Below are 44368 nucleotides of genomic sequence, written 5' to 3' on the forward strand. Positions count from 1 at the left end.
GGGAGGCATCACCGATCGTGATGGCGGCACCCACCGCGGCGGAGCGGACCTGGTCGCCGACGACATCGGAGGCGGCGAGAGCGTTCTTGATGACCTGGCCGCCCTGGGAGTACCCGGTCAGGACGAGCGTCGGGCGGCTGGGGCAGGACGCGTAGAACTGGATCTCGCGGACGAGTTCGTCGCGCCCTTTCCTCATGGAGGTCCAGTAGTCGTCGGGCCCCGGGTTATCACCCAGGAAGGGCGGCCAGGGAAGATTCCAGTCGATGGCCGAGGCGGGATAGGGGAGATTGCGGGCGGAGATGTCGCTCGCGGGCACACCCTGCGCCGTGAGTTCCTTCTTCACCGCCCTGACATAGGTGTCGTTGACGCCGACGGAGCCGTAGGGAGTGGTGACCCCCTCTTTCACATATTCCGCCGTGCCATAGGCGTTGATGATGACCCAGGGCTTGTCGCAGTTCATCGCCGGCTGCGGCGGCGGTGGCAGGGCGGCTGCTGCGGAGGCGGCGGCGAGTTGCGTCGCCGTCAGCAGTCCCGCCAGCAGACCGAGGACCGCCATGAAGAGCGCCCAGCGCGGCCCTGGATTTCTTGTCTCACTCAGATCAATCGGATTCCGCAGATTTCTCAGTGTTCTCATGTGTCGTTCCCCCTAGTTGGGCCCCACCGGTTTCAGAGGGCCTCGCCAGCAGCGAACGGCACGAGCTGACACCCACCAAGGGACAGCCCGTACGGTAGGCGGGTCCGCGGCGCGCACGGACCCCGACACATGTCAGGTCCGTTCGGGCGGGGCCGGGTCAGCATGTGCAGTCCCGCTGCTTTCGCGTCGAGCAGACTGCCCGAGACGCGGGGGCCGCACCATCATTTCCATGTGGATCAAAATGACCACCAACCGGGCTGTCCCTCGCGAGGCTCTCGGAGGCGTACACACGGCCGCTCTCGTGCCGGCAGGAAGACCGGACTCACCTGCGAGCGGTGGCCTACCGGATGCCCGGCTCGCTCAGCGAGGCCGATGACGCCGTCCAGGAAGCCTGGCTGCGCATCAGTCGCGCCGGCACCAGCAGCGTCGAGAACCTCACCGGGTACGTACTGCCAACGAATCCCTGACGCAGGTCACTAGCCCGTTCGCCGTCCTTCTCGTGTTTCCTCCGGCGTGACGGTCTCTGCTCCGGTGACCTGCGTAAACGATCAAGCGAGAGCGGTCACTACGCCTGCCTGGGTGACGCGTATGGCGATGCGTCATGTTGCGGAGCTGACGGACTGTCGGTTGCCTCGGGAGCGGAGCACAGCAGAGGCGCCGCGCAGACAGGCCGGACACTGCTCCGTTGGAGGATCCTCGTGCGTAACACACATGTTGGTGTAGGTATCGGCCTGGTTCTCGGTGCCCTTTGCCTGTCGGTCCCGGCCGCTTTCGCCGCCGGTGACTCAGGCCTTGACATCGGCCCGGGGAGCGCTTCCCCGGGCTCCACGGTCACCGTCAGCACCACGGCCTGCGGCCCGGACGTGACCTATGGCAAGGGCGAGTCGGAGGCCGGAGGGGCGTTCCACCTCTTCGAAGGTGACGGTGAGGGTGTGCTCACCGGCGAGTTTCAGGTCCCGGAAGGGACTGAGCCCGGCAGCGACACAGTCACCGTGAAGTGCCCGCCGCGGACCAAGGTCACGGATACGTACCAGGTCACGGGCCGCCAGCCGAGCGGCTCGGTCGACGCCGGCTTCGAGCCGGCCAAAGACAGAAGTACGCAGTACGCCCTGGGCGGTGTGCTGCTCGCCGGAGCCGCCACCGCGGGTGTGGTCAGGAGACGCCGACGCCTGAGCGGCATCCGAACCTGACTGCCCAACTCCCACCGTATCGGCCCGGACCCGTATCGGCCCGGACCCGTATCGGCCCGGACCCGTATCGGCCCGGGGCCGCCAGGACCCCACGCCACCCCGCCGCGAAGCAGAGGCTCAATCGCGATGGAAACAGGGCACAAGACCAGCGCTTGCCCACACTCGTCCACCCCTTCAGTCAGGTTCCTGGCCTGCGCGCTGATGGCCGGAATCGTGCTGGTGATCAGCGGGGCACGCGACGAGCAGCCACCGCAGCCGTCGGCTGCCCAGGCCTTCTCCACCTCTGTACGCCCAGCCCGCAGCAGCACCGCCTCAGCCGCGGGACGCGCCGTCCAGCCGCTTCCTCCGTCGAATCCGGTCCGGCTTCGGGTCCCCGCCATCGGCGTGGACGCCCCCATGACAAGACTGGCTCTCGACGCGGCAGGGAGGCTGCGGCCGCCGCCGGCCGACCACCCCAGCCGCGCGGGCTGGTACGGCGACGGCACTGCTCCCGGCTCGGTAGGAACAGCCGTCACCGCCGGGCACGTGGACACGCCCACCGGCCCCGGCGTCTTCCACGGCCTCGGCGCCCTGTCCAAGGGCGACACGATCGAGATCAGCCGGGCGGACAGGCGCGTGGCCGTGTTCGCCGTCGACGCCGTGGAGGTCTACGACAAGAAGAAGTTTCCGAACGAGAAGGTCTATGGCGGCTCCGACGTGCCTGAACTGCGGATGATCACCTGCGGCGGCAGTTACACCAAGCGCACCGGCTACCGGGGCAACGTCGTGGTCTACGCGACGCTGACGGCGGTGAAACAGCCCGCCCGACCGTCAGGGTCCTCCGCGCTGAGGTGAGCGGCGGGTGATCGGGTTGGATTCGACGGCTCCGGCCCGATGATTCTGCGCCGCGGCGAGAGTCCTGTCTCCGACCGCACAGTTGAGAGGGTGGACCCATGACCGATCTGCGCGACACGCTGGAGACGCACGTCAGCAAGGGCTCGGTGCCGGGAGTGGTGGGCCTGCTGGCCCGCGGTGACCGGGTCGAGGTGCAGGCGGTGGGATCCGTCGACGTCGAGGGCACCGCCCCGATGGCCAGGGACTCGATCTTCCGCATCGCATCGATCACCAAGCCCATCGTTGCCGCGGCCGTCATGATGCTGGTCGAGGACGGTCGGATCGCGCTGGACGACCCGGTCGGGCAGTGGCTGCCGGAGCTGGCGTCACCGAGCGTCGTCCGTACGCCGGCCGGGCCGGTGGACGACGTGGTCCCGGCGGTCCGGCCGATCACCGTGTTCCACTTGCTCAGCTCCCGTGCCGGGTACGGCTTCCCGTCCGACTTCTCGCTGCCCGCGGTTGCGCCGCTGTTCAGCGAGCTGAAGCAGGGACCTCCGCAGCCGCAGACCGTCCCCGCGCCGGACGAGTGGATGGCGGCGCTGTCCCGTATTCCGCTGCTGCACCAGCCGGGCGACGGTTGGCTGTACAACATCAGCTCCGACCTTCAGGGCGTGCTGATCGCCAGGGTCACGGGACGACCGCTGCCCGAGTTCCTGGCCGAGCGGCTGTTCGAGCCGCTCGGGATGGCCGACACGGCATTCGCGGTACCGGCCGCAAAACTCGACCGGTTCACCGGCTACTACCGGACCGATCCCGAGGGCGGTTTCGAGCTGGTGGACGCCGCCGACGGGCAGTGGAGCAGCCCGCCGGCGTTCCCGAGCGGCGCCGGCGGTCTGGTTTCGACCGTCGATGACTGGCTCGCCTTCGGCCGGATGCTGCTCGCCGAAGGGACGGCGGGCGGCCGCCGGCTGCTCACGCCCCAGTCGGTGCGGCAGATGACTGCCAATCACCTGACCCCGTCCGAGCGTGAGTCCGCCGGGTTGTTCCTCGAGGGCATGGGCTGGGGTTTCGGCGGCGCGGTCGATGTCGAGGCCGTCGAACCGTGGAGTGTGCCGGGACGCTACGGCTGGGTCGGCGGCACCGGAACAACAGCGCACATCACACCGTCCATCGGCGCGGTCACCGTCATGCTCAGCCAGCTGCAGATGGGCGGACCGAGCTTCCCCGCGCTGATGCGGGACTTTTGGCGGTACGCGGCCGGCGTCTGAGGTGGAGCATGGTGCCTGGCGGAATACGCGCCGATGATGGGCGCCCGTCACCCTGGCCTGTTTATCAAACGGGTCGACCCGTAATATAAATGCTCATGAGCTCTTCGCCCTCCAGGGGACGTCCCAGGGATCCCCGCTCGCACGAGGCAATCGTCAGCGCGACCGCAGAACTGGTGGCCGAGGTCGGCTACGGCGCGACATCGATCGGGGCCGTGGCCGCGCGGGCCGGTGTCGGCAAGGACACGATCTACCGACGGTGGGCGGGCAAGCCCGAGTTGGTCTTCGAGGCCGTGTTCACCACCACCGACCACGCTCCGAACCCGGACACCGGAACGCTGGCCGGGGACCTGACCGTACTGCTGCAGGGTCTGGTCGAGGAGTTCCACGCGCCTGCCGCCGCAGCGGCACTCCCGGGGCTGCTCGCCGACTTCGCCGCCGACCCGGCTCTGAAGGCGCGCATCCGCAGCGACTTCCTGGCCCCATCGAAGGAACGGCTGCTGATCGTCTTCGAACGCGCCGTGCTCCGCGGAGAGATCGCGGCCGACACACCGGTGGACCTGGTCCTGGACACGATGGCGGGAGCCGTGTTCTTCCACGTCGGACTGGTGGGCGAACCCCCCACCCCGCAGTTGGCCGGCCGGCTGGCTGCTGTCGTAGCCAAAGGAATCGAGGCCCGATGAACGGCTGGCTCCTCGCAGCGGGCGTCACCGCGTTCGGCGTGGCCGCGGCGCACATCGTCGGCGGGCATCGGGATGTGGTGCGCCCGCTGCTGTCCTGTGGACTGGCAGACGAGCCCAAGGGTGTCCTGCGTGCCGTGTGGCACATGGTGAGTGTCGACCTGGTGCTTTCCGCAGTCGCTCTGGTCCATCTCTCACTGACGGACGGTACGTCAGGGTCCGGCCTGGTGGCATGGTTCGTGGCCGCGCACTTCATCGCCTACGCGGCAGCTTTCCTGGTCATCACACTGTCGGTCGGCTGGTCGAAGCCACTGTTCCGGCTGCCGCAGTGGATCCTGCTCCTGCCAGTCGCGGTACTGACAGTGGCGGGAGCCAGGTAACAACACCACAGGACTGAGCTGAAGCGCCGACCGCGTTGGAGCAAGGGGGATCACCCGAAGAGGCCACGCGGGGCAGGGCTGTTTCCTATGCTGCGGCAATGGACTGGACGGCTGTGGTCGCGGTGGCGTTGGGCGGGGCGATCGGCGTGGGCAGCACCCTGGCCACGGACCGGGTCCGCTGGCGCAGGGACAGCGTGACTCAAGACCGAGAATCGCTGCGGTCGGTGTACGTCCAGTACCTGGAGGCATTGGCTCAGGCGCGGGATGTCATATCCCATGCGAGCCGGGAGGTGCACCGGTCGGCGGAGGAGCGGGCGCAGATGGCGTGGACGGTCACTCGGGACCACGGGGTGTATGCAAGGCAGTACGCGCTTGAACTGATCGCGCCCGTCGAGGTCGTGGAGAGGACCAAGGGTGTCGCCGACAAGCTCGTGACCTACCGGGACGCGGTGGTGCAAGGCGAGACGTGGAGCGATGCCGGCTGCACCGAGGCGCGACGGGCACTGCGGGAAGCCCGGCACGCTTTGATGGACGCCATGCGCACCACCCTCGCCCGGCCGCAGTAGGCGCACTACAACGCGCCCCCCGTTACCGTGAACAAGCCAACACCCGCCAACTTGGACCGCGGTGCCGCCGCAACACGACGACTCGTGAACAGGGCCGGCGATGAGCGTGTGTTGGCGCTGAATCTCGTCTCACCTGGGCCGGGGTGAGCCTGGTCGATCGGTCGGTTTCTCCGTGCCGGACACCACGCTTCATGAAAGCGCGAGGCGAGCAATACCGGTTCTCGACCTGCCTGAGGCCACTGCTGAAACCGTCGGCGTAACTCCGTGCCCACTGCTTGTTCCGTGCGCTCTGACCGCGGAAATCGGAACTGCGGTCGCAGTGCTTCCCATCGCCGTATCCGTCCCATGCAGGAGAACGTACCCCGCTGTTTCTGTTACGGTCTTGTATCCCTTCTCGCGGAATTTCGCGATCTCTTGAGCCTCTTTCTCTGGACTGATGGGCCAGCCTTGGGATGTGGCAGTGTCAGCGACGACCCATTCAGGGTTTCCGTGGTCACTGGGTAATCCGAAGACCGTGACGTTGCAGCGATTGGTGAGTTGGGGCACGAGTCGGTTGGAAGCCGCGACGGTCGATCCATCGGGGATCATATTGAGAATATGACGCGCGGCTGCCATGCGGGGACTGGGTTGCCAGGTGGCGCTTTCTGTGAGCCGCGCGAATGGGAAGAGCGGCAATGTGATGATGGTGAAGGTCGCGCTGACGACAAGAGACCAGTGCAGGTTCCTTGCACTGTCTCTTGCTGGGTTTTGCTGGCGCATCAGAGTGAGAGCGTGGATGAAAGCGCCGAACACGATGGGCATCAGCACGGCGCTGTAATGGAAGCGAGTTCCCCAGTAGTCTTCATTGCCGGAGGTGAACCTCCATGCAAGCGTGGGCACGGCAAGCAGCATGAAAGGTGACCGCAGGGCGATAAACGCTGTGGGTGCCAGCAGCATCAGGAGAGTGATCAGCTTCGTTTCCGGGGTGACCAGGCGGAAGGTGTAGCGCAGGAGAAGGCCGAGCGGGTCGTCGTCAGCGCCGTCCGGCACTTTGTCCCAGTAGGTGAATACGCCGTCGGGGTTGAAGGCCGGAATGACCACCAGCATCTCTATGAGCGTTCCCGCAAGGCCGGCGGCTACTGCGAGGAAGCCGAGTCTGCGTTGGCCGCGGTAGGCGGCGTAGCCACCGATGACCGCGATGGTCAGGCCCAGGTCTTCCTTGACCAGCAGCAGGGGAAGGGACCATGCGACTGCTGCGCGCCAGCGCTCGTTGCCGAGAGCTTCGAGGGAGAAGGCCAGCAGCGGTACGGCGAAGCACACCTCGTGGAAGTCGAAGCCGACCGTCTGGGCGATGCCCCAGGAGACGCCGTAGCCGAGCCCGATCACCAGCGCGGCTGCCGTCCCCAGCGCGCGGTGTGCCCAGCGGGACAGCGGGACGACGGCCACCGCGAGCAGGACTGCCTGCGCCAGGAGCAGAGTGATCGGTGACGGCCATATTCTGTAAAAGGGCGCGATGATGGCAGTAATGGGAGAAAAGTGATCGCCCAGCAAGGGGTAATTGTGGCCCTTAAGGTCTGCTGTCGGGAGATGACCATGTGCGTAGGAGCGTACGGCCTGCTCGAATATACCAAGGTCGTATCCCGTGGTCAGCATGAGCTGATGCCGGCGCAGTGACAGCGTTGTGTATACGATGAAGCACAGTGACGCCATTCCCCAAGCCAAGAGAGTGCTACGGGATACAGACACCCTCCCCCCTCTCCGCCCTGGAGCGACAGACCTCGCCGCTGCCAATCTCTTGACAGTCGACAAGGCGGGGGGAAAGATTTGCATCAAGCTGCCTTCCGATGAATCGGCGTCAAGTGCGCATGCCAATCCCTTCAGTGATGCGAAAAGCGGGTCCCATCAATGAAGCCTGCCGGCAAGAGGTCGCAATTCTGGCGACCAGTCAAGGGATTGCCCAGCAGGTTTCTCAGGAAACAGCTCGATGCGGCAACCGCGCACCACGTATTACGGTAACCCCGACGCCGTCGCTTCGCGATACGCGCCAGGACCGGCGCAAAACAGGCGAGAGTTGGCGGCCACACGCGATGTCGCCTGTGGGTACCGCGGATTCTGAAGGCCGCAACAGGGCCGGGCCCTTCCGAACCGCCCTTGTCAGGGACGCGCGTCACGAGGGCCCGGGGATGACCAACGCATCGGCTCTCGACCCTGCCGTCGAAGCGACACTCCAGCCCCTTACCAGTACGGCCAGAAGCCACCCGAAAGTAGTGGCCCCCGTTCTCGCCGCTGATCATGGACTTGTGGCGCTGCCCATCCTCATCACGGACGGACCAACCTGGCCTCCGCTCTTGCTGCCCCGCTGGCTCTCATTCACTGGTTCTGACTCAACTCCTGTGGAGCGGCGCATAGCTGTTGCCTCACGCGGCGTGTGGCGCGGCGCCGGTGTCGGCGTGTGTGAGACTGCGCAGTGGCGCTCAATCCTGCTCGGAGGGCTTCATGTCGAAACCACTCGTCGTGGTAACCGGGGCGAGCCACGGCAGGCGCGCGGCCGGCACGCGGATCACGACGCGCGCCAGCCGCTCCAGCGCAGGACCGAGACTTCGACCACCGGTCCGTCGGGTGGCCGGACGGCGTATTGCTGGTATTTCGCCGTGAGCAGGCCGATGCAGCGGGCGGCCTCGGGGGACCGGTCCGGTGCCGGGAGCACCCGGGCTTCGCCATCGGCCCGGGCCCACCACAAGCGGTCCCAGTCCTCCTCGTAGTGGTCGGTGAGCAGGCAGACCGACGGGTTGGCGGCGATGTTGGCCAGGCGTTTCAGTCGCGTCGTCCGCTTCGGTTTGTGGTCCACGGCCAGCATCACCGTGTCGCCGTCCAGGGCGAACACCACCGGCACGAGGTGCGGGTGGGCCGCCGTGTCGGCCGTCGCGAGGTGGGCGACGCGCGCCGCGGCGAACCGCTCCCGTGCCTCAGCGCTCGTCAGAGCGGGCATCGCGCCCCCTTCCGGAAGTCATGGCATTCACGGCGCCTATGGCGGTCATGGCGGTTGCGGATTTTCGGATCAGTCCCGCATTCTCGAGGCGCAGCGGTTTCCGGCTTCTCAGCGGTACCGGGCAGCGACTTCGGCCAGCCGGTCCAGGAACTCCAGCGTCTCCCGTTCGGGCATCGTCGGCACGTAGAACAGCAGCCGCTCGACCCCCAGACGGCTGTAGCCCTCGATCTGCTCGGGATCGTCGGGAGCCGCGTACACCGTTACCGGCACCTCTCGGTCGGCAAGGGCGCGCAGCCGTTCGATCTTCGGGCTGAGTTCCTGTGGCGGCAGGCTGTTGGCCAGCCACGCGTCTCCGAGCTGCGCCACCCGCCGGAACGCGCCCTCGCCGCCGCCGACGTAGATCGGCGGATGGGGGCGCTGCACGGGCTTGGGCCAAGCGAAGACCGGATCGAAGTCCACGAACTCACCGTGGAACTCGGCCTTCTCCTCGGTCCACAGGTCGCGCATGGCGCGTAGCCGCTCGTCGGCGAGCCGACCGCGGGTGGAGGGGTCGGTGCCGTGGTTCCTCATCTCTTCACGGTTCCAGCCGACACCGACGCCGAGGATCACGCGGCCGCCGGAGATCAGGTCGAGCGAGGCCACCTCCTTCGCCGTGATGATCGGGTCGCGCTGCGGGATCAACGCGATGCCGGTGGCCAGGAGCAGCCGTTCGGTCACGACACCGATCGCGGTCAGGGCGACGAAGGGGTCAAGGGTGCGGTAGTACATCTCCGGCAGCTCACCACCGCCCGGGTAGGGCGTCTGGCGGTCCGCCGGGATATGGGTGTGCTCAGCGATGAACAACGAGTCGAACGCGCGTTCCTCCAGTGCGGTTCCGAGCGCGGTCGGGCTGATGCCCTGGTCGGTGATGAAGGTCGAGACTCCGAATTTCACGACGGCTCCGTCGAGGGTCGAGTACGGGAAAGGACGGGTGGCACAGATCTGCTGACTACCCGCCCCGGGCGATCCCGCTCCCATGACCACCCGTGAGAACCATCGCGGAGCACGGTTTCCCGGACCCGCGGTCGCAAAAACGCGCTGGGGTGCCGGCGGACGCGGATGGGCGGTCCGCCGGCCCAGAACCCCGGCGTGGCGTCCAGCTCCGGCCGACAATCCCTGTGTGGCGTCCCCGCAGGGCCGTGTGCCGACGTCCGGGGGGGCGGAGGACGGGCACGTTTCTCGGGTGCAGTGGCAGGTCATGCGCCCGGCGCCATGTCCGGCATGGATTTACCGTGGGATCCAGCGCGGGCACAGCCGACCCACGCAGCCGAGTCAGGCAGCCGCCACCATCCGTCGGCGGCCGCGCGCATGCCCTTGGCAGCCGCACACGCGACTCACGGGGACTCCGCCGTTGTCGACGCCCTGGATCGGTGAAGAACCGACCGCGGATGACGGGACAGACTTCGCGCGCGGTATCGACAGTCTCGTAGCCAGTGGCGAACTGGTGTCGCTGGTCTCGAAGAGGGGCACCGAGGCGCGGTTGTCGGGTGCGTTTCGACCGTACGCGCCGGTGGCACCGTTGTCTTCGACAACCTCGCTCTCGACAGCCGAGGAGTGCACCACGGTGGAAGGACCCTCGGCTGGGACCTGGCCGAGCGCATGGTGCTCCACCTGTTCGTGGCACTCGCCGAGCAACTGCCGGGGGAGCAGGGCAGTCAATGCCCCCCAGCGACCAACGTATGTGGGGTCCCTCCCGCCCGTACCCCTGTCCGGAGCGTGGCGCGTTCGGGTACGACCCGCCGGTGGTTGAGCTGTGGCCGGAGTCGCGCACGGGAAGGGCGCCGCGACCGTGCGCCACGTGCTCCCTCACCCGGCCGGCGTACGGGGGGGCCCTTGTGGACCTGAAGCAGGCACAGGCCTACGTGGCGGCGTTGGAACCGGGCGATACGACGAGGACTTTGGCCGACCGACGTCTCGCTGATCACGGTCGCAGGGCCGGGCCGTCCCTTCGTTGGAGTGAGGCTTGGCTGGGCGGGTCCGCGCCGCAGGTCGCGAGGAGCAGATAACTTCTCCCCCTGAATGGGGGAAATCTGTCGTGGCTGAGATAGACATTGCGTACTCGCGTGGCTAGCGTTCCTGATGTAGCCAACGAAGTCAGCGATACGCGGCAGAGACGAACTGGCGCGAGCATTGCACGGCACGGCAGTGGAGTCCTGGGGCCAGGAAGTGCAGGAAGGCCCCAGGACTGGTTGCCGGGCCGCGCGGCCCCAGGGGTCGCCGAGCAGCACGGCGTGTTCAGAGCAGTACCGACCCAAAGAAGAGATGAGTGAGAGAGGAGCAGACGCCATCAGGATCGCCCGAGCGAGGTTCCAGTTCGCTCGGGTACCGCAGGCCCCGGATTGGAAGGTGGTCCCCGGTCAAGCATCCGCGATCCCCGCATCTCCGACCTCCCAGGCGGACATGCGGAAACCGAAAGTCGGCGCTCAGCGCCGGTAGATGGTGTTGAAACCCCTCGGGGCCCCGGTGCCGTACGGCACCGGGGCCCCTCGACGCGTTCCGGAAGAGGTGCAAGTGCCCCCAGAAACTCCATCGCCCACCAGCGATCGATTCGACGATGACGACTACCCCGCCTACACCATGGGCCGCGCGGCCGAGATGATCGGCGCCACGCCCGGCTTCCTCCGGGCCATCGGCGAAGCCCGTCTGATCACCCCGCTGCGGTCGGACGGCGGCCACCGCCGCTACTCCCGCTACCAGTTGCGTATCGCGGCCCGCGCACGCGAACTGGTGGACGCCGGCACTCCCATCGACGCGGCCTGCCGCATCGTCATCCTGGAAGACCAGCTCGAAGAAGCCCTGAGACTCAACGAGGAGCTACGCAAGTCCACAGCAGATGCGGGCAGGGCTGCCGAGTCCTGACCGCCGCCGGAGCATCGGCGAACCCTCGCTCACCGGGCCATGAAGTACTCGGGCGGGGCACGGTGTTCGCCGGGCCGGGTAAACACGTGGGCCCGGGCGTCGTCGGCACGCGACGCCCACCCGCCGGCTGAGCCGCTCCTGCTCCCGGCGCGATCTCCATGGCCAGGCAGCATGACTCCCTTCGGGAGACGAGTCCGCCCCGCGCTCGGTAAGGGCACGGGTCAGGCCGCGGGCGAGGGGTCACATGGCCCGGACGGCTCTGCTGGCGCGTTCGATGAATTCGGTCATCGCGGGCCAGTAGGCGCGGGTTTCCTCAGTGAGCAGTTCTTCGGCGGCGGTGTCGCCGTCGGCCATGGCGCGCATCAGCCGGGCGGTGGACGGTGTGGCTTTGTCCAGGGCGGCGGCTGCTTCGGCGACATCGTCCGGGCCTTCCAGGGTGACCACTTGTACGCAGCGCAGGAGGGAGGCGTACACGTCCCGTATCTGTTCGCGCAGCCGCAGCAGCTCTGCGCGCCGGCTGTCGGGGTCAGCGATGTGAGCAGCCTCGGGGATCTTCCAGTACAACTCGCCGATGGCGACGGCCTTGTCGATGACGGCCGCATAGGCGGCTCGCCTGGCTTCACGCTGCCGGGCGAGGCGGTGAGACTCGGTTGTGGCCTCGGCCTGCAGCCGTGCCGCATTGGCGTTGCCTCGACTGGTAACCCAGCTGGCCAGCACGGCAGTTCCGGCCGTCAGCGCAGCCACCCACAGCGTGTTGTCCACGTCCGCCAGTGTGCCAGCGAGGACTGGAGAGCGATGCCGTCTCCCCGGGACGCGGCCTTGGCTGGTCGTGAGGTGACTCCTTGGCGGCGCCTTCATGGTCTGCCGGCTGCCGATCATTCATACGGCTGATGGCGCTTGGCGCGGCCACCGTGCGGAGACCCCTTGTCGAAGGGTTGTTGCTGTTGGTGGGCCTTGGCGGCCTACGAACGGCGGCGCTGGAGCTGTCCGCTGTGCGGGTACAGGCAGTTGGTAAGATCGCCTGCTCATGGACGCGAGCGCAGGAGACGAGATGACTGCCATCCCGCCGGGGCAAGTGACACTGTCGGACCGGCGAACACAGCGCAGCTGGTCGGTCGAGCTTGCGCCCTACCGGCTCGCTGCGTTCCCGATCACCCAGGCGCGGTACGCACAGGTCACCGGTCGGCGGCCGAGCACCGCGCAAGGCGACCACCTGCCCGTCGAGGGCGTTTCTTGGTTGGACGCTGTCCGGTTCTGCAACTCCCTTTCCCAACGCGAGGGGTTGGCGCCCGCGTATCGCCTCCGTGCTGACGTCGAGGGAATCGAGTGGGACGCATCCGCTGACGGGTACCGGCTACCGACCGAGGCCGAGTGGGAGCACGCATGTCGTGCCGGTACGGCCGGCGCGCGGTACGGGCGGCTCGACGAGATTGCTTGGCATCGCGGCAACTCGCACGAGCGGATTCACGACGTGGGCCTCAAGCAGCCCAACGCGTGGGGCATGTACGACATGCTGGGCAACGTTTGGGAGTGGTGCTGGGACGTCTACGACGCCGAGGCCTACGGCACCTATCGGGTACTACGTGGCGGTGGGTGGTTTGACGAGCCCTGGAGCTGCCGGGCCTCGGTGCGGCGCCGCAGCCACCCGACCTTCCAGATCGACGACGTCGGATTCCGCATCGCGCGTTCCGTCTTGCTCTGAGTAGTCCCTTGTTGGCCGGATCGCCGTCTGCGCGGCCCCTACCGCCCCAGCAACACACCTCCTCCGCCGCACCGCAGGGGGCACGGCCTCAGCTACTGCCGTTGCGCCGCCGGCGGTTGCGGCGGCGAGCCTTTCCCGCGGTCGATGCTGCCGTCATGGCTGCGGTCAGGAACTGAAGGCCGATCACGGCCCAGGAGATCCACTCCGAGGCCTGCGGAATCTGATTGCTCGGGAAAGTCATCACATGCTCCTCGCTGGTGGGCTGACACCAGCAGAAAGCCAGTCCGGCACCCTGTCCGGCAACGCACGCGCATCCGGCAACTGTCCGCCCCACAAGCCCGGTTGACAGGACATCCGGTCCTGTCCCGGACATGCAGCCGGACACACCTCACCTGGGTAGCGTGGAGGCGAGTGATGATTCCCCTGGAGGCGCACATGACCGGCGAAAACCTCATCGCGCGGGTGGCGGAGGCCAAGTCGAAAGAGCAACTGGCCGAATGTCTGAATGAACTGCTGCGCGGGCAAGAAGACCCGCCCTCACTACGCGATCTGGAGCAATGGGGCATCAATCAAAAGCGCCCGTTGCCCACCTCCACGGTGCACGACGTGTTGCGTGGTGTCCGCCCGCCGAGACCGCACACGCTGAAATCCCTCCTCGCGGCCTGCTGCGTGACGGACCAGCACGAGGTCCAGACGTGGCTCGAGGCCCTGGACAGAGTCGAGGCCGGCAGGGAGAACCCTCGCAGGCGCAGCAAGTCCGAGCAGGAGCTCGGCCCCGTCTCCGCCACACGTTTTTTCGTCGAACAAGACAACCTCACCGACATCCAGAATCTCGTCACGAACGCCGAGGAGGAAGTGTGGCTGTGGGGGACGCCCCTTTCGATGCACATCCCGTATCTCGAGCCCTACCTGAAGAAGGCGCTCGCCAAGGGTGTGCTGGTGAAGGTCCTGCTGATCAAACCGGCCAGTGCAGCGATGAACATGGCCGCTTTCCGAGCGCCCGACAATGACGTACGGAACCTGGAAGAAAGGCTCAGCATCAACCTGAACATCCTGCGCCGACTCGGAGCCCACAACTCTGGACTGGAAATCAGGCTCGTGGACTACCTCGCTCCCTACACGCTCTACGCCTACGATCCAGGCCTGGGCGGGGGGAAGATGGACCTACGGCTCGGGTCGTTCCTCGGTGACCACGACCTGCGGCCCACGTTCCAGCTCCTGCGGGCACGCGACGGTGACTGGTTCGACTACTTCTACGAGCAGTTCACCCTCGTGTGGAGCGCCGCGGCCCGTGAACCGGCTCTGTCGTAGTTACGGGACAGCGCGACTCCTGGCAGCCGCCGGGGGATGGCGGTAAGCGGCGGGCGGTGCCTGGTGGTTCACCAGGTCACGGGCAGTCGGTGCAGTCCGCGCAGGAGGCTGGGGCGCCATTCGGGAGGGGTGGATGGGTCCGCCGGCGCGAGGTGGGGGAGGTGTTCGAGGAGGGTCCGGACTGCGATTGCGGCTTCCAGGCGTGCCAGTGGCGCGCCGAGGCAGTGGTGTATGCCGTGACCGAATGACAGGTGGGTGCGGGTGTTGGCGGGGTCGCGGTGGATGTCGAAGCGGTCCGGTTCGGGGAACAGTGCCGGGTCCCGGTTGGCGGCGGCCAGGCCGAGAACAACGGGGTCGCCCTTGGGGATGGTGGTGCCGGCGATCGTGACTGGTTCGACGGGGTAGCGGTAGGTGGTGGCCAGTGCGGGGGGCTCGTAGCGCATGGCTTCCTCCACGGTGCCTTCCAGGAGGGTCCAGTCCGCTCGTAGGGCGGCGAGCTGGGCAGGGTGGCGGAGCAGCAGATGGACAGTGCTGGCGATCAGGTTGGCCGTGGTCTCGTGACCGGCCACCAGGAGCAGGAAGGCCATGCCGAGCAGCTCCGGCGGTGTCAGTGGCTCTTCCTGTGTGCTGTTGGCGTGGGCAAGGGCGTGCAGCAGATCACCCTTGGTCGAGCCGTCCGCTTCGGTGTGCGGGTCGAGTGGCCGGCTTCGTTTGGTTTCGATGAGGTCGGTGAGGTAGCCGGTCATCGCCGAGGCGGCGGCTGAAGCTGCCTCGTGGTTGGTGGCAGCGACGATCTCGGCGGACCAGGCGCGAAAGGTGTCCCGGTCCGCGCCCGGTACTCCGAGCAGTTCACAGATCACGGTCACCGGCAGGGGAAAGGCGTAGGCGTCGACAAGGTCGGCCCGCCCCGCCGGTGCCATCGCGTCGACCAGTCCGTCGGCTATGTCCCGGACGCGCTGTCGCAGTGCCTGGATGCGGTGCCGTGTGAACTCACCTGCCACCAGCCGTCGTAGCCGGGTGTGATCCGGCGGGTCGACCTGCAGCAGGTTCCGCCCGATCGCGTACCCGCCGTCGTGGGTCCAGGAGGCGGAGTGCCGGATGTCGTTGCGCAGCCGCTCGTCGGCGAGCGCGGCTCGTACGGCGGCGGCGTCGGTCACCAGCCATGCAGCTTCCTTCGAAGGCAGCAGGACGTGGTGGACGGCGCCTTGCGCGCGCAGTTGTGCGTAGCGGCCGTGGGGATCGGTGGTGAAGTGGGCTTGGTCGGGGACCAGTTCGACGAGTGTCACGGTGTCTGTCCTCCGGGGTCATGGACGTGCGACGGATGGCTGCGGTAGCGACAACCAACGACGAACAAGCGACAACCGGGGAGTGCTCCCCGCTTGCCGGTTCCAGACCGTAGCAGAAAGTGGGGAGTGCTCCTCGTTTTGGGGTAGCGTGGAGCCGTGAGACAAGACGCGGAGCGCAACCGCCGACGGATCCTGGACGCTGCTCGGGAGGTGTACGCGGAGCAGGGCGTGGAGGCACCCCTCGACGTGATCGCCCGCCGGGCAGGCGTCGGCAACGCCACGCTCTACCGGCGGTTCCCCGACCGCGCCGCCCTGATCGAGGCCGTGTTCCACGACCTGCTGGCAGCGACGCGGGAAGCGGGCGAGCGTGCCCGCGAAAGCGAAGATCCCTGGACGGGTCTGGTCGCCTACGTGATGCACATCTTCACCGGACTTGCCGAAGACCGGGGCGTCACCGACCTGATGACCACGACCATTCCCGGCATCCCCTCGCTGGAAGACCTGCACGCCCACAACGCTGAAACGTTCGGTCATCTCCTCGCACGCTGCCGCGAGAGGGGCGCCGTCGGCGACGACGTCACAGTGGAGGATCTGCTCTTCGTCCTCGCAGCTCTCGGCCGGGCCGTCCCCGCTGCCGAGGCTGCATCCCCCGGCGCATGGCTACGTCCCCTGACTCTGTTCCTCAACGGCCTGCGTGCCCCCGCCGCGTCACTGCCCGGCACACCGCTCGCCCCGCACCAACTGCAGCAGGCACTGTCGAGACTTCACTCGCCCTGACCGCGGCAAGCCCCATTGGTGGGGAGAGACCGTCGCGTCACGATCAGTCCGGGCGAAGACCGGAGTCGGACCCCGTCAGTCCGGGGTTGGCCACGGCCGTTCACCTCGGCTGCCTGTCGTTCAGTTGCTCAACGGTGAGAGCCGTACGGCTCCGGCCGGGTCGTGTCCCGCCGCGTGGTGTAGCCCGTGGGCATCTTGCGGGGGGTCCGGTACAGCACACACTGGCGAAGCGGCCCTTCGGGCACGCTCGGATCCTCAAAGTCGTCGGCCGGGTCGCGGGTCATGCCGATCCGGCGCATCACTGCCTGGGAACGAAGGTTGTTGACGGTCGTCGACGCAACGACCTCCGGCAGCCCGAGGGCATCGAAGCCGAAGGCCATGCAGGCCAGGGCGGCCTCGGTGGCGTAACCGTGACCCCACGCCGAACGCATCAACCGCCACCCGATATCCACCCCCGCGAACGGCATGTCCTCGTCCACCTCGTCCAAGCCGGCGCGGCCGATGAACTCACCAGTCTCCCGTGCTTCGAGCGCCCACCACCCAAAACCTCGCTCGTCGAACTCGGCCTGCATGAGTGCCACCGCGGCATCGCTCTGCTCCCGCGTCAGCAGTTCCCCCAAATGTTCTCGGACTTCGGGATCGGCGTTCATCGCCGCCCACGGTTCGAGGTCGGACTCCCGCCACCGGCGGAGCAGGAGACGCTCGGTACGCAGTTCTGGCATGCCGGCCAGCTAACGCCATCACGATCAGGGTGTCGATCGGTTATGTCGAACCCTCGACCTCGCCGACACCATCATCACCGTGCGCAGCCTGATCCGTCAGGCATGGACGACCCATCGCTGGGAAGAACGCCCCAGCCGCCGACCATGACCACCTGCGCATCTATGCGCCCATCAGTCAGTTGATTCTTTGTGCTTCCATGCAATCTCGTGTATGAAGTCCTCCACGAAGTCCTCGTCATCTATGAAGTGCCCGACCCAGTTCGCAAACTGAACTGCCACTTCTTTCTCGGCTGCAACCATGAGGGCGTTGGGATCAGGCGTCGAAGTCAGGTCCAAATGCTGTCGCAGCCATGCGAGATACTCCGTACGACGCCCCTCTTCGTCTTCGTCATCTGCGTCATCACGGAAACTGGCGCTGTAGTCCCCGACCATGAGCGTCCGGTTGCACCCGAGTTGCTGGCACAGATCCCGGAGATTGCGTGAGACGACAGCGATCCCACCTTCGTCTCCGAACACAACGACGGGCAGCGTCGCCAGGTCGGCGCGCCGGTCGATGCGCCAGAGGGCATAGATTGAATTGGAAGCGTTGGCGTTCGCGAACGGGAGAAGGCTGTCGAGGAACTCTGAATCCTCCGACCAGGTGCTGATGTCCGCAGTGTCTCCGAAGTCCGTCAGGTAGAACCCGGGCGAGATGTTCTCGACTCCGATTCGTTCTTCCAGCTCCTTGAGGAGGTTCAGTTCTAGGATGGGTGAGTATGCGTCACTCATAAACTGCTCCAACTAGTGGGATGTGCAAGACCGTTCGACAACATGGTGAAGGCTATCCTCGGTGGATGAACGCATCATCGACCACTTTGGGCCACCGCTGGCCCTCCTGAACCTGCAAGCGAGTCCGGGTGGTACACCGGCCTCTCAGGCAGCAAGCCGGCTTGAGTTGGCCCCGCTGAGCGCCAGGTTGGCCCGGCATGATGGCGATCATGCGCCGAGGACGCCGAAAACGAATAGGTCGTTCGTTGACGGCACCCGGACCTCAAGCGGTGTCGTCGCCGACGTGCTCAGTGTCGTGCATGCGTTTGGCGAGCTCCGGCCAGCGCTTGTGCGGCGCGGCGACGAACCCCATGAGAATGGCCGCGGCTGCATCCGCAGGCCCATAGGAAATCCTCCTGGACCGCTAGCGTCGCCGTACGCGGCGCGTCACCGCTTCGGGAGGAGCTTGTCCGTCCACAGCGGATGACAAAAGGCAAGGAGAGTACCCACTCCTTGCCACTCTCAACATATAGCGCACCGGGGGGCTTGCGGCAAGGCCCGGGGCCTGCCGCAGAATGGTCGGCCAAGGCCAGAAGCTGCAGAAATGGCAAATTCGCGAAGTGCGTGTGTTGTTGTCGATGTATGGGTTGCGCGGGACGTCGAACCGCCGGGACTCGCGGTGCGGTTGCGGGGACTCGGCGCGGAGGTGCGGGTGTGCGTACCGCCGGACTGCGCGGAGCGGCTGGCCGAAATCCAATCTCGTTGAATGGGCGTTTTGATGATTGACGTGATCGTGGTCGGCGGCGGACCGACCGGCTTGATGCTGGCCGGCGAGCTGCGGTTGGCCGGAGTGCAGGTGGTCGTGCTGGAGAAGTTGACCGCGCCGACCGAGCAGTCCCGCGGGCAGGGCCTGCACGCGCGCAGCGTCGAGATGATGGACCAGCGCGGCCTGCTGGACCGGTTCCTCGCGGTCAGTGAGAAGTTCCAGGTCGGCGGTCTCTTCGGCGGCATCGTCAAGCCGTGGCCGGACCGGTTGGACACGGCGCACCCGTACGGCGTCGCCACCCCGCAGCCGGTCACCGAGCGGCTGCTCAACGAGCGCGCCGTCGAACTCGGTACCGAGATCCGGCGCGGCTGCGAACTGGTCGGGCTGAGCCAGGACGAGGACGGGGTGACCGTCGAGCTGGCGGACGGCACGCACCTGCGCTCGCGCTACCTCGTCGGGTGCGACGGCGGCCGCAGTGCGGTGCGCAAGCTGCTCGGCGTCGGTTTCCCCGGCGAGCCCGCCAAGGTCGAGACGCTGCTGGGTGAAATGGAGGTGACCGAGGATCCGGCGACGATTGCCGCCGTCGTCGAGGAAGTCCGCAAGACCCAACTGCGGTTCGGCGTCGTCCCCAACGAGGACGGGGTGTGCCGCGTTGTCGTGCCCGCCGACGGCGTGGCCGAGGACCGTGCGACCGCGCCGACCCTCGAGGAGTTCAAACAGCAGCTGCGGGCGTTCGCGGGCACCGACTTCGGCGTGCACTCGCCGCGCTGGCTGTCCCGGTTCGGCGACGCCACCCGGCAGGCCGAGCGCTACCGGGTCGGCCGGGTGCTGCTGGCCGGAGACGCGGCGCACATCCACCCGCCGACCGGCGGGCAGGGGCTCAACCTCGGCGTGCAGGACGCGTTCAACCTCGGCTGGAAGCTGGCCGCCGCGGTCAACGGCTGGGCGCCGGAGGGGCTGCTGGACAGCTACCACGCCGAACGGCACCCGGTGGGCGCGCGCGTGCTGGACAACACCCGCGCGCAGATCACGCTGCTGGGGGCCGATCCGGGTGCGACCGCGCTGCGGGAGCTGTTCTCGAAGCTGATGGACTTCGAGGAGGTGAACCGGTACGTGACCGGGATCATCACCGCGGTCGGGGTCCGCTACGACTTCGGCGAGGGGCATGAACTGCTCGGCCGGCGGATGCGGGACGTGAAGCTGAAGCAGGGTCGCCTCTACGAGCTGATGCACGGCGGCCGCGGACTACTGCTCGACCAGACCGGCCGGCTTACGGTGGCAGGTTGGGCAGATCGAGTCGACCACGTCGTCGACGTCAGCGAGGAACTGGACGCGCCCGCGGCGCTCCTGCGGCCGGACGGCCACGTGGCGTGGGTCGGTGAAGATCAGCAGGATCTGCTCAGCCGGCTGCCCAAGTGGTTCGGCGCTGCCGTCGGCTGAGCGCGCAGTTGTGGCTCGAAAGAGCGGGACCTATCTCCGGCAGGCCGACTTCCCTGAGGCGGGCAAGATGGCGCCGGCTGCGGGCCGCTCGCGTCCGCCGGCCAGGGAGCAGCAGCTCGATGTGGAGGTCGCCGACCTGACCCAGGCCTGGGGGAGCCGCAGTCAAATACGGGTCTTGGAAGGAGTCCGCGGAGGGCCGGCTGCGCCCTTCGCGGAGGAGCCGCCGATCCAGGGCGACCATCTCGTGCCGTTGGTCCGCTACAGAGATGGTGCCTCTTTGGGCTTACTTGGATTCGACCCGCCCCAGCGGGTTGGGGCCGGCCGTCAGCGCGTCACGCGCTGCCTGCCAAGCGGAATCCCCGGGGTAGAGCTCGGTGCGGAGGTAGGCCCAGGTGAGCCGCTGGACCGCAGACACTCGCTCGGGGTTCTCGTCCGTAGTCTCGGCGACGTCATATCCAGAGACGCCGCCGAGCCCGTGCTCTGCGTCAAACAGGGTGAGCAGGGACTTGGGGCCCGGGGAGAGGAAGTACGGATCGGTGTGCCAGTCCGGGCCCCGAACCGTCAGGTGGGCAGACGCGTCCTTATCGCCGGCGACCACGAGCGCGGGAGCCGTCATCTCGGAGAAATCCGTGGTCAAGAAGAAAGAAAGATTCTCGGCTGCGGACTCGCTGAGGGCATCGTCCCCTCTGCCGGGTGCGGCAAGCAGCACACCCGCCTTGATCCGGGGCTCGGCCAGGTTCACTTCCGTTCCGTCGTGCGGATCGGTGAGCCGGGCGCCCAGCAGCAGGCTCGCGGTGTGCCCGCCCATCGAGTGCCCGGCCACGGCGACCTTGCTTCGGTCCAGGCGCCCGAGGAGCTGCGGGACAGCGGCCTCGATCACGCCGAGCTGGTCGAGGATGCACTTCATGTCCTCGGCCCGCGATCGCCAGTACAGAGGCGCCCCGGGGGTATCGGGATCCAGGCTCAGGGTCTTCGAGCTCAGATGGGTGGGCTGGATCACGACGAAGCCGTGCGCCGCCCAGAAGTTGGCGAGTGGGGCGTAGCCGTTCAGTGAGGAGAGGTTGTTCGAGTAGCCCTGGCCGTGCGAGAGGAGGATGACCGGCAGCTCGCTCCCGGTCACGGGCGCGGAGACTCGCACCTGCAGGTCCACGGCTCGGCCGGGAGCTGACAGCACAACCGGACTGACCGAGAGGACGGGAGTGGGCGAGCTGACGGCGTGGGTTGCGTAAGTCGATTCACTCATGATGCGTATTTACCTTCCATGGCCTCTGCTGCCGGTCTCATGCGGCTGGCGGCGGGTGAGGCGGTCAGGAGCGTCCGGCTTCAGCTAGACTGAAAAGCGGAGCGTTGTTCCGTTTAATATACGGAGCAGTGTTCCGCTTTGTCAACGGCCGTCGGAAGGAGAGCGTGGTGCCCGCTACAAGCCAGTCCGGGGAGATGCCGGCCCGAAGCAAGCGGGCCGACGCGCTGCGCAACCAGCAGACGCTGCTTGCCGCCGCGGCTGAGGTGTTCGTCACCTCCGGCGTCGACGCGCCGATCCGTGAGATCGCGGCAAGAGCCGGCGTCGGGATGGGGACGATCTACCGCCACTTCCCGAATCGGGCGGATCTCGTCGTCGCCGTCTACCGCCACCAGGTCGAGGCCTGCGCCGAGGCCGGCCCGACCCTGCTGGCCAGCGCCGACTCTCCGCTCGCAGCACTCCGTCAGTGGGTCGACCTCTTCGTTGATTTCCTGGTCACGAAGCACGGACTCGCTAACGCGCTGCAATCGGACAGCAGCGGCTTCGAGGCGCTGCACGCCTACTTCCTCGACCGCTTGGTGCCCGTCTGCGCGCAGCTGCTCGACGCCGCAGTCAACGCCGGCGAAATCAGGCCCGGTACGCACGCCTACGAACTGATGCGAGGCATCGGCAACCTCTGCATCGGACGTGACAGCGATCCCCGCTATGACCCCCGCCGATTGGTCGAACTGCTCCTCCAGGGACTACAGCGACCGCAGTCATCCTGATGTCGAGGGTCAGCCCGTATGCGGCGAGGGACTGTGCGGGCAGCGTTGTGTCGTCAGGCTGCCTGGATGGCAGAACGAGTACGCGCCCGCGAGATCGATGACGACGAGGGGCGGCGCCTTCTGCGGATCGTCCGCCGGGGCAGCGGGTGGGTGATGACCTGGCGGCAGGCCCAGATGGTGCTGCTGTCCGCGCAGGGCATGCCCGTCGCGAGGATCGCCGAGGTGACGTTCACCAGCGCGGACCGGGTCCGGGACGTGATCCACGGCTTCAACGCCGACGGCTTTGAGTCGCTCTGGCCGAAGTGTCAGGGCGGACGGCCGAGGGTCTTCACTCTGCCCGAGCGGCGCGAGATCAAGAGAAAGACACCCGAGTCGGCGCGAGGTCGTCACCAGGGCGAACGTTCCCTGATGCGGCACTGGATCATCTACCGGGCAGCCTTGAGCCGGGCCTACCGGTAGGGAGATCCTGGAACTGCACGCGTGTCCACTGGTGGCGGGGTCAGAGCTGTCGTGCGCGGTACAGATCGCGTATCAAGGCGATCTCGGCTCCGTGGTGCAGGACTTCCTGGTTGACCCACCACACGATGTCGATGAACGGCTCATCCGGGTCGCTGCCGTGGGGATAGGTGCAGAACCCGACGGTGTCGAGCGCGGCGTCGTCGATGCTCAGCAGTGACTTCCGCCAGGCCGTGGCGCCGGCGTCGAAGGCAGCTACCGCACCTGCCGCATCCCCGCTGATGGGGTAGTCGTCCCGGGTGAGTGTGTGGCCGCCGGCTGTGTGATCGGCGCGGAGGGACAGCATCTCGCTCAGGTGGCTCAGGCGCCATGCGATGGTGGTGAAGGGCGGCGGCCAGGGGTGCGGGTAGGACGCGGCGTCGCGTCCCCAGTTGCCGGTGCCGGCCAGGAGGGTCGCGCGCGGACCCGGTCCGCCTGCACGCCGCCGGACCGACCAGCAGTCTGGCGCCGGCTCCCAGAAGTACTCCTCATCGGTCATGGGGCCAACCTCGGTTTCCGAACCGTCACCGCTGTCCATCACCGGCCCTGTCATGCGGTCGGCCAGGCGCGCATATGCGAAGTCGAACTGCTGCAACAACGGGACCAGGCGAGGTGCGGTCACTGACGCTCCCATGTGAGCTGGTAGGCGCTTGGAGGAGGGACGAACTGATGACCCGCCAGCCTGGCACAACCGGCAGTACCCAGCCTCTCATTTTCCGATGAGGGTGCTCACCGAGACGTGGCTGAGCGGCGGCCGGCCAGCTCAAGCACCCGGCTGCAACCAGCAGTTAGCGGGACAATCATCGGGCAGGCAAGGCGCAGTCGCACAGTTCGGCGATGACTTCCGCAGGCCACGTAACCCGATCGCCCCCGGCGCCGCGTTGGGTGCCGGCCGTCGTCCAGGGGGCGGCTACCTCAGGAGCCATTTCCCGGTCGGTGCCATCACCTCTGCGCGGCTGTGACTGCCGTGGTCGGCGGCAATGAAGTGGTTGCCGATCCGCAGTGAGAAGGCCAGCACGCAGCGGACCTCGGCGTCGTCCTCGTCGGGGCAGAAGGGCCGAACAGCGAGCGCAGGTACTCCATTCGCGGGTTGTCGACGCGTCGCAGTCGCTGCGCGACGGCCTCATCGCGCCGGGCCCAGCCGCGGATCGCGAGGTCGGCCGTGGTACCCGTCATCGGCCCGTGGCCGGACGAGCGATCGTGAACAGCGGCTCCAGCTTTGCCCTGGCGTTTCCTCCGCCACTCTCGACCTGCTCGGCGCCGTATACATGGCGGGCATCAAGCCCTTCAGGTATCTGGGGGTGTATCCGGCGCTGCTTCGAGGGATCGGACGCACATGGCAGGCGAGTGCCGGCGGACGGCGCGGGGGCTGACCGATCAGACGGAGGGCCATCTCGGCCATCCGGCGTGGCCGTCCGATCAAGCGCCACGGTCCACACCCACCACGGGGCCAGACCGTCGCCAGGCCCCGTCAACGGATCTCCTGCCCGATCAACGCTGAAGATGTTCAGAGCTGGGCGTGAAGGGCTGCACGCGGGCGATGAGCAGGGCGACGTCATCGGGGTCGTCGGGACGCCGGAGTTCGTGAAGGAGCCGGTCGCAGGTTTCCTCCAGGGGGCGGTCGGGCCTGTCCAACAGGTGGAGGAGGGTTTCCAGGCGCTCGTCGATGGGGTGGTGACGGGTTTCGACCAGTCCGTCGGTATACAGGACCAGCTGGTCACCGGGACCGAGGTCGAAAGTGGTGGTCTCGAAGGCGACGCCGCCCACTCCCAACGGGGTGCCGGTGGGCAGGTCGAGCAGTTCGGGACGCTTGCCGCTGCGCACGAGGGCGGGGGGCAGGTGGCCGGCGGTGGCGATGTGGCAATCGGCGCGGTGTGGGTCGTAGACGGCGTACACGCAGGTGGCGATGTAGTGCTCCAGCCCCGAGGTGATCTTGTCGAGGTGCTGGAGGACCTGGGCGGGGTCGAGGTCGAGGTCGGCGAAGGCGCTGGTGGCGGTACGCAGGCGGCCCATGGTGGCCGCGGCGTCAATGCCGCTGCCCATGACGTCGCCCACGACGAGTGCGGTCTTGTCTCTGTCGAGCGGGAGGACGTCGTACCAGTCGCCGCCGATCTCGTAGGTGGCCTGTGCGGGCCGGTACCGGGAGGCGACCTCCAGGCCCGGAAGGTGCGGCGGGTGTTCCGGAAGGAGGCTGCGTTGCAGGGTCTCGGCGGCATTGCGCACGCTCTGGTGCGAGCGGGCGTTGTCGATGCACATGGCGGCGCGGGAGGCCAGTTCAGTGGCGAGGGTGAGGTCGTCCTCGTCGAAGGGCAGGGGGTTGCGGGCGCGGGTGAGACTTACGAAGCCGAGGATCTGGCCGCGGGCGGTGAGCGGGGCCAGCATGTAGGAGTGCACGCCGGCGCGGGCCAGCAGAGTGGCGGCGTGCCTGTCGCGGGCGAGGCGCGCCAGGTCGTTGTTGTCGGCGTGAGCGATCAGGATCGGGCGGCCGGTGCGTACGCATTGGGTGGCCAGCCGGTCGGTGTCGTAGGCGGCGAGGTGGCCGGGTGGGTCGGCGGCCTCAGCGGCTTCGGTCGGATAGGCGGCCTTCACCGCGAGGGCGCGAAAAAGGGCGGGGCCGTCGCGGGGGGCTTGGTGGCCGTTTTCCAGGACGGAGTCGAGGACGTTGACCGCGACCACGTCGGCGAGCTCGGGAACGGTGACCTCGGCCAGCTCTTGGGCGGTCTGTCCCACTTCCAAGGTGGTGCCGATGCGAATGGAGCCATCGGCGATCAGGGCCAGGCGCCGCCTGGCCTCGGCAGCCTCCATGGCTGCCTGATACCGGTCGGTGACATCCACCACCAGGTCGGCCACCCCGAGTACACGTCCCTGGGGGTCCTCCAGCCGGTACAACGAGATCGACCAGGCATGCTTGTGGTCGTCGGCGGGCGTGTGGCCGACGATGGTGGACTGGTCGACCATGGGGATCCCGGTCTCGAGGACCTGCCGCATCGCGACCTCGGGTACCTCGAACTTCGCAGAGGTCATGATCTCGCGGTAGTGCCGGCCGAGGTGGTCTTTCGCGGGTATGCCGTGCATCTGCTCCAGGGCGGGGTTGACGGCCAGGTACCGCAGATCGGTGTCGAGGATCGCCAGCCCAATGGGGGACTGTGAGATCAGCCGGGTGGACAGTGCGACATCCCGCTCCACCTTTCGAAGCGTCGGTGAGTCGGTGGCGAGCCCGAGGGCGTAGAAGTGGCCGCGGTCGTCCAGCAGCCGCATGTTACGCAGTTCCACCAACCGGGTGCTGCCGTCCTTGTGCCGAATGGGGAACGCCCCGGCCCAGCTCAGGCCGGACTCCATGACCTCGGCGAACTGCTTGATCACCAGATCCCAGTGCTGTTCGTGCACGAGTAGCGGCGCCGCGTACTGCCCGAGCGCCTCTTGGGCGGTGTAGCCGTACAGGTCCTCGGCCTGCGGGCTCCACAAGACGATCCGCCCCTCGGCGTCCAGCAGCACGGCGGCGACACTGAGGAGGTCCATCAGCCCGCTCGGCTGCGATGATCTGCCCTCCGGCCTACCGGTGTCATCCGGATGCCCTTCGGCTACGCTCACCCGGGCACTCCTTCCACCTGCCGGACCGCGTGGGCCGTCTTCCGCCGCGGTCCTTGGCCTGTCCACTTGTCTGCGGCCTGCACTCGTGTCCAGTGAGTGCTTCGGCTTCCATGGTCCCCCTGCATCGGCGTACCGGACACCCCGTCCGTACGGGGTTCGTCGGACGAAGGCCGTCCCATGCTGCACTTGAGTTGATCATTCGGCGTGACCAATAGCTGGGGTCAGTGGCGCGCCCGGCACGTCGCGGTCTGCCTCAGGGAGTCCGAGGTACGCGCGGACGGCGGCGTTGTCCCCGGCCGCGTCGGCGAGGCGGGCAGCGGCGTCGAAGGCACGGTCCCGGACCGCCCTCCACTGGCCATGCTCCGGTCAGACGGCTAACCCGCAGCCGGCCCGTTGCCTGCACCGAACGGCGGCGCGTCACCTGGGAGTCCTATCGGCGCGCAGATTGGTACCCGGCACGAATTCAGCACGACCGGTTGGGCCTGTGTCTCCGCCGGCGGCGGACAGACCGGAGCCGGGTCAGGCGGCGGCGGTTCGCGCCGCGGTGACCGCCACCGTCGCGTAACGCATCATGAAGCTGCCACCCATCGCGTCGACAGCGGCCCCGACGCCCTCCAGTACCTCCGCCAGCTTGTCGGACGGCAGCTGGGTGAGGGCGGCATGGGTAGGCATCTGGTCCAGCCACGCGTCCCGGGTGTAGGACCACTCCCAGTCGAATCGCCACTGCTCCGGGTCGCTGAACCCGCCCACCTCTCGGATCCCGTCGGCGACCTTGTTGAACAGCACCTGGTACCCGTCCAGGGCTTGCTTCGTCATCACCTGGAGGTTGAACGGCGAGTCGGGCATCACCCGCCGGTAGACCGCGGCGAAAGCTTCCGCCACGTCGGGCGGAAGCTGGAACACGTTCCAGAACGCTGCCAGCCGGCCGCCAGGCCGCAGTACCCGCGCGGCCTTGGACGCTCCCGCAACCGGGTCTATCCAGTGCCAGGCCTGACCGGCGACGACCGCATCGAATTCCCGGCCGGCCGGGTCCCAGGCTTCAAACGTCGCTACGTCAACCTCGACCCCGTGCTGCCGCGCCAGGTCGGCCATCCGTGCGTCGGGCTCCACCCCGAGCACCCTGCAGCCGGCCGCCTGGAACTGCCGGGCGGCGATTCCGGTACCACAGCCGACGTCGAGAACGTCGGGGTCGGGGCCGCCGGCGACGATCCGGTCCACCATGCCTTCGGGATAGCGGGGCCGGGCCCGGTCGTAGCGTTCGGCATCCGAGCCGAACGATTCCGCCACCTGTCGGCGTTCATGAGGCTCGAGTTCGGAAAGAGGCGCTCGCTCCGGCGGTATAGTGGGCATGTGCCCACTATGAATGGGCATGCGCCCACTCGTCAATCGGAACGGGCCCGGCGAGCGAAGGAGAGATGCACGGTGCCGACAGGGGTAGCCATCAGCCACGCGCGCGAGCAGCTGTTCGACGCCGCCGAGCGTGTCCTGCTCCGGGACGGGCCGAGCGCGCTGACCAGCCGCGCGGTCACCACTGAGGCAGGCTGCGCCAAGGGCGTCCTGCACCGGCACTTCGCCGATTTCGACGCCTTCCTCGCCGAGCTCGTATTGGACCGCGTCTGCCGGATCGACAACCAGGCCGCCGCCCTGCGCAACTCCGCCGGGACCGGCACCGTCGCCGACAACCTCACCGACGCTCTGACGGACCTGTTCGGGTCGGTCGCTGTGGCGATGGTCGGCCTCGTCACCTCCCGGGATGACCTGCGCGCCCGGCTCCGCCAGACCACGCCGACCGGCATCCCGGTACTGACGGAAGCGACAGCCATGATCGCCTCCTACCTCACCACCGAGCGCGAACTGGGCCGCATCGCGGCGGATGCCGACGTCGACACCCTCGCTCCCACGCTGATCGGGGCCGGACACATGCTCTTCGCCGACCGGAAAGGCGCCCCGCCGGAGGCTGGAGCCGTCCACAAGGTCGTGACCACGGTCATCGCCGGCGTCGTGCAAGAACCACGGCCATGAACGGCCCAGCAGCAAGCCCGCACCCGGGCGCCAGCCGCGGCAGCGATCGCGCTCAGGCCAACAGAGAAGCCCTCGGGGCAGCTGCCGGTGGTGTTCGCCGAGTTTCACCGCATGCCGGGGCCCGGCTGCTGCTGGGGGTCTACGTCGGCAATGAGCATCCTGGCCCGCAAACCCGAACAGCCGTAACGCAGAGGCCAGCCGCCCCGTTGCATCGGGGACCACAACGGACCGGTGACGACGAGAGCGCGCGCGGCCCCACCGTCGCGACGGTCCAGGAGGCGCACGAGGTCATCGCGCGCCCTCACTGGCTCAGCACCGTGCCGTAGGCCCCCGATACCGACAGGGTCAGCACTTCTTGGCGCGATGAAACGTGCCCTATTTACATGCGGTGGACTTGCTCTGCCTGCGGCCCCTTGGGTCCTTGGGTGACGTCGTATTCGACCTTGTCACCCTCCTGCAGCTCTTTGAAGCCGGTGGACTGGATGGCGGAGAAGTGGACGAACACGTCCGGGCCGCCGTCGTCCTGTTGGATGAAGCCGAAGCCCTTGTCGGCGTTGAACCACTTCACGGTCCCTGTTGCCATCAGTCCACATCCTTTGTCCCATGCCGCGGCACGGCCTTGGCCGCGCCCCGTAGCCCATCGCGGCTACGGCTCCTGAACCTTGCCATCGCGAGTCGGCTTCCGTCGATGAACGCACCGCCCAAGTCGCCCGGACAGCACGTTCTCCAAGGGCATTCGGAGACCAACCGGAGCCGGCATCGGCATTCTCGTGTTCCTTCGTCGCGCCCAACTGCGCCAACGGCGCCTCCCGACCCCCGTATGTCTCCGGGCTGCCTCCTCCCGGGCGGTGGCCCGGGCGTGTGCAGCCGTGGCATTACGCCGCACAGCGGCAACCGGATGATGCGCAGGGTCCTGGCGTTGTGTCGTCTTGGCTGATCGATGGTGCGGGCGTACGAAGTCCGGGTGAGCCGACCTGGGTTGGTGAAGCCCGGTTGGGCATCTTGCCTCGGAGATTGGGAGACGACACGCGACGACCGCGCGAGAGATCGTGACCCCCCGGTGCCGAATGCGTCGGCGCGGAGGAGATCGGGCTGCTGGCGGCGCAGAAAATGACCGAGCCGGGGGTGGTCGCACCGCCGCTCTGTGGCAGCGACAACAGGCCAAGGCATGCTGACCCGAAGGTCGCGACTGCTTCAGGCCCTCTCCGCTGACCGACCCGACCAGAACTTGCTACAGACACAAATGACCGGCCGGCGGCCCGGTTCAGTACGCGAGGGTTCTCGCGAACCGAACCAGTGCCTCTCGCGCGACTGGAGGGTCGCGGGGGCGGCCACCGGCCGGTGCATGCGACGGGCCGTTACAGCATGGGGTCGATGTCCCGGCCGCCCATGCCGCTTTCCTGCTGGCTCTCCTCCTTGAGCCGACGGGCCTTGTCCTTCAGCCGCTGACGCTCCTCCGGGTCCGTGGCACGCTCCGCGGCCTGCTCCATCTCTTGGGCCTTCTGACGCATCTGCTTGGAACGACCGCCAGACTCGCCTGCAACGCTCATGATCACTCCTTGGTGTGACGGGGAGAGCGGGCCGCACCAGCGAACCATCGCCCCCACGCCCGTGCATCTCGAACGGTCACCCACAGCTATCTACGCAGCTCGAAAGCCGTGTCGGCCTTCCAGATCTGCGCCCGTCCAGGAATGGGTTGCGTCCGGTCCGGGTGTGTGGAGGATCCTCGGACGCACACCACGTCCAGATCATGGCCGGGGCCTGGTCAGGTACTCGGCGATGCGTTCCCCCCAAGTCCGGATGTCGGCGCGAGTTCGGGACACATGCAGGTCGGCGTGCGGAAGCAACTGGGCCAATGTTTCCGCGGTCGACAGGGGGTGGCCCAGGTCATCCACCCAGGCCAGGATCAAGCCCGGCTGGCGCAGCGCCGCGATTGCCGTGGGGGAGGGCAGGTCGGACAGCGCCAGGCCACGCAGGACGGACGGCAGTACCCGCTCGGCGGGCGTCGGTGGGAACTCGGGAACGTCGGCTACGGCTGCGGGGCGAGGCTGTTTCCCCTTGGCGGCGAGCCAATCGTCCACTCCCTCTCGTTCGATGGTGTCAGCGGATTCCCGGTTGACCTGGGCATGGGCCTCCCGCGTCGTCCAAGCCGTGGGTGGGATGAGCAGGACCAGTCGGGAGAACCGTTCGGGCGCCTGGACAGCGGCGTGCAGCACGCTGCCGCATCCCATGGACGCGCCCATGGCGTCCAGGGGCTCGGCGGCGCGCAGGTGATCGAGCAGGGCCAGCAGATCGCCGGCAAGAGAGGGATAGGTGTAGTCGGTGTCCACGGGGTCGCCGGTGGATCGCCCGTGCCCCCGGGCGTCATAGCGGACCAGGCGTTGTCCCGCGGCCAGGACCGGCGCCCAGTCGAACAGGCCCATCCGGTCCTCGACGGCCTGACTGACGAACCCGCCGTGCGCATACACCGCGAGAGGGCCCTCACCGGCGTCGTCGTAGACCAGCTCGGCCCGGCGACACCGGAAGCGGCCCTCCCTGACCGTGTGCCTTCCCACTGCCCTCATAGCCGCGCGCCTTGTCTCGACACCTCTGCGCAAATTTTACGACTGCGATCAGAGCGGTCCGGCTGGAAACGCGCGCGGCGAGGCCGGCGGTGGCCAGTCCGCAAACGCCGGTACCGCGGCAGGGTGTGCGGCTGCTCGACCCAGCCGATCCCGCAGCGGCGGCAGAGCTGTTAGTCAACGGCGAAGTTGAACTCGTCCTAGAGGTTGGCGGTCGCCGCGGCGGGGCCGGCCAATCCCCGGGGCCCCCGGAGCAGTGACAGGTAGGCACCGCGAGCGCCGGAGTTTCCATCGGTGCAGCTCGTCCAGCTGCTGCTTCCTATCCGAGGGCATGGGGTTGGAGAGACTCCTCTGGAGAGTGGGTGGCCCGCACGGCAGATCCGGGTCTTGCCCGCGATATCCACACCGGCCACATGGCATGAGGCACCCCCGCCGGTCGGCGGGGGTGGTTCGGACACCTGCCGGATGGTTGAAACCGGCATTTCTCCGGAGCCTGGAAATATGGGAAACGGCTCAGCTCCGGCCAATGCCGTCCGCGTCGCCGGCTTCGGACGACCCTCTCCTGTGTGCGTCGACGACCGGGCGATCGATCGGTCTCGATCTCGCACGCTTCACTCTGGATCTCCGCACCTGACGCCTGCAGCTGCCCACGGGACAGGCCGGTCCACCGGCGCTCGAGCGCGTTTTGATCCGTCGAGCGGTCCTGATCGCCCTGTGGCGCGGCTCGTCCTTGCTCGACACCTCTCGCCGTTGAGAGGCGCGGACCCGGCCGTGTTCCGGCATGTCGGCCATTGCTGGCGGTCACTTACAGACGCTTGGCGTGGAAGGCAACGCGGCGGCGCTCGAAAAGCCTGGCCAGAGACGGTGCCGCCGTCCAGATTTGCCCGGTCAAGTCACGAATTCCAGTGGTAGGGCACAGATCGCCCGATCGGGCCTACTGGGCGGAAGTCGTTCGGCGCCGGACAGCGCGCCTCGTTCAAGAACTGCTGGTGTTATTCCCTACGTGCGCGACAGGGCGGGACGGTTTCGGTAGTTATCCGACAGCGGACGAACTGACTGGAGGCGACGGGCACATGTATTCCGACACCACGAGGGCCGCGGGCAAGAACGGTGGAGCGGCCGGCACCGAAGCGCTCCTGGCCGATGTTCTGGCCGGTGTACTGCGTACGGAGCGGGTGCCGGTGGACGGCAACTTCTTCGCGGATCTGGGTGCTGATTCGCTGGTGATGGCGCAGTTCTGTGCTCGGGTGCGTAAGCGGGATGATCTGCCGACGGTGTCGATGAAGGACATCTACCAGCATTCGACGGTCCGGAGCCTGGCCGCCGCGTTCACGGACGCTCCCGCCCCTGTCCCGTCCCCGGCACCCTCGCACGCGCCGTCACAGACCTCCCAGCCGGCCCCGGGGGTTGTCGATGCCCGATCCGATGCATCGGGCGTCGCGCCGCAGTCCGGCCCATGGCGGTACGCGCTGTGCGGGACGGCCCAGATACTGATCTTCCTTGTCTTCTCCTCCCTCGGCGCCACGATTGCCGTCCTCGGTTACGAGTGGACCCTGGAAGGCTCGGGGACGGCCGGCGTCTACCTGCGGGCGGTGTTGTTCAGTACGGCGCTCTTCCTCGGCGTCTGCGCGCTGCCCATTGCGGCCAAGTGGATACTCATCGGCCGCTTCACCCCGCGCAGGTTCCCCGTGTGGAGCTTCGCCTACCTGCGCTTCTGGTGCGTCAAATCCCTCATCCGAACCAGCCCGGTGCGTCTGTTCACCGGTTCACCGCTGTATGTGCTCTACCTCAGGGCCCTCGGCGCACGCATCGGAAAGGGCGTCACCATGCTTTCCCGCACCATCCCTGTCTGCACCGACCTCCTGTCCATCGGTGACGGCACGGTCGTCCGCAAGGACGTGATGCTGTCCTGCTACCGGGCGCACGACGGCTGGATCGAGATGGGCCCCGTCACCCTCGGCGCGGATGTGACCGTCAGCGAGCAGGCCGTCATCGACATCGGAACGTCGATGGGCGACGACACCCAGCTGGGCCACGCCTCCTCCCTGCATTCCGGGCAGGCGGTTCCAGCCGGAGAGTCGTGGCACGGCACGCCGGCGCAGCCGACGACGACCGATTTCCGCGCCGTCGAGCCTTCCGCGTGCGGCCCCCTTCGCAGGGCCCTCTACAGCCTGTCGCAGCTGCTTGCCATGCTGCTGGTGTACCTGCCACTGACGCTGGCGGGGGTGAGCCTTGTGTTCACCGTGGTGCCGCAGCTGAACGCGGTGTTCACCCTGGGGCCGCCGGCCTTCACCAGCTCCGCCTTCTACCTCGAGGCGCTCGTCGCTTCCCTGGTGGCCTTCTTCGGCGGCATATTGGTGGGCCTGCTGGTGGTGAGCACGGTGCCACGGTTGCTCAGCCTGGCGATCAAACCGGGCAAGGTCTACCCGCTGTACGGCTTCCACCACGGCATCCAGCGGGCGATCACGCGGCTGACCAACATCAGGTTCTTCACCACGCTCTTCGGGGACAGCTCCGCGATCGTGCACTACCTGCGCTGCCTCGGGTACGACCTGTGCCACATCGAGCAGACCGGCTCGAACTTCGGCACGCTGGTCAAGCACGACACCCCTTACCTGAGCACGGTCGGCAGTGGAACGATGGTCGCCGACGGCTTGTCGATCATCAACGCCGACTTCTCCAGCTCGTCCTTCCGCTTCTCCCCGACCTCGATCGGGCCGAGCAACTTCATCGGCAACCGCGTCGTCTACCCTTCACGCGGCCGGACCGGCGACAACTGCCTGCTCGCGACGAAGGTCATGGTCCCCATCGACGGGCCGGTGCGGGAAGGCGTGGGACTGCTCGGCTCACCCAGCTTCGAGATCCCGCGCACGGTGCTGCGCGACACCCAGTTCGACCGCCTGGCCCACGGCGATGAGCTGCGCCGCCGTCTTGCTGCCAAGAACAAGCACAACGCGCTCACCGCGAGCCTGCACCTGCTGGTGCGATGGTTCCACTTCTTCGTACTCGCCCTCATCACCATGGCCGCCGTCGAGCTCTCCCAGACCATCGGTGTGCCGGCCTTCGCGCTGGCCGGTCTGCTCACCCTGGTGTTCACCGTCATCTACTTCACGCTGGTCGAACGGGCCGTCACGCGGATCCGCCCGGTGAAGCCGCTGTACTGCTCGATCTACGAGGCCGACTTCTGGGGGCACGAACGCTTCTGGAAGCTGACGTCGCACCAGTACATGCAGGCCTTCAACGGCACCCCGTTCAAGACCATGGTCTGGCGGCTGCTGGGTGTGCGCATCGGCCGCCGGGTGTTCGACGACGGCTGCTCGATCACCGAGCGGACCCTCGTCAGCATCGGGGACGGCTGCACCCTCAACGCCGGGACGATCATCCAGTGCCACTCGCAGGAGGACGGAGCCTTCAAGTCCGACCACGCCACGATCGGCGCGGGCGTGACCCTCGGCGTGAACGCGTTGGTCCACTACGGCACCACTATCGGCGACCAGGCGCAGCTGGCCGCCGACTCCTTCCTGATGAAGGGCGAGGAAGTTCCCTCTCAAGCGCGGTGGGGCGGAAACCCGGCCCGAGAAGACACCGCCGTGGCCCGCGTTCTTTGAGCTTCCTGCGGTCGGCGGGCCCGCTTCACATCACCGTTGCTGCTCCCCGGCGGATGTACCGGGTCGCCACCGTAGGCCGGTGAGTCGCCGCTGTTCCGCTTACAGTGCGGCCGACACGGCTCCGACGAGCTTCCGCTCGGTCAGCTGCCGGGCGGCGCAGAGCAGTTCGATGCGCCCCCACTACGTGAGAAGGGAAGCAGCACTGGCCCCACCCGTCCGGCGTCTTGCGCAGTCCGGTGGGGCGGACGTGGAACCGAGTTAGGCTGCGTTGTTCGTGTCCGGGGTGGATGCATACGTACGGGGCAGGGGTCTGCGATGGCAGGAGCAGAAGTCACCGAGTGGCGGGGGTCCGATCGGGCCGTGGCCGCGGCCAAGCTGATGGTCGGCTGGGTGGCGCTGCTGTGGGTGCTTGAAGCGGTTGATGTGGCGACGGGCCATGCCCTCGATTCCTACGGAATCGTGTCGCGTGAGCCGGGTGAGCTTGCCGACATCATTCCGTCGGCCTTCGTCCACTTCGGCTTCGGGCATGTCGCGGCCAACAGTGTTCCGCTGCTGGTCTTCGGCTTCCTCGCTGCGCTCGGTGGCATCCGCCGTTTCTTGGCCGTGTCGTTGCTGATCGTCGTGGTGGACGGCCTCGGCGTCTGGCTGATCTCCCCGTCCAACACCAACACGGCGGGTGCGTCGGGTCTGGTCTTTGGCCTGTTCGGCTATCTGGTGATGCGCGGATTCGTGGATCGCAAGCTGCTGGACGTCGGGGCTGGCCTGCTGATCGGCACGGTCTGGGGCAGCTCGATCCTGCTCGGCATATCCCCGGCCAACACCGAGGTCAGCTGGCAGGGCCACCTCTTCGGCTTGATCGCGGGTGTAGCGGCGGCCTTCGCCTTCCGCCGACGAGCCGGAAAATCAAGTCCCGCCGGCGTGTGAAGCCAGGGTCCGAGGGGGAGCCCGGACTGGTGTTCCCCGCGATGCAGGCTGAGCCATGCATCAGGAGATCCGGCAGCGCGGCCGGAGTCTCCAGTTCGGGTCAGCAGCAGGGTCCGCGAAGGGCAGAGTACGGCGGCGATGGCGTCGGTCCTGGTGATGGGCCGGGGTTCCCACAGTGAGCCGATGCCGCGCGCCGGGTAGGCCAGTCGCGGCGGCTCCGGCAGCGTCACCCGGGTGAGCAGGCCCGGTCCTGCGAAGGCCGCTCTGAGGACGAACTGGCTGTCCTGGACGCCGAAGGCGCCGGGGTCACCGGCGAGGACACCACCAAGCAGATGCTGGACACGCAGCGCACGGGCCCACGTCTCCCGAGGGTGCAACTGCGCACAACGCCCCTGTCGGGCGCGAGAATTGTGCGACCACCATGAGCGTTGCCGCTGCCGGCACCCTGCCGTTCACCGCGACGACCGCGAGCACAGTCCGCATCCGTTCCACCGAGTGGAATCAGACGACGATCAGCGACGGAACATGGATCGAACTCCGGCGTCAGCCAGCTCTGGAGACTCGACAACGGCACTTGCAAGAGCCAATCACCGGTCAGAGACCGGCACTTGCGTGATCGGAACCTTTCCATCCGGGACCATTGTCTGACATCTTGCGTCCACCACTTCCCACAATCGGCCCGGTCGGCACCACCAGCGCCGCCGGGCTCTCGGAGGATGCATTGCTTACCCTCATATCAGGCCGTCTGAGACGTTCGGTCGTGGCCGCCGCTGCCCTCGGCGCGGCCGTCGCGTTGGTAGCTCCCGTCGGGGCTGCCCAGGCAGCGACGACCACGTCGGGGACTTCTGGGGCCTCCGCGTCGCCCATGGCCTCGTGGGCCGCCGGTACCCGGGCCTACCTGGTCATCACCGCACCGGGCGACACGTCGGCCGTACAGACCGCTGTCACGGACAACGGTGGCACGGTGTTCGCACACTACGACGCAATCGGCGTGATCGTGGCGCACTCGGCGTCCACGACCTTCGCGGGCACCATGCGCGGCGTCAGCGGGGTCCAGCAGGTCGGCGCCACCCGGACCTCGGATGTTCCGGCCGACGCCTACAACCCCGCGATTCCCGCTGCTCCCACGCAGGCCACGACCACCCTCACCGAGTCCAACCGCTGGGACATGACCCAGATCAATGCCGACAAGGCATGGGCCGTGACCACCGGCTCCTCCGCGGTCAAGGTGGGTGTCCTCGACACCGGCGTCGACGACCTGCACCAGGACATCGCGCCCAACTTCGACGCGGCGGACTCCGTCTCCTGCGCCTATGGCAAGGCGGACACGAGGACCGGCGCATGGCGCCCCGTCGGCGACCACGGCACGCATGTGGCGGGCACGATCGCGGCGGCCAAGAACAGCAAGGGCGTCATCGGTGTGGCCCCGGGCGTCAAGATCTCCTCCGTCCGGATCGCCGAGCCGAACACCAGCCTGTTCTTCGCCGAGAACACCGTCTGCGGTTTCATGTGGGCCGGCGACCACAGCTTCAAGGTCACCAACAACAGCTATTACACAGACCCGTGGATGTTCAACTGCCCGGACAACGTGGACCAGGCAGCGATCATCGAGGGCGTCAGGCGCGCGCAGGAGTACGCGGAGAGCAAGGGCTCGCTGCAGGTCGCGGCCGCGGGCAACTCCAACTACGACCTGGCGAACAAGCGGACCGACACATCGAGCCCGAACGACTCGACCCCCGTCACCCGCACCATCACCAACGCCTGCATCGACATCCCCACCGAGCTGCCGGGCGTGGTCACCGTCGCAGCCATGGGCAATGGCAACGTCAAGGCCTCGTACTCCAACCTCGGCCGGAACATCATCGACATCGCGGCCCCGGGCGGCGATGGCGCGTCCGGGGTCTACTCGACGCTGCCGGGCGGCAAGTACGGCACGATGAACGGCACGTCGATGGCTTCCCCGCACGTCGCCGGTGCGGCCGCACTGCTGGCGAGCACCAACCCCGGCTCCACGCCTGCGGACCTCCGGGCCAAGCTGGCCACTCAGGCCACCGACACAGCCTGCCCTTCCGACAGCCGCTGCACGGGCACGACCGCCAACAACAGTTTCTTCGGCGAGGGCCAGGTCGATGCGCTGAAGGCCGTCGGTGGCACGCCGCCGCCCGGCGCGTACTTCGAGAACACTGTGGACGTGGCCATCGCCGACAACTCCACGGTGGAGTCTCCGCTCACCGTGACCGGGGTCAGCGGCAACGCCCCGGCCACGCTCAAGGTCGGCGTGGACATCAAGCACACCTACCGCGGCGACCTCGTGCTCTCTCTCGTGGCCCCCGACGGCACGGTCTATACGCTCGAGGACTTTCCGAACAATGACGGCACCGACAACGTCGCCAAGACGTACACCGTGAACGCCTCATCGGAGGTGGCCGCGGGCACGTGGAAGCTGCGCGTCCGTGACGTCGCCTCCCAGGACACCGGCAAGATCGACGCTTGGAACCTGACCTTCTAGTGCGTCACCGGGTCCCGGTGGGGGCTGTGCGCAGCTCTCACCGGGACCTGAGCTCAGTGCACAGCCAATGAGTCGTCCGACCTGCTCCGCCGCAGGTACGAGCGCGGGCATCACGCAGCCTGCGAGCCCCGGAAGCAAAGCCCAGCAGAGCCTGTATCACCGCCAGGGTGACCAGTTCAGAGTTGCTGAGCTTCGGCGTCAGCCCACTCGCGGTCGCTGGGGCGTCGCTGGATCGAAGTTCGTGACATCAGTTGGGGGCGGTGTCGTCACTGGGCAACAAGGGTTCCCAGCCGTTCAGCAGAACGATCACCACTCGTACGCGCCGATGCCTGAACATGTTGCCCCACTACCCAGTTGCGGTAGCGATCACCCAGGCCGGCCTTGAGGGTCGCAGCCGCCGCAGTCGGACCCCTGTTCCGCCATCCCTTCCAGCGCAATCGCCCGCTGTATTCGCCATCGGACTCCCTGCAACCTGGGTGACCGCTGACGAAGGGGCTACGGCGGGGACTGGAAGTTCCGCCGCCTGCTGGAGGAACCCTGCCTTGACTACGTGGCGGCGGTGCTCACGTGCGGTAGACGCGCAGGTGCTGGTCAGGGCGAGCCCAGGGTTTGCCCCGAATAACGGCGGGGAGCTGTAAGGAGAGAGGGGGGCCGCTCCTCTACCGGAGGACATCATGATCATCCTCGGAGTCATTCTGCTCATCATCGGCCTCTTGGCCGGCATCGGTATTCTCTGGACCATCGGGATCATCCTGGTCGCGATCGGGGTCGTTCTGTGGATTCTTGGAGCGGTAGGACACGCGGTCGGCGGCCGACGGCACTACTGGTAGCGCCGCGGCACTTCCATCAGCCAGGTCGACCGAGTGTGTCGACGATGCCCTCCCCGCGGTGGCATCAGGTTGTCAGTCCGGCTGAGTGCTGCTGCCGTTCATGGTCCCTGCCTCACCTCCAGTGGACCGGCTCCCGTACGCCCTTGCTGGTCATGGTCATCCCTGCCGACGTGGCCGACCGCGAAGTCCTCATCCGTCTCCGCCTGAGGGCATCCTGAACTCACCCTCGTTTGGGCCGGTTCCGCCTCGCGGTCGGGCCGGTCGAATGGTCCAGTAACCGCCTGCGGCTGACCGTGAAGCCGTGAGTCGAACCAAGAACGCGATCGGGTTCGCCCTCGTCCCTCGCCTGTCCCGCCACCCCGAACGCGGAACCCAGCGCACCCTGGGGGCGCTCTTCGAGGCGGCTGTTCATGTCCCGCCCGAGCCTGGCGAGCGGGTTCAGGGGCGTCCCGAACGGAGGGGACTGCCAGGACCCGACGGTCGAGGCAGGCAGCAGCGAGGACGGCCGGGCGTCGTGTGCTCACGGCATGGCACGCCGAGCGTGTCTGCGGTGACGGCGCTTCAGTGTGGGGTCGCGGGCGAGATCGGTGAAGGCGGCCGTGGCGCGTTCGGTGTCGTGATCGGCCAGCACGCGGACGGTCGCCAGACGCCAAGCGCTGTCCACCGTGGTGTCCTGCGCAAGGGCGACAAGCAGGTCCGTGCCGCGCTTTTCCCCGGCGTCGGCCAGAATGACGGCAGACTGCAGGCGGATCCTGACGTTCAGACTGGCGTCCTGGGCGAGGTGACGGAGTATGGCCGGGCCGCGATCGTCTCCGATGCTGGTCAGCTTCTCGGCCGACCTCAGACGGACGTCGGCTGGGGTGCTCGCGTCGTGGGCCAGGCTGTCGAGCGTGTCAGCGCTGCGTTCGTGACCGATGGCGGCCAGCATCGAGATCGCGAAGGAGCGGTGCCCCTTGGTGAGCTTTGTGTCGCGGGCCAGGTTGTGGAGCAGGCCCACGCCGCGCTCGTCGCCGTACTGGATCAGGGCCGCAGCGGCCTCGATACGCCATTCGTCGTAGACCCAGGTGTCGGTGGCGAGGTCGTGGAGCAGGGCCACACCGCGCTCGTCGCCCATCTCGGCAAGGACCACCGCGGCTTTGACACGCCATTTGCCGTTCGCGAGGTAGCGGACCTGGGCAACCTCGACGAGCGTGTCGACGGCTCCTTCGACACCGAGCCAGCCCAGTGCCTCGGCCGCCTCCACCCGGTAGTTCCTCGTCGCCTTGGAGAGGTAAACATTCGCCAGGGCGGGATCGACCTGAGGGTCCAGCCGGTCTGGATGCGCCCTGAGATCGGCGCGCCGCCGGTCGTCGTCGGTGATGCGGGCGAGGGAGACGAGGGCTTTGGTGGCAGCGTGGGTGACGGGGGCGGGAAGGTCTGTTCCCAGGCGCTTCTGCTCGGCGAGTAGGCGGCAACCGATCATGTTCGTCTGGCGGGCGAGTCTCAGCAGCGCCCTCTCGACGTTTGGTGCATCCGGGTTCCTCTTCTTATCAAGGAGCATCTCGAGGAGAAAACCGGTGTACGAGGCTTCCTCCGTGCCCGGCGGCTGCCAGAAGCGTCGGCCCCATCGGTTCCAGGGCCAGTGCCGGGACCACTGATTCCCGAAAAGGCGGGCGGCCTCCTGGTCGCGGCCCTCCTGTGTGCTGGTGGCGTGGTGCGCCGCACAGTATTCGAGAAACGTCTGCTGGAGGAAGACGAGCTCGCCTGCCTGTTCGGTCAACAAGCCGCTACGCAGCACGGTCTCCTTGAGAATGGTCCGCGCCATGCCCAGGGGAGGGGGCGGTGCCTCGGTCCAGGATTCCAAGAGGAACTGGAACGGCTTTTCGCTCCCGGCCAGCCGTTGGGCAGCGAGATGCCCGGCGACGTTCAGCGCGTGATCGCGGATGTACTGGGCAACGGTCTCGCCGCCCGGGTACTCCAACGCGCTTCGTTCTTGGAGTTGTCGAAGCTCCAGGATGAACTTGTCGTAGATCTCGCCTCGGCTGGAGGGCAGCGATACGGGGTTCGTGGCGTAGAGCTGACACAGCAGTCCAGCCAACAACGGGACGCGGGCCAGCTCGGTCAGTTTCCGATCCCGTACCTCGGTGACGAAACGCTTGGCCGCCTCTGCGGGATCTGGCACCTTCAGGACTTTGAACCAGTCGTAGGCTACTTGCGGTACGTCGTCGTAGCCGAAGGGCAGCAGGTCGAACCAGGGCACATGGGCGCCGAGCAGGCCCAGTTCGTGGGCCGGCAGCGGGCGGGTGGCCACGACAAACCGGTACAGGTCCGTGTCGCCTCTGTCGGCGAACGCGGCTAAGTCACGCAGGAGACCACGGCGGGCATCGGAGCCGGGGATCTCGTCGAGTCCATCGACCAGTACGAGCCAGGGCACGTCGGGCAGCGGTCGGGACCTGAAGAACGTCTCGGGCAGTTTCATCCGGAGTTTGTCGTTCACCGCCTTGGCCAGGGCGCTCGCCAGCTCTCCGCGAGTCAGAGCTGTCGCGGGCACCAGCACCGGGACCGGCGTCCCGTGATCGCCGCGCAGTGAGCTCGCGACACCGGCGTGCAGCCAGGTGCGCAGCAGGCTGGACTTGCCGCCACCCGGGCCGGCCAGTACCACGCAGGTTCGCGCGTCGGCCAGAACCTTGTCCGTGGGCAGCGACACCGGCTGGGATACCGGTGGTGGGCGGTCGCCCGGCTCTTCCTCCAGACAGCGGACCTGCTCGCGCAGATAGACCTTGGCGAGCGGCGGCGTCGTGTCGTTGAGTACGCCGGCATACGGCTGGTCCCCGGCCGCCCGTGAGGCGGCCGTCAGGTACGTGTCCAGCGGCTCGTGTGCAATACGCGGGTCCACCCCATGCGCCGTGAGCGTGTCGAGGAACCCGGGCAGGTCCAGCATCCCGCTGAAGGGGACCGCGCTCAGGACGCTGCTATTCACGGTGATGTTGCGGTCGAGGACCAGCACTCCGATGAGGAGATCATCGGAGGTGAACAACGGTCCGCCCGATATGCCTGCCCAGCCCGATCCGTGGTCCCCGTGGCGAGGCCGCTTGTTGTCGTGAACGGTCAGCAGCCCGGACCTGAGCCCCTGCAAGGGGTCGACGTGGCCGCGCACAGCCATGGTGTCGCGGCTCCCGTCCGCACGCTTCGCGGCATCGGGGAACCCGAGCCCCCAACAGGAGACGCAATCCCGCCCCGTGACTTCACCGAACCGCACCCGGTCCGGCGGGGGTTCGGCCCGTGACCCCGCAGCGTCGATCAGCAGCAGGGCCACATCCCGCTCAGGCGTGGCCTTGATGTTCACCGGCCCGCTCGGCCAGCACCGCGACGCGGGGAGCCGCTGAGCGGACCGCCGGCCGTCCAGCGGTTGTACGTGGATGGGCGCGCCTCCCGCGACGACGTGGTACGCGGTCAGCACAAGGCGATCGGTCAGCAGATATCCGCTGCCGACTCGCTTATTGGCGACCCGCACTTCGACGACCCGGTTGTCGTTGATCGGTTTCAGCAGGAGCCGTGGAGGGGCAGGTCCTCGCCGCTGTCGTCGATCGGCTGGAGTATGAGCTTGAGCCGGTGAACGGTTCCGGCACTGAGCGCCCCGCCGACTTCGGCGGACCATGGCAGCACCAAGATCCTGGTTTTGGCGTTGCCCTCCTTGCGGACCTCGACGGAGAACTCCAACTCCACAGGCCCCGTACGGAACTTCAGCTTTCCCTCGCCCTGGCCCTCGTGGACAGCCTGTTGCAACTGCCCCCGGACCGCACTGATCGTCTCGCCCAGTTCAGCCCACAATGGCGCCTCAGACATATACCCCCCTAGCCTTGCAGTGCGACGGGAGTCACCGTAGGGCTACCGCATCCCGCGGGTCCCCGAAATCAGTGAAGTGCCCGCGGATTCGTGAAGCACGGGGGTCATGCCCAAACGTGGAACCCGCTGCCGATGCTGGTCGTGTGGGGTGGGTGAGTGGTCTCCGGGCTGTTTGCGGCCTTGAAGCGTCCTCTGTACGCGAGACGCGCAGGGAGCCATCGTGACTGGTGCCCATTCGGTGTGGCGCAGGATGATCCGGTCACCCTGAACAACGGAGCTGGCGGGAGCAGGCGGGGGCGCCCGGGGGCGGATGGACGGATCACGACGCTCAGCTCACCACGACCCGCCACGGGGTCGGTTGCCGGACGCGGCCTGGGCCTGGGTGTCGTGCTCGTGACGCTGAGGGCGCGGCTGCGGGCGCGGTGACCGCCCTGGTGGTCCGGGGCGGGCCGCCGGGGAGCTGGCGGCGGTCACCTTGTCGGGGTTGAGCACGTCCTCGCCGTACAGGTCCTGCACCCAGTTGGTTTGGTAGATGGTGTCGAGGTAGCGCTCGCCGAGGTCCGGGGCGACGGCTACGGCGGTGAGTTCGCGCGCGTCGTGCCGGGCCAGCCAGCCCATGGCGCCGCTGACCACCGTGCCGGTGGATCCGCCGAACAGGAAGCCGGCTCTGGCCAGACGACGGCAGGCGCGGATGGTGTCCGCCTCCTCGACGCGTATCACCTCGTCCACATAGGACTCGTCGAGCAGCGGCGGACGGATGCTCATGCCCAGACCGGGAATCATCCGGCGTCCCGGGGTACCCCCGAAGGCCACCGAGCCGACGCTGTCCAGTGCGACGACATGCACCGGCCGGTGCCACTCCCGGAAGTAGCGTGCACAGCCCATCAGGGTCCCGGTGGTGCCGGCCCCGACGAACAGCACGTCCAGGTGCGGGAACTGGCGGGCGATCTCCGGCGCTGTCTTGCGGTAGTGCGCCTTCCAGTTGCTCGGGTTGGTGTACTGGCTGAGCCATACGTAACGGTCATCGGAGGCGCACAGCGCGCGGATGTACTCGAGCCGTGCGCCGAGGAAGCCGCCGTTGGCCTCCTGTCCGGCGATGATGTGTACCTGGCTGCCCAGGGCCTCCATCATCAGCCTGGTCGACAGGTTGCAGCGGGAGTCCGTCACGCACAGGAACCGGTAGCCCTTGCTCGCCGCGATCATGCTCAGCGCCACGCCGAGGTTTCCGGACGAGGACTCGACCAGAATCGAATTCGGCGTCAGGACTCCGTCCCGCTCGGCGGTCTCCACCATTTCGGTCGCGGCTTTCAGCTTGATCGAGCCGGCGAAGTTGAAGCCCTCACATTTGAGGAAGAGCGACTGCCCGAAGATCGATCGAAGGTCGACATAGAGCTGTTCCTCGTTGAAGGCGTAGGGAACGGAAATGACGGGCATGATGGCCTCCTCCTCTGCGGCATTGCACCTTCGGAACGTCCATCCGACCGTGGTGGCGGGCTTTTCGCCTTACCTGTGTTCACCGAGTCGGACGGGGAGTTGGGCTAGGGGCCGCAGTGTGGTGCGCGTTGATCTGCGGCGATATGGCCGCTGATTTCTCGGGGGTTAGTTCCGCATAAGCCTCCTTGTTGTCGGTAGGCCGAGGTCTCGGCCGGCTCATCCGTACCGGCTCAGTTCGTGGAAGAAGTCGTCGATGATCTGCAGTTCTCCGGAGCGGACCACCTCGTCGTAGACGTACTTGCCGACGGCGAGGTCGAGCACCCCGAGGCCGAACGGCGAGAACACCAGCGGCCGGTGCACCGGCGCCATCACCCGCCCGGCCATCACGTCGTCCAAGGTGCCGTGCAGGAAGTCCCG

37 protein-coding genes and 5 pseudogenes (1 of these 42 running past the window's edge) are annotated in these 44368 nt (G+C 67.5%); 22 read left to right on the plus strand and 20 right to left on the minus strand.

Annotated elements, in window-relative coordinates:
• Positions 1–634, minus strand: partial view of a cutinase family protein gene (locus tag ACFYXH_RS13385; protein ID WP_389562198.1) — the beginning only. Its footprint begins 1028 nt before the window's first position; the window shows 634 of its 1662 coding nt (coding positions 1–634); it begins with the start codon at positions 632–634; its stop codon lies off the left edge, out of view.
• Between the two features lie 257 nt (positions 635–891).
• On the opposite strand from ACFYXH_RS13385, the pseudogene ACFYXH_RS13390 reads away from it, so the two are divergent.
• The 7 genes and pseudogenes from ACFYXH_RS13390 to ACFYXH_RS13420 form a co-directional block, all read left to right on the plus strand.
• Positions 892–1083, plus strand: a pseudogene (locus ACFYXH_RS13390) (sigma factor); the annotation flags it as partial.
• Positions 1084–1332: 249 nt separating this feature from the next.
• Complete coding sequence (locus tag ACFYXH_RS13395) at positions 1333–1824, plus strand: sortase (RefSeq protein ID WP_389562199.1); 492 nt, start codon at positions 1333–1335, stop codon at positions 1822–1824.
• Between the two features lie 201 nt (positions 1825–2025).
• Complete coding sequence (locus ACFYXH_RS13400) at positions 2026–2658, plus strand: class F sortase (RefSeq protein ID WP_389562200.1); 633 nt, start codon at positions 2026–2028, stop codon at positions 2656–2658.
• 98 nt (positions 2659–2756) lie between these two features.
• Positions 2757–3905 carry a serine hydrolase domain-containing protein gene (locus ACFYXH_RS13405; RefSeq protein WP_389562201.1) on the plus strand — a complete coding sequence of 383 codons (1149 nt, stop codon included), beginning with the start codon at positions 2757–2759 and terminating at the stop codon, positions 3903–3905.
• Positions 3906–4000: 95 nt separating this feature from the next.
• A complete protein-coding gene (locus tag ACFYXH_RS13410) occupies positions 4001–4585 on the plus strand; it encodes a TetR/AcrR family transcriptional regulator (RefSeq protein WP_389562202.1) in 585 nt (194 codons plus the stop codon).
• A complete protein-coding gene (locus ACFYXH_RS13415) occupies positions 4582–4962 on the plus strand; it encodes a hypothetical protein (protein WP_389562203.1) in 381 nt (126 codons plus the stop codon). Before ACFYXH_RS13410 ends, ACFYXH_RS13415 begins: the two co-directional genes overlap by 4 nt.
• A 98-nt stretch (positions 4963–5060) precedes the next feature.
• Positions 5061–5528, plus strand: a complete 468-nt coding sequence (locus ACFYXH_RS13420; protein ID WP_389562204.1) for a hypothetical protein — start codon at positions 5061–5063, stop codon at positions 5526–5528.
• 189 nt (positions 5529–5717) lie between these two features.
• Here ACFYXH_RS13420 and ACFYXH_RS13425 read toward each other — a convergent pair whose 3' ends face one another.
• The 3 genes from ACFYXH_RS13425 to ACFYXH_RS13435 form a co-directional block, all read right to left on the minus strand.
• Positions 5718–7160: a DUF2079 domain-containing protein gene (locus ACFYXH_RS13425; protein WP_389562205.1), complete on the minus strand. Its 1443-nt coding sequence runs from the start codon at positions 7158–7160 to the stop codon at positions 5718–5720.
• Positions 7161–8067: 907 nt separating this feature from the next.
• Entirely contained in the window at positions 8068–8496 is a 429-nt protein-coding gene (locus tag ACFYXH_RS13430; protein ID WP_389562206.1) for a TIGR03668 family PPOX class F420-dependent oxidoreductase, read from the minus strand.
• 108 nt (positions 8497–8604) lie between these two features.
• Positions 8605–9429 carry an LLM class F420-dependent oxidoreductase gene (locus ACFYXH_RS13435; RefSeq protein WP_389562207.1) on the minus strand — a complete coding sequence of 275 codons (825 nt, stop codon included), beginning with the start codon at positions 9427–9429 and terminating at the stop codon, positions 8605–8607.
• A 1617-nt stretch (positions 9430–11046) separates the two neighbouring features.
• Here ACFYXH_RS13435 and ACFYXH_RS13440 point away from each other — a divergent pair.
• Positions 11047–11394, plus strand: coding sequence for a MerR family transcriptional regulator (locus tag ACFYXH_RS13440; protein WP_389562208.1), 348 nt, complete (start codon positions 11047–11049; stop codon positions 11392–11394).
• Between the two features lie 240 nt (positions 11395–11634).
• On the opposite strand, the gene ACFYXH_RS13445 is transcribed toward ACFYXH_RS13440, so the two are convergent.
• Positions 11635–12156 (minus strand): hypothetical protein, encoded by a 522-nt coding sequence (locus tag ACFYXH_RS13445; RefSeq protein WP_389562209.1) that lies wholly within the window; start codon positions 12154–12156, stop codon positions 11635–11637.
• Between the two features lie 265 nt (positions 12157–12421).
• Between ACFYXH_RS13445 and ACFYXH_RS13450 the strand changes: the two genes are divergently transcribed.
• Positions 12422–13096, plus strand: coding sequence for a formylglycine-generating enzyme family protein (locus tag ACFYXH_RS13450; protein WP_389562210.1), 675 nt, complete (start codon positions 12422–12424; stop codon positions 13094–13096).
• Positions 13097–13184: 88 nt separating this feature from the next.
• Here the strand turns inward: ACFYXH_RS13450 and ACFYXH_RS13455 are convergent, their stop codons facing one another.
• A complete protein-coding gene (locus ACFYXH_RS13455; RefSeq protein WP_389562211.1) occupies positions 13185–13337 on the minus strand; it encodes a hypothetical protein in 153 nt (50 codons plus the stop codon).
• Between the two features lie 173 nt (positions 13338–13510).
• Between ACFYXH_RS13455 and ACFYXH_RS13460 the strand changes: the two genes are divergently transcribed.
• Positions 13511–14407, plus strand: coding sequence for a hypothetical protein (locus tag ACFYXH_RS13460; RefSeq protein WP_389562212.1), 897 nt, complete (start codon positions 13511–13513; stop codon positions 14405–14407).
• Positions 14408–14475: 68 nt separating this feature from the next.
• On the opposite strand, the gene ACFYXH_RS13465 is transcribed toward ACFYXH_RS13460, so the two are convergent.
• Positions 14476–15693, minus strand: a complete 1218-nt coding sequence (locus ACFYXH_RS13465) for a cytochrome P450 (protein ID WP_389562213.1) — start codon at positions 15691–15693, stop codon at positions 14476–14478.
• Between the two features lie 156 nt (positions 15694–15849).
• Between ACFYXH_RS13465 and ACFYXH_RS13470 the strand changes: the two genes are divergently transcribed.
• Positions 15850–16470 (plus strand): TetR/AcrR family transcriptional regulator, encoded by a 621-nt coding sequence (locus ACFYXH_RS13470; protein ID WP_389562214.1) that lies wholly within the window; start codon positions 15850–15852, stop codon positions 16468–16470.
• Positions 16471–16598: 128 nt separating this feature from the next.
• Here ACFYXH_RS13470 and ACFYXH_RS13475 read toward each other — a convergent pair whose 3' ends face one another.
• Complete coding sequence (locus ACFYXH_RS13475) at positions 16599–17192, minus strand: GNAT family N-acetyltransferase (RefSeq protein WP_389562215.1); 594 nt, start codon at positions 17190–17192, stop codon at positions 16599–16601.
• A 55-nt stretch (positions 17193–17247) separates the two neighbouring features.
• Here ACFYXH_RS13475 and ACFYXH_RS13480 point away from each other — a divergent pair.
• A pseudogene (locus ACFYXH_RS13480) lies at positions 17248–17340 on the plus strand (IS5/IS1182 family transposase); the annotation flags it as partial.
• A 23-nt stretch (positions 17341–17363) separates the two neighbouring features.
• Here the strand turns inward: ACFYXH_RS13480 and ACFYXH_RS13485 are convergent.
• Positions 17364–17960, minus strand: a complete 597-nt coding sequence (locus tag ACFYXH_RS13485) for a hypothetical protein (protein ID WP_389562216.1) — start codon at positions 17958–17960, stop codon at positions 17364–17366.
• A 757-nt stretch (positions 17961–18717) separates the two neighbouring features.
• Between ACFYXH_RS13485 and rox the strand changes: the two genes are divergently transcribed.
• Positions 18718–20145 (plus strand): rifampin monooxygenase, encoded by a 1428-nt coding sequence (rox, locus tag ACFYXH_RS13490; RefSeq protein WP_389562217.1) that lies wholly within the window; start codon positions 18718–18720, stop codon positions 20143–20145.
• A 283-nt stretch (positions 20146–20428) separates the two neighbouring features.
• Here rox and ACFYXH_RS13495 read toward each other — a convergent pair whose 3' ends face one another.
• A complete protein-coding gene (locus ACFYXH_RS13495; protein ID WP_389562218.1) occupies positions 20429–21388 on the minus strand; it encodes an alpha/beta hydrolase family protein in 960 nt (319 codons plus the stop codon).
• Between the two features lie 194 nt (positions 21389–21582).
• Here ACFYXH_RS13495 and ACFYXH_RS13500 point away from each other — a divergent pair, with 194 nt between their 5' ends.
• Both ACFYXH_RS13500 and ACFYXH_RS13505 read left to right on the plus strand, forming a co-directional pair.
• A complete protein-coding gene (locus tag ACFYXH_RS13500) occupies positions 21583–22152 on the plus strand; it encodes a TetR/AcrR family transcriptional regulator (protein WP_389562261.1) in 570 nt (189 codons plus the stop codon).
• 66 nt (positions 22153–22218) lie between these two features.
• A pseudogene (locus ACFYXH_RS13505) lies at positions 22219–22512 on the plus strand (helix-turn-helix domain-containing protein); the annotation flags it as partial.
• A 139-nt stretch (positions 22513–22651) separates the two neighbouring features.
• Here ACFYXH_RS13505 and ACFYXH_RS13510 read toward each other — a convergent pair.
• Positions 22652–23269 (minus strand): DinB family protein, encoded by a 618-nt coding sequence (locus ACFYXH_RS13510; protein ID WP_389562219.1) that lies wholly within the window; start codon positions 23267–23269, stop codon positions 22652–22654.
• Between the two features lie 869 nt (positions 23270–24138).
• Positions 24139–26166, minus strand: coding sequence for a SpoIIE family protein phosphatase (locus ACFYXH_RS13515; protein ID WP_389562263.1), 2028 nt, complete (start codon positions 26164–26166; stop codon positions 24139–24141).
• Between the two features lie 276 nt (positions 26167–26442).
• On the opposite strand from ACFYXH_RS13515, the gene ACFYXH_RS13520 reads away from it, so the two are divergent.
• Positions 26443–26616: a hypothetical protein gene (locus ACFYXH_RS13520; RefSeq protein ID WP_389562220.1), complete on the plus strand. Its 174-nt coding sequence runs from the start codon at positions 26443–26445 to the stop codon at positions 26614–26616.
• Positions 26617–26757: 141 nt separating this feature from the next.
• Here ACFYXH_RS13520 and ACFYXH_RS13525 read toward each other — a convergent pair whose 3' ends face one another.
• Positions 26758–27588 (minus strand): class I SAM-dependent methyltransferase, encoded by an 831-nt coding sequence (locus tag ACFYXH_RS13525; protein ID WP_389562221.1) that lies wholly within the window; start codon positions 27586–27588, stop codon positions 26758–26760.
• A 72-nt stretch (positions 27589–27660) separates the two neighbouring features.
• On the opposite strand from ACFYXH_RS13525, the gene ACFYXH_RS13530 reads away from it, so the two are divergent.
• On the plus strand, positions 27661–28260 hold the full coding sequence (locus ACFYXH_RS13530; RefSeq protein WP_389562222.1) for a TetR/AcrR family transcriptional regulator: 600 nt from the start codon (positions 27661–27663) through the stop codon (positions 28258–28260).
• A 379-nt stretch (positions 28261–28639) separates the two neighbouring features.
• Here ACFYXH_RS13530 and ACFYXH_RS13535 read toward each other — a convergent pair whose 3' ends face one another.
• The 3 genes from ACFYXH_RS13535 to ACFYXH_RS13545 form a co-directional block, all read right to left on the minus strand.
• Positions 28640–28843 (minus strand): cold-shock protein, encoded by a 204-nt coding sequence (locus ACFYXH_RS13535; RefSeq protein WP_327321423.1) that lies wholly within the window; start codon positions 28841–28843, stop codon positions 28640–28642.
• 775 nt (positions 28844–29618) lie between these two features.
• Positions 29619–29810 (minus strand): DUF6381 family protein, encoded by a 192-nt coding sequence (locus ACFYXH_RS13540; protein ID WP_327321422.1) that lies wholly within the window; start codon positions 29808–29810, stop codon positions 29619–29621.
• A gap of 198 nt (positions 29811–30008) precedes the next feature.
• Complete coding sequence (locus ACFYXH_RS13545) at positions 30009–30824, minus strand: alpha/beta fold hydrolase (protein WP_389562223.1); 816 nt, start codon at positions 30822–30824, stop codon at positions 30009–30011.
• A 1070-nt stretch (positions 30825–31894) separates the two neighbouring features.
• On the opposite strand from ACFYXH_RS13545, the gene ACFYXH_RS13550 reads away from it, so the two are divergent.
• The 5 genes and pseudogenes from ACFYXH_RS13550 to ACFYXH_RS13570 all read left to right on the plus strand — a co-directional run.
• Entirely contained in the window at positions 31895–34429 is a 2535-nt protein-coding gene (locus ACFYXH_RS13550; RefSeq protein WP_389562225.1) for a Pls/PosA family non-ribosomal peptide synthetase, read from the plus strand.
• Positions 34430–34744: 315 nt separating this feature from the next.
• Positions 34745–35353 carry a rhomboid family intramembrane serine protease gene (locus ACFYXH_RS13555; RefSeq protein WP_389562226.1) on the plus strand — a complete coding sequence of 203 codons (609 nt, stop codon included), beginning with the start codon at positions 34745–34747 and terminating at the stop codon, positions 35351–35353.
• An 865-nt stretch (positions 35354–36218) separates the two neighbouring features.
• Positions 36219–37862 (plus strand): S8 family serine peptidase, encoded by a 1644-nt coding sequence (locus ACFYXH_RS13560; RefSeq protein ID WP_389562229.1) that lies wholly within the window; start codon positions 36219–36221, stop codon positions 37860–37862.
• A gap of 674 nt (positions 37863–38536) precedes the next feature.
• Positions 38537–38692 carry a DUF6131 family protein gene (locus ACFYXH_RS13565; protein WP_251017061.1) on the plus strand — a complete coding sequence of 52 codons (156 nt, stop codon included), beginning with the start codon at positions 38537–38539 and terminating at the stop codon, positions 38690–38692.
• A 301-nt stretch (positions 38693–38993) separates the two neighbouring features.
• A pseudogene (locus tag ACFYXH_RS13570) lies at positions 38994–39113 on the plus strand (DUF6411 family protein); the annotation flags it as partial.
• A gap of 99 nt (positions 39114–39212) precedes the next feature.
• Here the strand turns inward: ACFYXH_RS13570 and ACFYXH_RS13575 are convergent.
• The 4 genes and pseudogenes from ACFYXH_RS13575 to ACFYXH_RS13590 all read right to left on the minus strand — a co-directional run.
• Positions 39213–42185: a trypsin-like peptidase domain-containing protein gene (locus ACFYXH_RS13575; RefSeq protein ID WP_389562230.1), complete on the minus strand. Its 2973-nt coding sequence runs from the start codon at positions 42183–42185 to the stop codon at positions 39213–39215.
• A gap of 29 nt (positions 42186–42214) precedes the next feature.
• On the minus strand, positions 42215–42517 hold the full coding sequence (locus ACFYXH_RS13580; RefSeq protein ID WP_389562232.1) for a trypco2 family protein: 303 nt from the start codon (positions 42515–42517) through the stop codon (positions 42215–42217).
• 333 nt (positions 42518–42850) lie between these two features.
• Positions 42851–43951 (minus strand): 2,3-diaminopropionate biosynthesis protein SbnA, encoded by a 1101-nt coding sequence (sbnA, locus tag ACFYXH_RS13585; RefSeq protein ID WP_389562233.1) that lies wholly within the window; start codon positions 43949–43951, stop codon positions 42851–42853.
• 216 nt (positions 43952–44167) lie between these two features.
• Positions 44168–44368 (minus strand): annotated as a pseudogene (locus tag ACFYXH_RS13590) (2,3-diaminopropionate biosynthesis protein SbnB); the annotation flags it as partial.

Source organism: Streptomyces sp. NPDC002730, assembly GCF_042888805.1.
In the GTDB taxonomy this organism is placed as follows: Bacteria; Actinomycetota; Actinomycetes; order Streptomycetales; family Streptomycetaceae; genus Streptomyces.

Coding starts and splice junctions, on each gene's coding strand:
- ACFYXH_RS13400 (WP_389562200.1), top strand. CDS start 2,026: ATGGCCGGAATCGTGCTGGTGATCAGCGGGGCACGCGACGAGCAGCCA.
- ACFYXH_RS13405 (WP_389562201.1), top strand. CDS start 2,757: ATGACCGATCTGCGCGACACGCTGGAGACGCACGTCAGCAAGGGCTCG.
- ACFYXH_RS13410 (WP_389562202.1), top strand. CDS start 4,001: ATGAGCTCTTCGCCCTCCAGGGGACGTCCCAGGGATCCCCGCTCGCAC.
- ACFYXH_RS13415 (WP_389562203.1), top strand. CDS start 4,582: ATGAACGGCTGGCTCCTCGCAGCGGGCGTCACCGCGTTCGGCGTGGCC.
- ACFYXH_RS13420 (WP_389562204.1), top strand. CDS start 5,061: ATGGACTGGACGGCTGTGGTCGCGGTGGCGTTGGGCGGGGCGATCGGC.
- ACFYXH_RS13425 (WP_389562205.1), bottom strand. CDS start 7,160: ATGCTGACCACGGGATACGACCTTGGTATATTCGAGCAGGCCGTACGC.
- ACFYXH_RS13430 (WP_389562206.1), bottom strand. CDS start 8,496: ATGCCCGCTCTGACGAGCGCTGAGGCACGGGAGCGGTTCGCCGCGGCG.
- ACFYXH_RS13450 (WP_389562210.1), top strand. CDS start 12,422: ATGGACGCGAGCGCAGGAGACGAGATGACTGCCATCCCGCCGGGGCAA.
- ACFYXH_RS13455 (WP_389562211.1), bottom strand. CDS start 13,337: ATGACTTTCCCGAGCAATCAGATTCCGCAGGCCTCGGAGTGGATCTCC.
- ACFYXH_RS13460 (WP_389562212.1), top strand. CDS start 13,511: ATGATTCCCCTGGAGGCGCACATGACCGGCGAAAACCTCATCGCGCGG.
- ACFYXH_RS13475 (WP_389562215.1), bottom strand. CDS start 17,192: ATGCCAGAACTGCGTACCGAGCGTCTCCTGCTCCGCCGGTGGCGGGAG.
- ACFYXH_RS13485 (WP_389562216.1), bottom strand. CDS start 17,960: ATGAGTGACGCATACTCACCCATCCTAGAACTGAACCTCCTCAAGGAG.
- rox (WP_389562217.1), top strand. CDS start 18,718: ATGATTGACGTGATCGTGGTCGGCGGCGGACCGACCGGCTTGATGCTG.
- ACFYXH_RS13495 (WP_389562218.1), bottom strand. CDS start 21,388: ATGAGTGAATCGACTTACGCAACCCACGCCGTCAGCTCGCCCACTCCC.
- ACFYXH_RS13500 (WP_389562261.1), top strand. CDS start 21,583: ATGCCGGCCCGAAGCAAGCGGGCCGACGCGCTGCGCAACCAGCAGACG.
- ACFYXH_RS13515 (WP_389562263.1), bottom strand. CDS start 26,166: ATGGACCTCCTCAGTGTCGCCGCCGTGCTGCTGGACGCCGAGGGGCGG.
- ACFYXH_RS13525 (WP_389562221.1), bottom strand. CDS start 27,588: ATGCCCACTATACCGCCGGAGCGAGCGCCTCTTTCCGAACTCGAGCCT.
- ACFYXH_RS13535 (WP_327321423.1), bottom strand. CDS start 28,843: ATGGCAACAGGGACCGTGAAGTGGTTCAACGCCGACAAGGGCTTCGGC.
- ACFYXH_RS13540 (WP_327321422.1), bottom strand. CDS start 29,810: ATGAGCGTTGCAGGCGAGTCTGGCGGTCGTTCCAAGCAGATGCGTCAG.
- ACFYXH_RS13545 (WP_389562223.1), bottom strand. CDS start 30,824: ATGAGGGCAGTGGGAAGGCACACGGTCAGGGAGGGCCGCTTCCGGTGT.
- ACFYXH_RS13550 (WP_389562225.1), top strand. CDS start 31,895: ATGTATTCCGACACCACGAGGGCCGCGGGCAAGAACGGTGGAGCGGCC.
- ACFYXH_RS13555 (WP_389562226.1), top strand. CDS start 34,745: ATGGCAGGAGCAGAAGTCACCGAGTGGCGGGGGTCCGATCGGGCCGTG.
- ACFYXH_RS13560 (WP_389562229.1), top strand. CDS start 36,219: ATGGCCTCGTGGGCCGCCGGTACCCGGGCCTACCTGGTCATCACCGCA.
- ACFYXH_RS13565 (WP_251017061.1), top strand. CDS start 38,537: ATGATCATCCTCGGAGTCATTCTGCTCATCATCGGCCTCTTGGCCGGC.
- ACFYXH_RS13580 (WP_389562232.1), bottom strand. CDS start 42,517: ATGTCTGAGGCGCCATTGTGGGCTGAACTGGGCGAGACGATCAGTGCG.
- sbnA (WP_389562233.1), bottom strand. CDS start 43,951: ATGCCCGTCATTTCCGTTCCCTACGCCTTCAACGAGGAACAGCTCTAT.